The following is a 57,671-nucleotide window of genomic DNA, read 5'->3' on the forward strand; positions in this document are numbered from 1 at the left end:
CCACCTATAGAGGGTGGGAGGTTTTGCTTCAATACATTACAGCCCGCGCACCGCAGGGACGCGCGCTTCGACGAGCTCGCGGATCGCTTGCGGCGAGTCGAGGTCTAGCGCCTCGGCAGCTAGCGCCGCCATCTCCTGCTTGCTCAGCTGGCGGATCAGCGCCCGCGCTTCGAGCACCGCGTTCGCGCTCATGCTGAACTCCTGCAGGCCTAAGCCCAGCAGGAGCGGCACCGCATGCGGCTGGCCGGCCATTTCGCCGCACATGCCGACCCACTTGCCTTCGGCCTCGGCTGCGCGGATGACGCGCTCGATAAGCCGCAGCACAGCCGGCTGCATCGGATCGCCGAGCGCGGTCAGCTTCTCGTTCATCCGATCGGCCGCCATCGTATACTGCGTCAGATCGTTCGTGCCGATGCTGAAGAAGTCGACCTCCCGCGCGAAGCGGTCGGCCATCATCGCAGCACCGGGTACCTCGATCATAATGCCGACTTCGACGTTATCGCCGACGGCCACGCCCTCGGCAATCAACTCTTCGCGGCATTCCAACAACAATGCCTTCGCTGCGCGGAACTCCGCCAGCGTCGCGATCATCGGGAACATCACCTTCACGTTCCCGTGGGCGCTCGCCCGCAAGATCGCGCGAAGCTGCGTTTTGAACAGATCATGCCGGTCGAGCGAAATCCGGATCGCCCGGTAGCCGAGGAACGGATTGTCCTCCTTCGGCAGATCGAGCAGCGGCAGCTCCTTGTCGCCGCCGATATCCATCGTGCGGATGACAAGCGGAGCGCCTGGCTTGAACGCCTCCGCCGCCCGTACATAGGCGGCGAACTGATCCTCTTCACTTGGCAGCGTGTCGCGGCCCATGTACAAGAACTCGGTGCGGAACAGGCCGACGCCTTCCGCGCCGGCAGCCCGTGCGCCCGCCGCATCGTCCGGGGAGCCGATATTGGCGACTAGCTCCACATGCACGCCGTCGGCGGATACCGACTTGGCCTCCAGCAGCGCGCCGAGCTTCTCGCGGCGCGCCTCAAGCGCTTGCTGCTTCGCGCGATATTCCTCCGCAAGCGCAGCATCCGGGTCAATGAACAGCTCGCCCGTGGAGCCGTTCACGATGAGCAGCTGCCCGTTCTTGATCGAATCGAGCTCGCGGCCCATGCCGACGATCGCGGGGAAGCCCGACGCCCGCGCAATAATCGCGGAGTGCGACGTGCGTCCGCCGATCATCGTGACGAAGCCGGCGACGGCGCTCTTGTTCAGCTGCGCTGTATCGGACGGCGTCAAATCCGCCGTCACGAGCACGACCGGGCCGCCGCTGACCGACGACGGAACGCCCGTCCGCCCGGTCAGCTGCCCGAGAACGCGACCGCATACGTCGCGGATGTCTGCTGCGCGCTCGCGCAAATACTCATCATCGAGGCTCTCGAACATCGCCGCGATTTCGTCCCTTGCTGCCGCAATGGCTGCAGCAGCAGGCCTCCGCTCATTCGAGACGAGCTCTTGTGCGCGGCCAATCAGCTCCTCATCTTCGAGCAGCAGCAGATGGCCTTCGAAAATCTCCGTCTCATTCGTCCGTCCTTCAGCCGCCATCCGGTCGCGCAGCCCGCTAAGATCCGCGATGCTGGCAGCAACGGCTTCTTCGAGCCGCTTCTTCTCGCCATCTACAGCCGCAGCATCGATCGAAGCGGGAAGGGCTGCCTCGTCAAGTTGTTCAATGACCCAAGCCGGGCCGATCGCGATGCCGGATGAAGCGGCAATACCGCTCAGCTTCATTTCGAGCGCTCCGCGAGGATGGCGCCGATTTCCTGCTGCGCCGCTTCCGCTTGATCGCCTTCCGTGATTAGCGTTACGCTGTCGCCGTGCTTCGCGCCGAGCGTCAGCACGTTAACCAGACTTTTTGCGCCTACGCGCTTGCCGTCTTTCTCCAGGAATACTTCTGTGCCCGCATATTTCTTAACCGCTTCAACGATCAGTTTCGCAGGGCGAACGTGAATGCCGAGCTCGCTGCCAATTGTGTACGTTTGTTCCATAAGTAGGTTCCTCCTCGAACGCTCTATCCGTAATGTATAGAAGCGCGGAGAGCGCAGCCCATATATAGCTGACTCCCTCGCGCCAATTGGTCCAAAAAATCATTCCATCTTTTTGCATCAACTTTTGCATCAATGGCTACATCAATTTCTTAATGTCGTCCTTCAACCGCTCGGACTGCGTACCGAATATAACTTGTACCGCGCCGGAGCCGAGACGCATAACGCCGGAAGCGCCAAGCGCCTTAAGCGCTGCATCATTGACAGCCTTCTCGTCTTTCACGACAAGGCGAAGACGCGTAATACATGCATCGATACCGACGATGTTGTCCGAACCGCCGATGTTTTCGAGCACGCGCGCAGCTTTATCGTTGCCGCCGGCAACGCCTGCCTTTCCAACTCCGCCAGTGCGCTGCTCCGGCGTTGTGCCGACAAGCGCATCATCGTCTTCACGGCCAGGCGTCTTCAGGTTGAACTTCACGATCACGAAGCGGAACAGGAAGTAGTACACAACCGCGAAGATAAGACCGATCGGAATGAGCAGCAGCGGCTTCGTCGCCAGCGGGTAGTTGACCAGATAGTCGATTAAGCCTGCGGAGAAACCGAAGCCATGCTTAATGCCGAGCGTATAGGTGATATAGCCGGAAAGGCCTGTCAATACAGCATGGATAGCGTACAGACCTGGAGCTACGAACATAAATGCGAATTCGAGCGGCTCCGTAATACCGGTCAGGAACGAAGCGATAGCTGCGCCGACGAATACGGAAGCAATGGCTTTGCGCTTCTCAGGGTGTGCGGATCGAATAATCGCCAGCGCACCCGCTGGAAGGGCGAACATCATGATCGGGAAGAAGCCTGTCATGAACATGCCCGCTGTTTTGTCCCCGGCGAAGAAACGCGTCAAGTCGCCGTGAACGACTTTGCCCGCCGCATCCGTAAAGCTGCCGATTTGGAACCATGCGATCGAGTTCAGAATGTGGTGCAGACCGAATGGAATGAGCAGCCGGTTCGCTGTCATGAAGATGGCCGAGCCAATGCCGCCAAGGTCTACGACCCATGTACCGAAATCATCAAGCACGTTCTGGACCGGACCCCAGATGAGACCGAAGATGAGACCGATAATAACCATCGCAAGCGATGTAATGATAGGGACGAATCGTTTGCCCGAGAAGAAACCGAGCCAATCCGGAAGCTTGATATTATGATAACGATTATAGAAGAAAGCCGCGAACATACCTGCGATGATACCGCCAAGTACGCCCATATCGAGCTTCGCGTCTTTGCCGACAAAGTCCGCGAATGCTAGAGGTACTTTTGCCAAAACATTCGTCAATACCAAGTAAGCGAGCACGGCAGCGAGTGCTGCTACAGCATCGCCGGCGAGGCCGATCGCCACGCCGACTGCGAATAGCAGCGGCAGGTTATCGAAGATCGCGCCGCCGCCTGCGGCGAGGAATGGCGCTACATATTGGTTCAGCCAGCCGCCGAATCCTTCGCCAAAATGAAAATCAGTGACGTAGTTGATGTTACCGAACCGCAGCAGAATTGACAGCGCTGGGAGGACGGCAACGGGAAGCATAAGCGCTTTCCCGATTCTTTGCAAAAATGCTAACATGTCTTCTCAATCCCTTCTTAGATGTAGTTGTGTGAGACCATAACGCTATGCAAGCACCGCGCGAATGACGGTTGTGTCGCCGGCTTTAACGTCTCCGAAGAAATTTTCCATCTCCGCAACCGTCTCGCCGTTTGCGATAATGACCGGTGTAATGACCGGATAGCCCGCCGCTTTGATTTTGTCGATATCGAACTCGATCAGCGTTTGGCCGGCTTTGACCGTGTCGCCTGTCTGGACATGGCCAGTGAAGCCTTCGCCTTGCATCGCTACCGTATTGATTCCGATATGGGCAAGTACCTGTAAGCCTGACTCATGCTCGATGATAACGGCGTGATTGGTATGGATGACATGTGCGATCACGCCGTCAAAAGGTGCGATCAGCTTGCCGACAGTCGGCTCGATTGCAACGCCGTCGCCCATATGCTTGCCGGCGAACGCTTCATCCGGCACTTCTGTGAGCTCCACGGCTTTGCCTGTGAGAGGGGAGACGATTTCGAGCGTTGCCTTCTTCGATTTGAACAGTTTGCCTAGCATAATTCCTTCACTCCTTAAACGGGATGATGTTGATCTAGCCCTTGGAAAAAGCGGTACAACTCGATAGCTATGTAGCCGACCTCTTCATCAGGTACTTCTGTGCCTAGCCGCTCTGCGATCAGAGCCGACAGGTCTTGCGCAAGTGCAAAGTCCCCTTTGAACTTCTTTCGAAGCTCCGGCAGAAGCGGATTCGCCATGTGCTTCCCTTGGCTAATGCGCTCGACCGTATACCGCAAGTCGGTTACGAGCCGGCGGTAGTCCATGCTGTCCCGGGAAATTGCGATTCCTTGAAGCGCTTCGATCCGCTCGACAAGCTCTGTCACCACATTCGAGAATTTGGCGAGCTCCCAAGCCGCAACATTCGTTAGCGCCGAATGGACATGGTAGGTGAGGAATCCGATCTCATCCTCCGGCAGATCCACGCCGAACGTCTCCTGAATCTTCGCAGCCGCCCGGCCTGCCGCTTCATATTCCGCGGGGAACCACAGCTTCGTCTCCTGGAGAAAAGGATTCACGATCTCCATGCCGTTCTGAAGCCGATAGAGGACGAACTGAATATGGCTTGGCAGCGAGTAATACACTTTGTTATTCAGCGGCCCGCCGAACCTCTCTTCGATGTCGGCGAGAATCGCTTCCGTAATGCGGATGACTTCAGGATCGGCTTCTTCCATCATGGCGTGGTAATGCTTCATTTGCTTCGGATCATCCAGGCGGAACCGTTTCTCGATCCGCTTGTCGTCCTCGGCCAGAAGCTCGCCCGATTTGATGCCGAACCCGATGCCCTTCCCCATGAGCACATACTCCATGCCCTGTGTATCCGATTGCGCCAAAATAACGTTGTTGCCGATGACGCGGTCAACTCGAAGCAGCGATTCTTTCTTCATGCCGAAACATACACCTCGCACCTGCTTAGTATGGCAATTGGGAACAAAAAAGAGCCAAGAAAAATTCCGCTGGCAGCAGAAAATTTCTTGGCTCATGCCCTCATGTTAAGGTAACACGCCAATTCATATGGGAAATACGTCCCTCATCATAACGTAAGGAAGCGTTTTCGTCAAATGGTGAAAAACGCTTAATTTCTGGATGCGAAATCTGTGTTCAAGACTGCGTGATATAATGGTTACAGCGATTTGCAGGTATGGAAGGGGGAACCATGATGATGCTGGCGGGAGCGGATGTGCACGGTATTATTTTGGCGGGCGGACAGAGCAGAAGAATGGGGACGGATAAGGCGTTATTGCCGGTTGGGGAAAAGGTGCTGCTGCGCATCATCGCCGATGGGATGCGCCTTGCTGGAATTGGTGGAACCATCATCGTTGCAGCAGGAGATGGAGAGCGGGAGGAGACTTATCAGCAAGCGCTAATTGGTGTTCGAGGACCGATAGAATTTGTTCGTGACACGTATGTGGATAGCGGACCATTGGCGGGGCTGCATGCTTCATTATCCGAAATTCCGGGACAAGCTTATGCCTTCGTTATGGCTTGCGATATGCCTGTATTGTCGGAGTCGCTGCTCGGTCGAATGCTTGCTTCTGCCTCTTTTTCAGATGATTGTCCGGACGTCATTCGCACAACGTTGAATCAACCTTTTCACGCGCTTTATCATACAGGAGTGGTTAATCGTCTGCAGCAGCTTCTAGAGCAGCGCGATCTTCGCGTTATGTCATTCCTGAATGGTCTATCTGCTCGGAGTCTTTCGCCAACGCCTGAAGAGGCTTCGGCATTCATCAACCTGAATACACCTGAGCTATATGCCCAGTATATTGCTCAGCATCGTCTCTAACCGAATGGGCGGGGCACGTTCTCCCTCTTTTCCTCTGCCCGCTCGGTTTCCGGCAACTTCGTCACCTTTTCCGTCGATCTGCTCCATTTCTCCACTCTACCTGCTACTTATCTCCCTTAGTCCGTCGTTCTTCGTCACTCTCAGCCAAATTGTAACGATATATGACATCCCCTCCCTCTTTTTGTCGCCTTTTCCGGCTGTTTATCACCAGTATCTGGAACAATTCTCTGACGCTACATCAGTATCCCTCATTATGTGATAAAAACTTACAAATCACTTGTCGTGTTATGTCTGTGTAAGTTGTAGTGAACCGTTGAAAAAATTATAATCAAGTCATTAAAGGAGGCTGGAATGGATGAGTGCACGTACATCGGCGGCGGTATCGCCGTCTTATTGTAAAGACATAGAAGCGCTATTGCGCAGCCATGCTAACGGAGAGGCTGCTGAAGCGATGTCGGCATATATGCGCGGGTTGTTTCCTTTCCTCGGGATACGGACGCCGGAGCGGACTTCGCTTACGAAGCAGTTCATGAAGGAAAACGGAGTTCCGTCCGGTGAGGAACTGGAGAAGGTTGTTCGCGAGCTGTGGGCGATGCCGGAGCGGGAGTTCCACTATACGGCAATGATGTTAATGGAGAAACGGAAAAAGGACTTGCGGCCTGAAGACGCGCCGTTACTGGAGTTTATCGTCACAACTAACTCATGGTGGGATACGGTAGACCTCATTGCCAGCCATCTGGTCGGTACGTTATTTGCGAAGCATCCGGAGATGGTGAAGCCCTATACGGAGAAGTGGATGGAAGAATCAGACAACCTGTGGCTGCGCCGTACCGCGATTCTATTCCAGCTTGGCTACAAGGCGAAGACGGATGCTCCGCTTCTGTTCGATCTGATTCGGCGCACTGCGCATGAGGAGGACTTCTTCATTCGCAAGGCGATCGGCTGGGCACTTCGGGAGTACGGCAAGACAGACGCGGTGGCGGTCAAACAGTTCGTTGCGGAGACGGAGTTGTCCCCGCTAAGCGTGCGTGAAGCGCTGAAGCATATTGGATAATCCTAGGCAAAACGGCAATTGACGAGGCGCTGTTTCCGTGGTAAAGTTAATTCCAACAAAGTAAGTAGGGATTATGGGAATAAGGTGGTGCCGAATATGAATCATCCTATAACAATTAAAAGCGGCGACTTGCAATTATCGGGCGTACTGCAGTATCCTCACTGCGATCCTGAGACGAAATATGCGGCCAAATTTCCGCTTGTTATTATATGCCACGGCTTTATCGGCAATCGAATGGGAACGGACCGCCTGTTCGTAGAGGCGGCGGAACGGTTGACTCGCAGCGGCTATCTGGTGCTGCGGTTTGACTATGGCGGCTGCGGCGAGAGCACAGGCGATTATGGCAGCGGCGGTCTTGATGAACTGATTGCGCAGACGCGCACGGTCATCGATTATGCGTCGAGCCTGGATCTCGTTGATCATGAGAGGCTGACGTTGATCGGTCATAGTCTCGGCGGCGCGGTTGCCGTGCTGACGGCAGCGCGCGACGCTCGCGTGAAGTCGCTCGTGCTATGGGCGCCAGTTGCGCATCCGTTCCTCGATATCCGCAACATTATCGGGGCGAAGGCGATACAAGAGATCGACACCATCGGCAAAACCGATCATATGCACTATGAGCTGACGAAGCGCTTCACGGATTCGCTTGCGCAGTATCAGCCGTTGGTAGAGCTGAGCGGATACAGCGGCGATGTACTAATCGTGCACGGAACGGCAGACATGGTGATTCCGGTCGACTATTGCTTCCTATATCAGAAGATGTTTTGGACTCGTAAGGAAGGCGGCTGCGACAAAGAAGTGATCCTGCAGGGGGATCATACTTTCTCGTCAAAAGCTTCCCGCGAGCAGTTATTCGATATCTCGCTCCGTTGGGTCGATTCCCTCGGCAAGCGGCGGAATGATTGGAGTTTGTGGACAATCTAACGTTCCATGTCAGGTTAACCGCCTTTTCTCTTTGGGAGAGAAGGTGGTTTTTCTGCATATATGGGTTCAAATAGAGGTTCTTCGGCCAATGATGAGGAAACAATAAGGAAATCACATAAGAGAACAAGGGAAGCTGGTGATTTGATTATGATGCGAATGAGAATACGCGCCGCGGCACTAATGGCGGCGATTCTGTTAGTGACGGGCTGTGCTGCCCATGAGACGGCGGAGCAGCCTGCGCCGGGTTCGGGAGCGAATGCGCCAGGGCAAACCGGCGGGCACTCGGTTACGACGCCGACGGAGCCCGTGAAGCCAGCTGAACCGGCGAAGCCGGAACAGCCAGCGACGGAGCCTTCCTCGCCGCCGACTGAAGAGAAGCCGCCTGCGCAAGAAGCGCCGCCAAAGTCGGCGATCCAGAAACAGCTGGACCGGATGACGCTTAATGAGAAGCTGGGCACGATGATTATTGCGGGCATCGACGGGACGAAGGCGGACGCGCGGGCGCAGCGGATGATCGCGCAGCAGCATGTCGGCGGCGTTATTTTCTATAAAGACAATGTGACGACCCCGAGCGGAGTTGCCGCTTATGTGAATCAATTGAAATCGTGGAATAGCGGGAATGTCTCGCCGCTGCTCGTTACGGTCGATGAAGAGGGCGGTAGAGTCGAGCGTCTTCCGGGACTAGTGTCCTTCCCGAGCGGGAAGGCGGTCGGTGATACAGGTGATGCCGCATATGCGGGGCGAATTGGCCATCTGCTTGGAAAGGCAAGCAAGGCGATGGGGTTCAATGTGGATTTTGCCCCGGTGCTTGATATTAATAGCAATCCCAAGAATCCGGTCATCGGGGATCGTTCGTTCGGTGCGACTGCGGATCGGGTGACGAAGATGGGAATCGCTGTGATGGAAGGGCTGCGGGCGGAGAAGGTCGTGCCGGTTGTGAAGCATTTTCCGGGGCATGGGGATACTTCTGTGGATTCGCATCTGGAGCTGCCGATTGTGTACAAAACATTGTCCCAGCTGAAGGCGTTCGAATGGCGTCCATTCCAGCGTGCGATTGGTGATGATGCGGATGTCGTCATGATCGCGCACATTCTGTTTCCGAAGCTGGATTCGAAGTGGCCGGCTTCCTTGAGCAAGCGCGTCATTACGGATGAGCTCCGCGGAACGCTGGGCTTCAAAGGCGTCGTCATCACCGACGACCTGACGATGGGGGCGATCGCCAACCATTATGGGATGGGCGTAGCAGCTGTTCAGGCGGTAAAAGCGGGCAGCGATATCGTGCTAGTCGCGCATGAATATACGAATGTGGATGCGGTAATCGCGGCGCTTAAGAAGAGTATCGGCAAAGGCGAGATCACGGAGAAGCGGATTAACGAGAGCGTGCTGCGGATCTTGGCGCTGAAGGAGCGATATAAGCTGTCGGATGCGAAGGTCAAGGCTGTGCCGGAGCTGAAGGCAATCAATGATGCGATTCGTTCGGAGAAGGCGGCGCATGGGGCGAAGTGAGTTATATGTGTCGCTGTTGTGTTAGGTTGATGTGACTTATTGTGGGCGAGGAGAGCCGTCTGTGGAAAATAACAATGAGACCGCCGAGCTGGTCGCACTTGTGAAACGAGGGGAAACAGCTGCATTTGAGCAGATCGTCACGAGGTACCGCTCGGCGGCGCTGTCTTGGGCGAGGGAAATTGTCCGCGACGTTTATTTGGCGGAGGACATCGTGCAAGAAGCGTTCCTGCGCATGCGGGACAAGCTCGGCAGCTTGGAGGACGACGCGAAGTTCACGGCGTGGTTCCGCCTCATGGTGCGGCGGACAGCTATGAATGCAATTCGCGGTAAGTCCGGCAACGAAGCGCCAATTGATCTGCTCGGGAGTGCTGGTACGGCTGCGATGGAAGCTGGAGGAGGTGCGAACTCTAGCTTCGGCAATGCCGGCGGCGACGGTGGTGAGCCGGATGAAATGGCGGAATGGGAAGAACAGGCTGACCGCGATGAACTCGTCGAACAGGTGCTGCAGCGGTTATCAGGGCAAGCTCGTGAGGTGCTTCGTGCAAGCGCGTTCGATGACGCGACGCCGGAGGAGCTGGCGGCAAGGTTCGGAATGAACAAGAGCAATGTTTATAATATTTTTTCCCGGGCTAGGGTGAAGACGAATGATGAGCGGTTCAGCAGCGAGGTCGCTCGTTACTTGAAGGAGCGACGCAGCAGGCGGGAGACCGTCGCCAAGACGCTGGCGGAGCCTTCTTATTCAAGTCCGTATGCCTTCATCTCTGTGATGATTGGCGAAGCGCTGAGGTATGTGAGTGATGGAGCGGAATGGAGTACGACCGAGCTGATGGGCATCTCCGGCGATGCCTTCCGTCTCAATACGGCGGCGGGCTGCAATTGGCGGGGTATTTCGACCTTCGATTGGAGCTATACCGGCTATCAGACGATGGAGCGGCTCGGGATTGAAGGGACCTGCTTCGGACGCCCGCAGCGGCGGAGCATTACACCGGAGCAGCAAGTACATTTATTGGCGGTCATTCAAGGGACGATCGATCGCGGTGTTCCTGCCATTATTCGAAATATGAACATCAATGAGTTTGGTTATGTGTACGGCTATGACGATGAAGCGGGCGAGATCAAGTATTACGGCGCGAACCGGCTGAAACGCAGCTTCCGCTATGACAAGCTGGGGCGCACCGGGGAGGAACCGCCGTTGTTCGTGCTCGGCATTCGCGGACAGCGTTCGCAGCCGATGCCAGGGCGAGCGGCGCTGCAGGCAATAGTGAACCATGCTCGAGGCAAGGAGCCGCCGCTCGAAGGATTCGCCTACGGGCTGAAGGGCTATGAGCTCTGGCTCGAGGCGGTGGAGCGGGGCGGCCTTAACTTGCATGGCCATGCGTATCAGGTTGCGATTTTGGCAGAGGCACGGCAGCGTGCAGCCAGTTATCTGCAGGGGCTGGCAGTGCGAAGCGGCGGCAGACGGGAACAGGGGCTTGCGGCAGCTGCGGCTTGCTATGGCCGGGTAGGCGAGGAATTCCGGCGGCTGTACCCGAGCTTTCCTTTCGGCTACGGAGGCAGTCACGGCAATCGGATGGGGCAGATTCGCTCCGGCTTGCAGGCGGCATATGAGGCGGAGACAGAGGGTATCGCAATCATCGAACATTTACTGCAGCAATGGTGATAGATAATTTGGCATCGCCGTGTCTATAGGGTGAGAACGAACATGAAACCTGGGGGGGAATGATAATGATGATGAACGAAGCTATTAAGACTGCCGCTAACTCTAACGCTGAAGCTGACGCTGACACTGGAAAACATCCAATTAAACCTTTTATGCCGGCGGTATTCGTTCCGGTTCGAGACTTAAAACAAGCGACAGAATGGTATGCCAGCCTGCTTGACCGCCATATTGCGCCGCAGGATGCGCAGTTCGAACACGGCATTTATATTTTTGAGTTCGAAGGCGGCGTGCAGCTCATTCTGGACAGCAATATTTGGGGGGGAGGCAAGCCTGTCATCATGTTCGATACGGACGACATTCATGCCGCGAGTGCATTTTGCGACAGCCATCCGCATGAGTCCCGTACGGAGGTGTTCATTGATGAGTTCGTCTCCGTGTTTACGGTCAACGACGATACGATGATCTGCCGCGCCAACCGTCCGCTGGACTTGCCTCCGCAGTCGATGCACGCATTGTTGGGCAAAATAAGCCGCATCATTGTATCTGCGGGCGATGATGCGCATAAGGTGGACTGGTATGAGGGGCTGGTCGGCAAGGCTGCGGAAGCGGACCCGCAGTTTGGAGATTTGCGCCGCATAAAGATGGACAAGGGCGCGGACTTGCTCATTAATGAGCATCGGCTAAGCTCGGCCTCCGGCAAAGAGCCAATTGCGGTTATTGCAACGCCTGACCTGGCAGGAGCGCTGGCGCATTTGCGTGCCAAAGGTGCGGAAGCAGGCGAGATTGAGGGGGAGCATGGCACGGCATATTTTACATTCGAAGATCTGGATGGCAATGTGTTCGTCGTGAGCGAGGGATAATCCATCTCCGCCTCTGCCCGCCGCATAAATCCTATTGCTGCACCCCACACTAAGGGCAGTTTGGTTGCGATGGGGGGCTCTCATAAAGTGATCGATGAAGCAATTGTTGCGATATTGGATGATCGAATTCAGACGATAAAGAGCAAGCGCGGCACAGTTATGCTGGTAGGTCCGATTTCGCTGCCGGTGAATCTGGACGGGGAGACCGTGAAGTTTCAGTGGTACTGCTGGATGCCGTGTAGGGACCTCGTTCACAGCGAGGGTGGATGCAAGGAGAAGGAGCGCACCGAATACCTGATCGAGCAGCTGTCGGAGTCGAACTTGGCGGAAAAGCAGCAGTCGAGCGTGCTCGTCTACGGCGACTTCGCGAATAATCCGGATGCGTACATCCGGATGCACAGTATCTGCCATACGGGCGATATCTTCGGCAGCAAGCGATGCGACTGCGGCTTTCAGCTGCACCAATCGATGCGGATGATCGTGAGCCACGGCACGGGCGCGCTATTCTATCTTGCCAACCATGAGGGGCGCGGGATTGGGCTGTTCAGCAAAGCGATGGCGTACATTTTGCAAGAGAAGGGCTACGACACGGTGGAGGCGAACCTGGAGCTCGGCTTCAAGGACGATGCACGCAGCTACGAGGAGACGATTGTTGTGCTGTCACACTTGCGCAGCAAGCCGGTGACGCTCATTACGAACAATCCGAAGAAGCTCGCAGCGCTGAAGGCATCCGGCATGAACGTCGATGACCGCGTGCCGCTGTGGGGCGATATTTCGGAATTTAATCGCAAGTATCTGGAGACGAAGGTGAATCGGTCGGGGCATTTTGCCGAGGAACTGACGATACCGTGAAGCAGAGAGACCCCGCGTTCGAGGGAACGCGGGGTTGTTTGTGTGCGTGTGCGGTCGGCTGGCGCTAACGGACTCAGGAGTCGCTATTCGGCGCGAATCGGCCGTCACATAAGTCTAACGGACTCGAAAGACGCTATGTAGTGAATTTGGCCGGGTCTGAGTCTGGATTGGAGCGAATAAGGTCACTGGAGTCCGTTAGAGTCTGGAAGAGGCGATATTCGAGCGAATAAGGGTTGTGAGGTCCGTTAGAGTGGCGGCGGGGTAGGTTGGGCTACAATTCCTCCAGTGCCTCGCGGATATCCGAGTTGACTATATCTTCGGTATCATTGTCCCGAAAGTAGATGACCAGCACGTTGTTATGCTCATAGATGCCCGGATGAAGCTCGTCCAGCGCTGTCCTTGCAGACATTTGCGCCTCAAAATCCTTCCGTCCCTTCACCCGCTCCGCTTCGGAATCGAACCCGTAGATGGACAGATTGACGACGGAGACGAAGGGTTGGTCAGTCGCCTTACTAAATGGTTCGTCCGTGATCAGTCCCATGCATAGGTATCGATGCTGTACGTGTTGGGATCGACCCGATCCAGCAATCGAGCGTAGATGCCGCCTGGGAAGCCGCCTTTGACTGCTTGGGCCGCACATGCTGTGATCAAAGCAGCGAGCAGCAGTATTAGTGCAGTAAGCCTGATTGGTTGGAAGTTGGAAAGCCTTGAGGAAGTAAATCCGAAATTAAGGCAGTCTCACTTCATTTCTCGTCTCGCCTGGTAACACCATGTCGAGAGAGCCGGACTGCTCCTTCAGCTCGCCGCCTACAGACCATGTGGTACCGAGCACATGGATCGTGCCGTCACTATCAACCGTTCCAGTCGTATGCCGCTCACTGTCCAGATAGGTGCTCGTTATGTTATAGACGAAGCCTTTATCTCCAGCTGCAGTCGGGTACGTGCCCGTTGCTTGCGTGTATTCGCCGTCGAAGAACAAGCCGAGTGCATCCTTGCTTCCAAGCGGAATGAGTGCGCGCCAAGTGACCACGAAGAAACCGTCGATCAGCTCGTAGAAGGCTGCGGTATCGCCCGATACGAGGAAGAAGCGGTTCGCTTCGCCGACAGGGAACAAGAACGTCGCGGCATATCCCTCACGCCCCTGTGATGGGTACAAGGTCGGCAGCTGGGCATAGTGTTCATTCAATGCGCCTTTCTTCTTGACCAGCAGACGTGCATCACGCAGCTCGCCCGTCGCGAGCACTGCCCGATCGGCTGAATTTATAAACGAATGCAGCGAAATGGTCCTTAGCCGAAGGATACGGCGATCATCCGAAGCGGCACATACACGCGGCCTTGCTGCGAGACTGCTGCCGCATCAAGCGCTACGGTCTGCGGGCCCGGATTAATGCTTCCGTATACAGCTGTCGCCGTCTTCGAGCCTGGCTTGAAGGCAATCGATTCCGTCCATTTGCGCACATCGGCCGTGCGTGTCTTGGCATCCCAAGACACATAAGCACCGAGCGCTTCGGCAACGACGCGAAGCGGGACAAGCGTTCTGCCATTTTCCACAATGGACGGAACTGAGGTAAGAACAGTCCGTTCGTTCGCCACGATGCGGCTTGGCTTGGCTGCATGGGCGACAGGGCTCGCTGCCAGTAAGCTTAGCGCGGCTGTGAGGGTAATTATTCTCTTCATAGGTAAGCCTCCTCTATATGAACGTTCAGACGCCAGAGTGGAGCAAAAAGTTCCGCCTTCGCTCTTTACCCCAGAGGAAGAGTCTTGACACCGCACTGCAAACCCAGTATGATCACGTGAGGTCAGCTAACTAACGTTCGTTAGGCAAGCTCGCGAAACGCAAAGTTAAAGTAGGTTAAAGTGAGATACAGGAAGTCCAAATAAAGGAGACGGTGATCCGCATGACAGCGAACCGGTTAAAGCAAGCGGCACTGACGTTATTCGCGGAGTCGGGCTACGAAGGCGTGTCCCTCTCGGAAATTGCGAAGTCGGTCGGCATTAAGACGCCGTCGATCTATGCGCACTTCGAGTCCAAGGAGCAGCTGCTGCTGGAGCTGATTGACGATGCGATCCGCGAGGAGCATGCGAAATTCATGCAGCTGCTGGCAGAGACATCGGATCAGCCGCCGATGGAGCGCCTATATGCGGCATTTATCTTTTTCACGGATTTGGACCACATTACGAAGGGACAGTCGTTTCTGAAGCGAACGCTGCTCGTTCCGCCTCGTCATCTGGAGGAGCGGCTCGGGCAGGATTTTATCGCTTACGAGGATCAAATTACGCTGCAATTGACGGAACTGCTGAACCGCTGCGCACATTGTGAACCTGAACAGTCGGAGAGATTGCTGGCGCTGTTCTATGCGTTAACGGACGGCTTGCTCGTTGAATATAAACTATACGATTCGGCGCTGTATCGGCGACGGCAGGCGCTCATTTGGGATTGCCTGCGGGAAACGGTCGACCGGACGCGGACGTCGCCCAAGGCTTAACGCAAAGGGTGACAAGAGAAAGGAGAACTCATCATCATGGCATGGCTGTTTCTGCTCATTGCAGGCTTGCTTGAAATTTGCTGGGCCTATGGGCTTCAAGCTTCGCATGGATTTACACGGCTCGTACCGAGCATCATTACGGTCGCGCTGCTTATTATAAGCTTCATGTTCTTCTCGACGGCGATGCGCAAGATCGAGATCGGCACGGCCTACGCGGTCTTTACTGGTATCGGTACAGTCGGTACGGTCATCTCTGGCATCGTGCTGCTGGGTGAACCTGTCGATGTGCTGAAGCTGGTATTCATTGCACTCCTCATGAGCGGCATTATCGGGCTCAAAATGATCGCTTCGGACCCGGCTGAGGCAGAAGCTGAAATCGAGGCGGGCGGGGCGAAAGGAGGGGGCAGCTAATGGAGTGGTTGTTTCTGCTCCTATCGGGGCTTGGCGAAGTCGGCGGTGTGACGGGGATTAAGCTGTCGAACGGTTTTAAGAATTGGAAAGGCACGCTGCTTGCGATCGGTGCGGGGTTCGTCAGTTTCTATTTCTTATCGCGGTCACTGCAAGGCATTCCGATGAGTACGGCATACGCCGTCTGGACGGGAATCGGCTCGGTTGGCAGCGTCGTGCTCGGAATGCTCGCATTCGGCGAATCGAAGGATAAACGCAAACTGCTCTTTATAAGTATGATTATTATCGGTGTTATCGGACTTCGAATCGTCGGCGAGGGCGGCCATTAATGAATAGGTGCCTGAATAAAACAGAAAGCTGAGTGCGTATTCACACGCCCTCAGCTTTTTCTCATTTAAACGCCTGTATTCACGCCGCCCATCAGTCCGAGCAGTTCCTCGGCAGGGTACGCACCTGACAATGCATAACGATTGTTGAAAATAAAGAACGGCACGCCAGTAATCCCAATCTGCTGCGCCTTCCGCAAGTCCGCATCCACCGCTTGGCCGCCTTCGCCGCTCATCAGCCGCTTCTCCAGATCGGGGGTATTCACGCCGAGCTGCTCGGCAATGCTCATAATAGCGTCTAGCTGTGCGACATCGGCTCCGTCTTCGAAGTATGCGCGGAACAGCTCTTCGACCGCATCGGCGCGGCGCTCCTCCGGAAGCAAAGCGATGAATCGGTGCGCCAGCCGCGTGTTCGGCATCCGGCTCACCTGGTCGAAGCGGAACGTAACGCCGACGGCTGCGCCAGCTCGCGTTACTTGATCCATGGCCCGCTTCATGGACTCTCGTCCGCCCATTTTTCGCATCATAACCTCATCGAATGCCCGGCCTTCCTCTGGCAGGTTCGGGTCGAGCTGATAAGCGTGGTACGTTACGGTAACGGGCTCATCATTCCTCTCCTTCCAGAGCTCGATGGCGCGCAGCAGATTTTGCTTGCCGATGCGGCACCAGGGGCACACCACATCGGAGTACACATCAATATGCATAACGAAACGACAACCTTTCGGGTAAGTTTTTCTAAAGTAGGCAGGGCGGTTGTTGCTTTGCAAAATAGGGACGCTGTAAACTTATGCTAATCTACATGCTAATGCAGTTTACTTAATCAAGCAAGGGCGCCAAGGCCCGTCCTGGTGCAAAATGTGAGGTGACAAATCGTGATCGAGATCGGTTTATGCGGATGGGGCGACCATTCCGAGCTGTACCGCGGAGCGGGTTCGGCGCGTAATAAGCTGCCCGCATATGCCCACTGGTTCCGCGTCGTCGAGGTAGATAGTACCTTCTACGCGATTCAATCGGCGCATACGATGTCGAAGTGGGCTAGCGACACACCAGGCGACTTTCGCTTCGTTATCAAGGCTTATCAAGGCATGACCGGGCATGCGCGCGGCAAAGGCACTCATCCCTATGAGAACGAAGAGACAATGTTTCAAGCATTTCTCGATGCGATCGCGCCTATTCGCGAAGCGGGCAAACTGATGGCGGTGCTGTTCCAGTACCCGCCATGGTTCAATTGCACGCGCATGAACGTGGATGCGCTGCGGGCGGCGAAGGCGCGCATGGGCGATGTGCCATGCGCGCTCGAGTTCCGCCACCAGAGCTGGTACGCGCCAGAGATGCGCGAGAAGACAATCGCCTTCACGCAGCGCGAAGGCTGGTATCACACCGTCTGCGACGAGCCGCAGGCTGGCGACGGCTCGATACCGATCGTCGAGGCGTCGACCAGCGAGGAGCTGACGCTTGTCCGGCTGCACGGCCGCAATACGGGCGGCTGGGTATCGAGCGGACAGCCGAATTGGCGGGACGTGCGGTACTTGTACCGGTACAATGAAGCCGAGCTGAGCGAGTGGGCGGAGCGGCTGCATCGCCTCGCGCAGCAATCGCGCACGGTGTGCGTGCTGTTCAACAATAACTCCGGCGGCGATGCGGCCGACAATGCGCTGCAGCTAATGGCGATGCTGCATCAGCTTCCGCCGCGCGGCTCTTTCGAGCTGGCACTGCCGGGAGATGCGGACGCGGAGCAGCTCGAGCTGTTCTGATTTGTGCCTGCCTACTCGCTCGCACAACGTTTACGTTCCGTTCAAGCGTCGATGAATAGACATGCCCTCTTCATCACAAAATAAGACAGCTGCCGCCGTTGACAGATTCAACTGTAACTGATATGATTACAGTATAAAGCGGGGTGCCGTTAAGCATGAACAGCGAATTCACCATTGCCGTACACAGTTTAGTTTACTTGGCTTATTTGCCGGAGCGCATGGCGCCAAGCGAGGCCATCGCGGATAACGTATCGACCAACCCGGCCCGTATACGCAAAGTGATGAGCTGTTTGAAGCGCGGCGGTTATGTCGACACGCGGGAGGGCGCAGGCGGCGGATACCGGCTGACGCTTGATCCAGCTGTTGTCACCCTAGCCGATATTTATCGACTGATGGCGCAAGGCTCCGTCATTCCGAGCTGGTGCTCGGGCGATCCGGATATGGATTGCGTCGTCGGCTCCAACATGCGGGAAGTGATGGACGGTATTTTCTGCAGGGCGGAGAAGCAGCTTGAGAATTATTTTGGCGGCATTACGATTGCAGGTGTGCTGGGTCAGATCAAGGAATGCAAGCAGTGTCCTTGAGGCATGAGCTTTAGGTGAGACGGGGTATCCCTTCCCATAGGATTACGAACTTATTGTAGAGAGGATGAATGAACATGGCAGTAGCATTGACTAAAGACACTTTCAACAAAAGCATCGAGAGCGGCGTAACGCTCGTTGACTTCTGGGCGCCATGGTGCGGCCCTTGCAAAATGCAGCTTCCAATCGTCGAGGAGCTCTCCACTGAGCTGGCAGGCTCCGCGACAATCGCGAAAATCAACGTAGACGAAGAGCCTGAATTGGCTTCCCAATTCGGCGTTATGTCGATCCCTACGCTGATCCTGTTCAAAGACGGTCAACCCGTTGACAAAATGGTTGGTCTGCAATCCAAAGCAGCGCTTCAAGGTAAAATTCAAGGCCAACTGTAAGATTTGCAGCAAGAGCCCTCGCACCGGTGGTGTGAGGGCTTTTCTCTGTAGAGGGGCGTTGAAGTAACTGGATATATTCATTTATTTTGCAGGCCTGGGCCAGACAATCTTCAATCTCTACAGACGAATTTCATGTGCGTTTAATGTACGTAGGATATAATTGGAACACCAAACTTATCTCTTTAGGAGGCGGGTGCTGACGTGCAGAACTGGTTGGCTCGTGTGCGGCGAGGATATGGCAAGAAGCTGGCTTCACTCCATTCATGGAACGGTTACATCGTTGTCATCCTGGCACTGACAGGTCTCGTCTTGTTTCAAGGGATGTGGCGCGGCATTCTCGGTGAAGGCCGGGTTATCATCCGCTATATTCATATCGTGGTCGGTATCGCTTCACTCTTGCCGGTCGTTTACTATTTGCTCCTTGCGAGTAAGCACTGGAAGCAGCTGAAGGGTAAAATCTATCAGAAAGCCAATGTGCTCATCGTGCTGGGACTGCTCGTTGGCTGGCTTCTATCGGGGCTGCTGCTCTGGCAGTTCAGAGCGGTCGGTCCGCGCTGGTCGAATAATGCCCTCTATGTCCATGACGCGCTGACATGGGTCGGGCTGCCGTATATCATCTACCACTCCGTCACGCGCCTGAAGTGGCTGAAGGAGCCGCATCGCCGCACCGTGAAGACGGACGACGAGAAGAGAGAAATCATCCATCCGGCGGCGGGTCAGCCGCAAGCGGTTATGTCTCGCCGTGCTTTCATCCGGGTAGCGGTGGGAGCGGGTATTGCGGTTGCGGTCGGGCCGTCTTTTGTAAAATGGCTCGCAAGCTCGCTTAGTCCAGGCGAAAGTATCGAGAAGATCGTCGAGTCCGACGCGAACAATATGGTCCCTCTGCCGCAGCCGCTCGCAGCTTCATCGCCGCCGGTTGGCGGGGGCAGCAAGGGTACATTCCGCATCTATACGGTGACAGAGATTCCGAAGTTCGATAACAATAACTTCTCGTTCATCATCGACGGCTTAGTCGAGAAGCCGGTGAAATGGAACTGGGAGCAGTTCGTGGCGTTGAAGCGGGAAGTGCAGGTGAGCGATTTTCACTGCGTGACGGGCTGGTCGGTGTACAACAATACGTGGGAAGGCATTAAGCTGAAGGACTTTCTGAAGCTGGTCGGCGTAAAGCCGAATGCGAAGACGGTCAAGTTCTACTCCGGTGACGGTGTATACACGGATTCCCTCACGCTCGAGCAGGCGAATATGGACGATGTGATGGTAGCGGTGCTGCATGACGGCAAGATCATTCCGAGCGACCTTGGCGGACCTGTCCGGCTCATCGTACCGAAGATGTACACGTACAAATCGGTCAAATGGCTGAACCGCATCGAACTGATCGACACCGATCATATCGGCTACTGGGAAGAGCGCGGATACGACAACGACGCCTGGGTGTAAGCGCTCTTATTTCGTATAGAAACCGCGTGTCGAATAAGGTAGAATGTGGGTAACTGCTCGAGAAGAGGTGACAGCACAAGTGAACTATATCATCTACTTTATTCTGGATTGTCTGGACACATTGGCAGTGACGGTTATTATGTTCTCGATATTCCAGTATCCGATTCGGGAGTACTTGAGAGAGATTGGGATTATTGCTTGTATTCTTGCGGTGGCATCGATTGTAGGAAGAGAACTAATGGGGATAGGGGCTGAATACGATGCTCTTAACCACATGATGTTACTGATTCTAGGTTTGCGGTTCCTTATCAAAGTTAGGTTATATCGCTCGTTTCGGATTGTAGGGGTTGGCATGATCGGGTACTTTGCTATTCAAATGAGTATTGTAGCGGTAACAACGATGACCGGACTAGTCGATGCTTCTATGTTAAGACATTCGAATAGTATTGAAGCAAGACTGGTTCAATTACTATCTCAATCGGTTTCGTATACAATCGCTTATATGATTTTCATGTTTAATCTCGGTATATCCAAGTATATAAGACCGCCACATGATTTTTACTTGGACACCCGCATCACCAAGGAGAAATGGAGCGTGTATACCTGGGTTACAGTATCGCTAATGTTGGTACTGACATGTTTCTATCTATATATCGAGCGTTCTGAAATTGTAGCAGCATTAATTCTAGGCAGCATTCTGTTTACGATTGTAATCATGCTCACTTATAGGAGAGACACAAGCATTGAGCGTAATCGTATTTCTATCTAAGAAGGTTGCAACCGCGGTGCATAATGCCAATCCCGAGGAAACGAGTAGTGTTGAAAGGCTCACGGCATTACTAGCCCTTCAGACAATAAATTTTGGAGTAAGTATTGCAGCGTTGCTCATTGGGCTGCTTACAGATACGTTTGTGGAAACGTTAATGGCTGTTGCCTCTTTTGCAGTGATAAGACTGCTGACAGGCGGCTTCCATTTCAGCAACTTGGATGTTTGTTTTCTTGTTAGCACAACTGGGCTGGCTGCTATCCCGCATATGCAATTAAATACGTATTTTATTTATATTCTTTCGGTTTTATCAATAATCTTAATAGCCATATTTTCAACTCGAAAAAGAGTTTTGCCGATTTGCATTATTTTATTGAATATTCTATTACATTCACCTATTATTATATTAGCAATATTTTTCCAATCGATTTCTTTAAAACATAACAAGAGGTGACTTCCATGAAGAAGAAATTGGCTAAGATGGTATCGAAGGCGCTTAACGCAACAGTTAGTAAAACGGATGATGCACAGACTTTTAAACTATTTACAGGAAGCATCGACATTCCTAGCGACAAGAAACAGCAAGAACAAAAGTAGGTGGACACATGTCGATCTGGGTATACTGCGTGCGGATGGAGCCTGTTGATAATCAGGTCGTCTGTAAGAATCTCGATGTCCTGAACGAGGTTTTGTATATGGGTGTGACCTCAAGGCCCGTCAAGAAAGGGGTCAAGGCACAGCATCCCCCAGGCATTCCGATGTTTGTTACCGCAGAGGCTACATACTTCCAGCTGCACAGCGTCGAAAGCTATCAGCGAATACTTCAGCCATACGGATTCGATTTGTTCCACAGCTCTTATCTTGTAAATGTATCGCTTGTAGATCGAATTGAGGTCGGAACCTACGGCAATGACGCCTATTTCAAAGGCGGAGGCAGCATTCACGTGCCCGTATCCAGACCGAAAACCGAGGAATATCGGCACCTTGTAGTAAGAAGACCTTTGCAGCCCGAGTTGGGGCTGTGAGGGTCTTTTTGGTTATGTGGGACAGACGTCGGTTTGTCATGGGGACGTGCAATGGAATCAAAACAGGTTAAAGGAGGGGGTCACTCAAATGCGAGAAGAAGAATTAATTCGACAACGAGAGGAAAACTGGGACTACTAGTCTAAGTCTAAGTCAAAGTCGTAAATCCGTAACCTGAAAAGACAACCGCTACTGGTGTGAGTTTCTTTATCCTGCTGCAATTGATAGCTATATTGGAAAAATCCACTCATATTTGCCGTTTGCGGCGTTTTTGCTTGGCTATATTGGATTTATCCACTCATTTTCGGCCGGATAGGCCGATTTCATCCGGTTCTCCCAGAAATGAATGGATTTTTCCACTATAGCACTCAAATATTACTGAAATGGCATTTTTTCGTTGGATTAATCCAATATAGCTTGAAAACTATAGCTCAACTGAGCTGCCCGAAGGCGGAGCGACACGCTCGTTCCAAACTAATAAAATCAGGTTTGACATTGCCGTTACGGCAAGGTGTACAGTTGGTTTGTCGGGAGGTGATTGTGATGGAGTATACGGTGCAGAAGCTGGCGAGGCTCGCTGGCATCAGTACGAGGACGCTGCGGTTCTACGATGAGATTGGCATTCTTAAGCCGGCAAGAATCAACTCGTCGGGGTACCGGATCTATGGGCAGGCGGAGGTCGATCGGCTGCAGCATATTTTATTTTACCGGGAGCTTGGGGTTAGTCTGGATCAGATCAAGGCGATGCTCACCGATCCGTCCTTCGACCGGTCAGCGGCGCTGCAGGAGCACCGTCAGCAGTTAATCGACCGACGAAACCAGCTCGATGCGCTCATTGCCAATGTGGACATGACGATCGCATCGGCCGAAGGGAGTATATCGATGAGCGACAAACAGAAGTTTGATGGCTTCAAGCAGCGGATGATCGACGAGAACGAGCGGAAGTACGGCAAGGAAGCGCGCGAGAAGTATGGCGATGATGCCGTGAACAAGTCCAATGCGAAGCTGCAAAATATGACGCAAGAACAGTATGACGAAGTGACTCGGTTAGCGAAGGAAGTGCAGGATACGCTGGCTGAGGCATATAAGCAGGGGGATCCAGCGGGTGAACTTGCGCAGAAGACGGCTGACCTGCATCGCCAGTGGCTGTGCTACTACTGGGATAAAGACAAGTACAGCAAGGAAGCGCATGCGGGCTTAGCGCAGATGTACGTGGACGACGAGCGCTTCCGTGCTTACTACGACGTGAACCAGCCTGGAGCGGCAGAGTTTCTGCGCGATGCGATTCACATTTATACAGGTGCGAAGCAGCAGTAGAAATAGTGCGGAAATAACGAAGAAGGGGTGGCCGATTGCGGTCACCCCTTTGGCTTTGCAACGATATGCTATTTGTCGGTCTTCTTCTTCTCGTGGTTGAAGTTTGTAACGGACTTGGCATCCTCGATCGTATCGTTGACGAAAGCCATGTCCTGATTCTTGGCGTGCATTGCCGTAGTACCTTTATAATTGCCTTTGTGCTTCGTGTTCTCCAAGACGGTTCACCTCCGCGGATGTGCCCTGCGAACGTAGTATGTTCGAATCCGGGGGAGGACATGCAGACGCCTGTCGGCCTCGGAAATGCTAAATTTGTCCACTGGGAATGAGCGGATTCACCTTTTTTATTAAAGTCCTTTCATGTATAATGTCCTGAGATTGTTTATTACGGAACAGGGGTGTCTTCCTACATGGCTTTGAAAGCTGGTATCGTCGGTCTGCCGAACGTGGGCAAATCGACTTTGTTTAATGCAATTACGCAAGCGGGCGCGGAGTCTGCAAACTATCCGTTCTGTACGATTGACCCGAACGTGGGCGTCGTAGAGGTACCGGATCCGCGTTTGGATAAATTGACGGAGCTCGTCGTACCGAACAAAACGGTACCGACAGCATTCGAATTTATTGATATCGCAGGTATCGTAAAAGGCGCGAGCAAGGGTGAAGGTCTCGGCAACAAGTTCCTTGCGCACATTCGTGAAGTAGATGCGATCGTACACGTGGTTCGCTGTTTCCAGGACGAGAACATTACGCACGTATCCGGTAAAGTGGACCCGATCGGCGACATCAACACGATTAACCTCGAGCTGATCCTCGCGGATATCGATTCGGTTGACCGCAAAATCGAGCGTTCCCGCAAAAACCTCAAGGGCGGCGACAAGAAGGTCGTGCAAGAGGTGGAGACGCTGGAGAAGGTTAAAGAAGCGCTATACAATGATTTGCCGGCGCGCAGCCTAGATCTCTCCGAAGATGAGAAAGCACTCATTCGCGACCTGCACTTGCTGACGATGAAGCCAGTGTTGTACGCGGCAAACGTGAGTGAAGGCGAAGCGGCTAATTCCGATGGCAACAGCTATGTGGAATTGGTTCGTGAGTTCGCGAAGGCTGAGGGCGCAGAAGTAGTGCCGATCAGTGCGAAAGTGGAATCCGAGATCGCTGAGCTGGAAGGCGAGGACAAAGAGATGTTCCTCGAAGAGCTCGGCCTGACAGAATCCGGTCTGAACCGTCTGATCCGCGCAGCTTACAAGCTGCTTGGCCTGTACACGTACTTCACAGCAGGCGTACAAGAGGTTCGCGCTTGGACCATTCGCAAAGGCATGAAAGCTCCGCAAGCGGCAGGCGTTATCCATACCGACTTCGAGCGCGGCTTCATCCGTGCAGAGGTTGTGTCGTATGACGATTTGGTCGCGGCAGGCACGATGAACGCGGCGAAGGAGAAAGGCCAGCTTCGTCTTGAAGGTAAAGAGTATGTGGTGCAGGACGGCGACGTTATGCATTTCCGCTTCAACGTATAGATGATGGAGAGCAGCAGGGCCCGGATGTCCGGGTCCTTTTGCTGTGCGCCGCCAAATCATCCATAATTGTCACGTTTATGGAATCAGGTGCGTTATGTTATACTAAAGAGACGATTATTAGATTTATTCTAACTTACAGAGGTGATTGACAGTGTTGGACCGTTTACAGGCACTCGCGGACCGGTATGAGAAATTGAGCGAGCTGTTGTGTGATCCGGACGTAGCAAGCGATCCGAAGCGTCTGCGCGACTTCTCCAAGGAGCAGTCGGATTTGCAGGCCCCTTATGAAGCATACACAGAATACAAGCAAGTATCTGAGCAACTTGACGATGCGAAAGTGATGCAAGGCGAGAAGCTCGACGATGAAATGCGCGAAATGGTGAAGATGGAAATCGACGAACTGAGCACGCGCAAGGAAGAGCTGGAAGCGCACATTCAATTCCTGCTGCTGCCGAAGGACCCGAACGACGACAAGAACGTTATTGTCGAGATTCGCGGCGCGGCGGGCGGCGACGAAGCAGCTTTGTTCGCATCAGACTTGTACCGCATGTACATGAAGTACGCGGATGCGCAAGGCTGGAAAGTGGAATTGATGGAAGCGAGCGAGAGCGATCTTGGCGGCTTTAAAGAGGTTATCTTCATGGTGACGGGCAAAGGCGCGTACAGCAAGCTGAAGTACGAGAGCGGCGCGCACCGTGTACAGCGTATCCCGGTAACGGAATCCGGCGGACGTATTCATACGTCGACGTCGACCGTAGCGGTTATGCCTGAGGTGGAAGAGGTTGAGGTTGAAATCCTCGACAAAGATATTCGTGTGGATACGTACTGCTCCAGCGGCGCTGGCGGTCAGTCCGTTAATACGACGAAGTCTGCCGTGCGCGTGCTTCACGTGCCGACAGGCATTATGGCGCAGTGCCAAGACGGCAAATCGCAGAACGAGAACAAAGCGAAGGCGTTGCAAGTCCTTCGCGCGCGTATCTCCGATCTGCATCGTCAAGAGGAAGAAGCGAAGTATGCCGGGGAACGTAAGAGCAAAGTAGGTACGGGCGACCGCTCCGAGCGGATTCGGACGTACAACTATCCGCAAAGCCGAGTAACGGATCACCGGATCGGCCTTACGCTGCACAAGCTGGACTCCGTATTGAACGGAGACATGGAAGAGATTATCAACGCACTGACATTGACCGCTCAGACGGAATTGATGGAGCAAGAGAATCTCGCATAATGGTTAAGGATAATGTAAAACGGGGGCAGCCTTTGGCGCTCCCGTTTTTTGGCGGAAGGAGCGATAAAGATGGCCGAGCAAAAGGATCGAGATGCTGAAGAGCAGCGGGCCCGCGAGGTTGAAAAGGAAGAAGAGATGGGCGTTTCGCTGCTCGTTCCGATGACCATTGCAGACGTTTGCTTGCAAGCCGCGGCGATGTTGAAAGAGTGCGGCATCATGGAGCCGCGCAGCAATGCGGAGCTGCTGCTGCTGCACGTGCTCGGGATGGATCGCGCTGCGCTGCTTCGGGATTGGCGCGAGCTCTTTCCGCCGCAGCACTACAAGCGCTGGAGAGAGCTGCTCGCGCGCAAAGCCGCGGGCGAGCCGGTGCAGTATTTGATCGGCGAGCAGTGGTTCTACGGCGCGCCGTTTACCGTGACGCCGGCCGTGCTTATTCCACGGCCGGAGACGGAGCTGCTTGTCGAGGCGGTGCTCGAAGCCGCGGACAAGCTTTGGCCGCAGGCGCGCGGCGAAGCCAGCGCTGGCGGGGTAGCCGATGTGCCGACGGTGGTCGACGTCGGCACCGGCAGCGGCGCCATCGGCGTGACGCTGGCTGCGCAGCGTCCGCAGTGGCGGGTTTGCGCGTCCGACCTGTCGCCGGACGCGCTGGCGGTCGCCCGCACGAACGCGGAGCGCCATGGCGCAGCCGCGCGCATGACGTTCGTACAGGGCGACCTGCTCGGGCCGTTCGCGGTTGAGCAGCCGCGGCCCGGCGCCGATGCGGCGCACGTCGATAGCGAGACCGGCAGCGCAGCCGGCCTGCGCATCGACGTGCTGGTCTCGAACCCGCCGTATATCCCGGCGGGGGACATTGCCGGCCTGCAGCCGGAGGTGCGCGATCACGAGCCGCGCCTTGCGCTCGACGGCGGCGATGACGGCCTCACGCCGTACCGGCGCATGGCCGAGCAGCTCGCGCAGCTGTCCGCGATGCCGCGCATCGTCGGCTTCGAGCTTGGCATGGGCCAAGCGGAAGCGGTCGCGGACCTGCTGCGCGGCATCGGCGCATGGCGCGATATTCGCATCATCAACGACTACGCAGGCATTGGCAGGCATGTGCTGGCCGTGGAATAGAGTGATGCTTCATGGGAACCGACGTCACGGGGTGTGGCGTCGGTTCTTTTTGCTATTTTTACGTGATTCTAAGGAACTCAGGAGACGCTGAGGAGTGAGGCGTAACTCTATCAATCTATAAATCTTTTTTCGCATGCTAGTAGAGCAGCTAGGTTTAGAGAGGTCAAGGCGCGGACATAATGGGGATATAAACGTTCCGGAACGAGAAGCCGCTGCACCGACGGGTGCCACAAAGGAGCTTGTCGTTATGATCCGCACTTATTCCCGTTTTCCTTATCGTCCTGTTTATGGTTATGTTCTTCTTCTTGCAGCACTGCTGCTTATGAGCTGGGAAAGCCAGCGCGCTGACGCGGCGATTGCCGGAGGCAGCATTCCGTCGGAATCGATCCGTCTTCGTATCTTGGCGAACTCGGATTCTGCAATGGATCAGCTTGTGAAGCGCGAAGTGCGTGACGCAGTCGTGGCACAGATGAACACGTGGGTAACGGGTCCTCAAACGATTGAGGAAGCGCGTCTTACGATCCGCTCGCATATGAATGACATCGAGGCAATCGTGGGCAAAACATTGAATGATCGCGGTTTTCACTATGGCTATAAAGCGGAGCTCGGCATCGTGCCGTTTCCAACTAAAATATACGGAACTGAAGTTTATCCAGCTGGCAACTACGAAGCGCTTCGTATTACACTCGGTGCTGGCGCAGGTCAGAACTGGTGGTGCGTACTGTTCCCGCCGCTCTGCTTCGTGGATGCAGTGAGCGGTGAGTCTTCGACGCCGACGACTGCAGCGGCTGCGACAACGGCTACTGTGGCAAAAGCGGATACAGCAAACGTGAAAGACACTGCAGTGAAAGCGCAGGATACAGTATCCAAGTCGGACAATGACGGCGGCGCCGATCAAGCTGCAGCTGCTCCTGCCAAACAACCGGAAGTCCGCTTCTTCCTGTGGGACTTGATCAAGTCGATCATCAGCTTCTTCCGCCACCTGTTCAGCTAATAATAGGGACATGAAAAAAGCTCATTCGCATTCACGCGAATGGGCTTTTATATTTTAGCTTTATTTTAGCGTTGCATTGTTAAGCGGCAATTTTCTCGGCTACTGGCTCACGCTTCAGCTTCGGAATGAAGAAAGCTACCGGGAGCGCTACGATTACGATAATAGTGGCGATCAGATAGACGTCGTTTACGCTCATCGTGAAGGCCATGATTTTGATCGAAGTCGGGTCAGACGCTCCGGCCTTCGCAAGATCCTTCCCGTGGTCAACCGTGCGGGAGGACAGCAATGTTGTAAACACCGCGATCGCGAACGAGCCGAGCACGTTCCGAATCCAGTTCGTCAGCGATGAAGCGTGGCCGCTGAACTGCTTCGGTACAGCTTCCATGCCCGCATTGCTCGCAGGCATCATGGCGAACGAAATACCGAGATTCCGAACGATCATCCAGAACAAAATATACCCGTGCGGAATATCGACACTCAGCCAGCTGAGCGGCAATGTACCGCCGGCCATCAGCAGAACGCCGATAATGAGCAGCGGACGCGGGCCTATGCGAGTGAAGAGCTTGCCGACAATCGGTGTCATCAGCGCCATCGCTAGGGAAGCCGGGAGCAAAATGAGTCCCGTATCGAGCGGCGACACATGCTGGATATTTTGCAGAAATACAGGTGACAGGAATGTACCCGAGTACAAGCTGATCGTCACAATGCTTGTTAGGGTCAAGGAAATCGTGTACCGGCTAATGCGGAAGACGCGCAGATTAAGCAGCGGCGTCTCGCAGGTCAGTTCCCGCCAGATGAAGAGCAGCAGGAAGACGGCGCCGATAGCGATAAGGGCAAGTGTTTTGCCGCCGGTCCAGCCCCAAGTATGGCCGTTCGAGAGCGCGACGAGCAAGGATGCGCTGCTGATGATGACGGTGATGAAACCGATGAAATCGAATGATTTTGGCACATTGAGACGGTAGTACGGAATGAACGGAATGACGAGCATGATGCCGATTGCTGCGATCGGGACGTTCACCCAGAACAGCCAGTGCCAGCTGACGTTGTCGAGCAGCCAGCCGCTGAAAGTTGGACCAATCGCTGGCGCAAGCATGCTGGATGCCGCCCAGAAACTGATCGCCATCGGCTGTTTCTCGCGCGGGATGACTTGGTAGACAATCGCCATCGTTGCGGGTGTGATCAGACCGCTGAACGCGCCTTGCATGATGCGGAATACGATGAGCGATTCAGGGCTCCAGGCGAGCGCGCAGCAGATCGAGGCCGCCATAAAGCCGGATAGGGCGAAAATATAGAGCCTTTTGTAGCTGAATCGTTCGCCAAAATAGCCCGTAATCGGAGCAAACGTGCCCATTGCGAGCATGAAGCCGGTCAGCGTCCACTGGATCGTGCTGAGCGAGGCGTGAAAATGCTCCGACAGCACGGGGATCGCGATATTAATCGTGCTGATGTTGAGCGTTGAGATGAAGCTGCCGAAGAAGATGGCAATCATTATGGGCAGGACCCGAATTTGTTGTTGGGATGCAGATTGCTGCATAGTCGTTGAAACGCCTCCGTTCTGTTTATATCATATGTCCGGATTTACATATAAGAGCGACCATGACATCATACGCTTCACGGTCCGAGTGCGTCAACGGCGGCTGGTTGTGCTGGTAGGCTGCAGTTTGGCAATAAAACGCATTCATGCGGCTTCACCGGCTTTTTTCGGCTTCATACAAGCCAGTGCCTCGAGCGGTGTTTGAAACACGGCTGTTGTCGTGTGCTATAATGAAGGCAAAATCGATTGCTGCATTTCATGGCAAGTCGCAGAAGCTGGGGATACGGAATTGAACACGAACACGAATACGAATACAGGTGTGGGGAATACGAGAGTATGGCAAGTCAGCGGCACAGCGCCGCAAGCGGGAGAGCTGGCAGAAGCAGCGGCGCTGATGCGCGAAGGCGGCACGATCGCGTTTCCGACGGAAACGGTATACGGGCTTGGCGCCGATGCGCGGCGGACGGAAGCGGTGGAGCGGATCTTCGGGGCCAAAGGCCGTCCGTCGGACAATCCGCTCATCGTGCATATCGCCGATACGGCGCAGCTTGCGGAGCTGACGCTGCCGCTAGGTGCGGAGGAGGCTGCACTCGCAGAGCGGCTCATGGCTCGGTTCTGGCCGGGGCCGCTTACGCTTGTGCTGCCGGTGAAGCCGGGCGCCGTCTCGCCGCGCGTCACCGCGGGGCTGGACACGGTCGCGGTGCGGATGCCCGCGCATCCGGTCGCGCTGCAGCTCATCGCGGAGTCGGGCTGCCCGCTGGCAGCGCCGAGCGCGAACCGTTCGGGCCGTCCGAGCCCGACTTTGGCAGCGCATGTGCGCGATGATCTGAGCGGCCGCATTGACGGCATCGTTGACGGCGGCGCGGCAGGCGTAGGCTTGGAATCGACCGTCGTAGAGATTGCAGGCGGCGATTCCGTGCGCATCCTGCGCCCCGGCGGCGTCACGGCCGAAGCGCTGCGCGAGGTTGCCGCGCATGTGGCGTACGACGCCGTAGCTGCGCCCGGCGCCGGCATGGGCGAAGGCGGCACGGCTGCCGATGCAGCCGCCGCGCCGCGCTCGCCGGGCATGAAGTACGCGCATTACGCCCCGCAAGGGCTGATGCAGCTGGTGAAGGGCGAGCCGGACGCCGTCTCCGCCTATATTCGGGCGGAGACGGCGGCGGCGCGGGAACGCGGCGAGCGCACGGGCGTGCTCGCCTTTGCCGAGCATGCTGCTCGGTACGACGCCGACTGCGTGCTCGTCGTCGGCAGCCTCGCGCAGCTGGAAACGGCTGCGCACGGCTTGTACGGCGCGCTGCGCGAGTTCGACGCGCGCGGCGTGCAGCGCATCTGGGCCGAGACGTGCCCGGAGCACGGTATCGGCCATGCGCTTATGAACCGCCTGGCCAAGGCGGCCGGCCACGCGGTGGTGCGCGTCTAGCGCCTAGTATCGCGCCACGCGCCGCGTCCCGGCGAAGCCGCAATCGGCTAATGACCACGCTGCACTGTCCCGCGCCTAGCGCTCCAGTCGCGGCTCCCGTACCTATCGTGGATAAATCCACTCATTTGGCTCGCATTGAGTGAAAAAGCTTGGCTATATTGGATTTTTCTGATTTTTCCACTCATTTTCGGCAGAAAAGCTGATTTCGGGCCGATTGGAGCAGGAATGAGTGGATTTTTCCAATATAGATTGCGTTTCTACTCGTTTTAGCCGTTCTACAGTGGATTTATCCAACATACAGGGGATGGAGCACTTCGCCAATGTGCTGCTCCCGGCGCGGCACGCTCGTTGCGTGCGCCTAACCGCCGCGGCCGCTAATCCCGCGCCTAGCGCTATCGGCGAAGCCGCAATCGGCTAGCACCAACCTGATTGCACTATCTCGCGCCAAGCGCAAGACCACCTCACCCGCTTGTCCCGCGCGCCTAGCGCCAAGCGCACCGGTCCTAGCTCGCCGCGCCTAGCGCTTAACCCGCCCGTCCCAGCGCCACAGCACATCCTGCCCCTCTCAACCTGGTCATCTTTCCCATCTTGTCCGCATATGCTTTTGAAGAAGAAGCGGGACAAGGAGAGGATGACATGATTGAGAGCATGCATGCCGGGCAGCTGCTGACGCTCATTATTATTGCGGTGGCGCTGGGAATGGACGCTTTTTCGCTGGGTGTCGGCATTGGGCTCAAAGGGATTCGGCTGCTGGACATTTTGAAGCTAAGCGCCGTTATCGCGCTTTTTCACATAATTATGCCCTTAATGGGCATCTTCACAGGTGAGTATGTCAGCACGCTGCTCGGCAACGTCGCGACGACCGCGGCAGGCGCGCTTCTGCTTCTGCTGGGCGGGCATATGATCTACAGCTCGCTGCGCGGCGACGCGGTTGAATCGATCGATTACCGCAGCGGCTGGGGCATTCTGGTGTTTGCGCTAAGCGTCAGCATCGACTCGTTCTCCGTCGGGATCTCGCTTGGCATGTTTGAAGCCGATATGCTGCTGACCGTGCTGCTCTTCGGCATTGCAGGAGGCATCATGTCCGTGCTCGGCCTGCTGCTTGGCAGACGGGTTAGCTCAAGCCTAGGCGGCTATGGGGAAGCGTGCGGCGGCGTTATTTTGTTTACATTCGGCCTGATGTTTATTTTCTGATTTCACATGAAATTTCCTATAGAGGAGTGCACAAGTGTTGAAAAGAATACTGTTTGTCTGCACCGGCAATACCTGCCGTTCGCCGATGGCAGAGGCATTGCTTCGTGCGCTCGCGCAGGAGCGCGGTCTGCAGCTTGATATTCGCTCTGCCGGTGTCTCGACCATCGATGGTCTCCCTGTCTCCAAGAACGCGCAAACCGCGCTTTCGCGGCGCGGCATTCAGCATCACAGCACATCCAAAGCGATAGAAACGGGCTCCATTGCCTGGTCGGATCTGATCCTGACGATGACCGGAAGCCATAAACGCCAGCTGCTGCAGAAGTTCCCGAATGCGGTGGACAAGACGTATACGCTGCTTGAGTTTGCGAACGACGATCCAGAGGTGCTGAAGCGGATCGCTGAACTCGAGGGGCTCCTGTCCGAGTGGCACATGAGCCAAGCGCTGGGCCAGCCGCTTAGTGAAGAGAAGCGCGTCAAGCTGCTGCAATTGGAGCAGCAGATGCCAAGCTTCGATATTGATGATCCTTTTGGCGGACCGTTGGAAATTTATGAGATGAGCGCGGCTCAAATCGAGGCAGCGCTGAAGCGTCTGCTCGACCGGCTGCAGCAATAATTGGGCGGCGGCCAGAGGCCTCTTCGGATTGATTTTCGCTTGATAATCCGTTATGATTAGAACAACTAAAGACGGTTTCCGATGTAACTGGCGACGAGAGTGGGTTAAACCACGGTGGAGCATCGGAATATACGGCCGGTCGCCTGGGCAAAGAGCAGCGTGCGTGAGCATGCTTGCTCTTTTTTTGTCATTTAGAGGTGGATTTGTTTTCCGCTTGCTTACGGTTTTAATTGTTTTAAGGCGCCGCCCGTTTTTGCTTGTCGCCCGAAATCAGGTATACTATAGCCAGTGTGAATCGACATTTTCCGCCACGAGCGGTCACTTGGGAGGTATATGGAATATGAAAATCGCCATCGGGGCAGACCACGCGGGCTACCGCTTGAAGGATGAGCTCGTTCCGTTCATTCAGTCGCTCGGTCATGAGCTCGAGGACGTTGGCTGCAGCTGTGACCAATCGGTTGACTACCCGGACTATGCGCTGCCGGTTGCTGATCTTGTGGCATCAGGCCGGGCAGATCGCGGCATTCTAATCTGCGGTACAGGCATTGGCATGTCCATCGCGGCAAACAAGGTGAAGGGCATTCGCTGCGCGCTCGTGCACGATATGTTCTCGGCCAAGGCAACCCGCGAGCACAACGATACGAACGTGCTGGCTATGGGTGAGCGCGTTATCGGTCCTGGCGTTGCGCAGGAGATTATCCGCATTTGGCTGGAAACGCCGTTCTCGAACGGCGAGCGCCATGTGGGACGCGTGAACAAAGTGATGCAGATCGAAGCGAAGTTCGCGGACGCTTAAGGAGAACCTCACGATGAATCCGGTACAGCTATCTAACGATGTGGAAACCGTCATTCGTGAACTGGCTTCTGTAGCGAAGCTTCGAGAAGGGCAGCTGCTCGTTATCGGCTGCTCGACAAGTGAAGTGCTTGGCCAGCGGATCGGCACGTCCGGCACGCTGGAAACGGCTGAAGCGATCTTCGCAGGCGTGGAGGCAGTCCGGCGCGAGCTGTTATTCTATCCGGTGTACCAATGCTGCGAGCATTTGAACCGGGCCCTTGTAATGGAGCGCGAAGCGGCTGAGCGGTACGGGCTGGAGCTTGTATCGGCAATCCCTGTGCGCAAGGCCGGCGGCTCGATGGCTGCCTACGCCTACGGCAAGCTGCAGGATGCCTGCTTGACCGAGACGGTTCAGGCACACGCCGGCATCGACATTGGCGATACGTTTATCGGCATGCATCTGAAGCGTGTAGCCGTGCCGGTGCGTCCGTCGATCCGATCCATCGGATCCGCGCATCTGACGATGGCCTACACCCGTCCGAAGCTGATCGGCGGGGAACGAGCTGTTTATACGCAGGAAGCGGCTAATTCGGCTGCTCCTAACAATACTTGCGATTAATTATTTTGAGGAGGACTTATACACATGGAGAACCTACGTAAACAAGATCCCGAAATTTTGGCGGCACTTGGCCTTGAACTTCAACGCCAACGCGACAACATCGAGCTGATCGCATCCGAGAATATCGTTTCGGAAGCTGTTCTTGAAGCAATGGGCACGGTCCTGACGAACAAATACGCGGAAGGCTACCCGGGCAAGCGTTACTATGGCGGCTGTGAACACGTGGATATCGCAGAAGATATCGCGCGCAACCGTGCCAAAGAACTGTTCGGCGCTGAGCACGCCAACGTTCAGCCTCACTCCGGAGCACAAGCGAACATGGCTGTATACTTGGCTGCATTGAACCCAGGCGACACGGTTCTTGGCATGAACCTGGCGCATGGCGGTCACTTGACGCACGGCAGCCCGGTTAACGCATCCGGCCTTCTGTACAACTTCGTTCCTTACGGCGTAAGCGAAGACACGTTCACAATCGACTACGCGGAAGTTCGCAAGCTGGCGTTCAAGCACCGTCCTCGCATGATCGTTGCCGGCGCTTCGGCTTACCCGCGCATCATTGATTTTGAAGAGCTCGGCAAGATCGCTAACGATGTAGGCGCGCTGCTGTTCGTCGACATGGCGCACATCGCAGGTCTTGTAGCTGCTGGTCTTCACCCAAGCCCAGTGCCGCACGCGCACTTCGTTACAACGACAACGCACAAGACGCTTCGCGGTCCTCGCGGCGGTATGATCCTATGCCGCAAAGCATGGGCGCAAGCCATCGATAAAGCGGTATTCCCTGGTTCCCAAGGCGGCCCGTTGATGCACATCATCGCGGCTAAAGCTGTTGCATTCGGCGAGGCGCTTCAGCCTTCGTTCAAAGAATACGGCAAGAACGTTGTTGACAATGCCAAAGCGCTTGCAGACGCGCTGATCGGACATGGCATCAACATCGTTTCCGGCGGCACAGACAATCACCTGATGCTGATCGACCTTCGTAACCTGGGCATCACAGGTAAAGATGCGGAGCACGTACTTGATTCCGTTCAAATTACGGTCAACAAGAACGCGATCCCATTCGATCCGACTAGCCCGTTCATCACTAGCGGTATCCGTATCGGTACACCGGCTGCAACTTCCCGCGGCATGAACGTAGATGCGATGAAAACAATCGCAGAAGTGATCGCGATGACGCTGAAGAGTCCGAAGGACGAAGCGGTTCTGACTAAAGCTCGCGGCATGGTTTCCGACCTGATGTCGCAATACCCGCTGTACCCAGGTATGACTTACTAATTGCAACAATTTGAATTGAAGCCCTACTCCAGTCAGAACTGGAGTAGGGCTTTTTTAATCGCAAGGGAGGGCGATAGGCGAGAATAGCGAAGTGGACGAGGTGGTGAGAGCGAATACGCTCTCTCAGCGGCAAAGTAGAGAAAAAAGACGGACCTAGCCCATCCGAGAGAGCATATTGCAAGGGTTCTGTGACTCGGTATGGTCAGCCTTGTTTGTTGTCAGGTGGGCCGGGCTGTAAAAGTCTAGTATAATAATGATTGCAATCGCTTTCTTTTTCTGGTTATAATAGGCTCAAACTCGTTCCGAAACGTTTCGGATGGAAATGGAGAATAAGCTAGTGACAACTTTGAAAATGGTAGCAAGACTAGCCGGTGTCTCTGTTACCACCGCATCACGGGCGCTGAACGGCTATTCCGACGTAAACGAAGAAACACGCACGAAGATCAAGCGTGTCGCTCAGGAGTTGAATTACAGGCCCAATGTATTGGCGCGAAGCCTGGTAACGAAACGATCTCGCGCGATTGGCGTCATTCTATCGGAGATGAATCGTTCGGGAGCGAAGGATGCGCTCATGTACGAAATCTTGTGCGGCATCAACGACAGAGCTTCAGAGCTGGATTATGACATTATGCTGTTTAGCACGACTCCGAAGAAACAGTTGTCCAAATCCTACTCGGATCTATGTAAAGAGTGGAACGTTAGCGGTGCGATTATCGCAGGTCTTCGTGTGAATGACCCTTATTTGGAGGAAGTTGCAAGCGATACCAATTTCCCGTGCGTACTCATTGATATTCCGGTGGAAGGCAGCAATGTCGGCCATGTAACGGCGGATGACATCCTGGGAGCCCGAGTAGCCGTAAGACACTTAATTCAGTTAGGTCACCGTAACATTGCGATGATCAACGGACATAACGAGGCCGTAGTCAGTTATGAGAGGCTCAAGGGCTATCAGCTTGAGCTTGAGCAGAACGGGCTGACGTTCAAGCCGGAGCTTGTGTACGATGGCAGATTTACGGAAGAAGGCGGCTTTGCTGCGATGGAGCAAATTTTACGCGAACATCCCGATGTTACAGCAGTATTCTCTGCCAGCGATTTAATGGTGCTAGGGGCATATAGGGCTGCTGAGCAGTACGGAAGAAAAGTGCCGGAGTCGATATCGATCGTCGGTTATGACGATATTGCGATCGCTTCCTACTGCACGCCGCGAATTACGACGATCAAACGCGATAAGTATGAAATGGGATACCAATCCGCTCAGCTGCTTCTTGATATGTTGACCAAGCAGAATGCTGCAGCCCGTAAGATTGTCCTTTACAATGAGCTGATTGTCCGGGAAAGTACGGCTCGACCGGCGATGAAGTAGGCAAGGGTGTCTATGTTTTTTTGCTCAAAATCCGAAACGTTTCGGAAAAAACTGTAATAATTTATCAGTTTTCCTCAACATGATTCAGTTCCAAGCCGTTATAGAACCGAATTATGCATAAATGGCTTCTGAAAAGTCGGCTATTTTTTTCGAAAAGTTCCGAAACGTTTCGGAAAATTGTGGTATTTGGGGCTGCCGCCAGCGAAGCCTACTGGTGATGCTCTTAAATATATAATCCTACCAAGAGGAGTTGTACGAGCATGGCAAAGAGGGGTAAAGCAGTACTTGCACTTGGTATTACAGCAGCAGTCGTATTAACCGGATGCGGTTCTAACGGAGATTCGAACTCGAACAGTGCAGCGGGCAATGCGTCGAATAAGTCGAATAATTCGGCAACGACGAATAATTCAGCAACGGCGAATAACACATCGGCTTCAAGCGGCAATACAGAACAGAAGGAAGTAAAGCTTCGCGTAGGTACTTGGGAAGGCGGAGACGGCGCCAAGCTCCAGGAGCAAATCGCGGGTAACTACATGAAGGATCACAGCAACGTGAAGATCTCCGTCGAGTCGGTACCTGATCAATACGGTACGAAGCTGCTTACGCAAATCGCGGCTGGCGAGGCGCCGGATATCTTCCAGATCGGCGACGGCGATGTCAGCATGTTCATGAAGAAAGGTGCGCTAGAGGATCTGACGCCTTACATTCAAGGGGCTAATGGCGTAAACCTTGATGATTATTACCAAAGCGTTCTTGATGTAGGCAAGCTTGACGGCAAGTACTACACGATGCCGAAGGACTACTCCGATATTGCCGTTTATTACAATAAAAAGATGTTTGATGACGCAGGCATTCCATACCCGCAAACAGGCTGGACATGGGATCAATTCTATGACACTGCGAAGAAGCTGACCGTTAAAGACGGAGACAAGTTCAAGCAGTGGGGCGTAAGCCTGCCAGGCGGCTGGGTTCGTGCGATTCTTCCTCTGATTAACTCGTACGGTGGCAGCGTTATCAGCCCGGACGGCGAGAAGATCGATGGCTACATGAACAGTGATGGTACGGTTAAAGCACTGGAGTTATATCAAGATATGTATCAAAAGGATCACATTTCGCCTTCCAGCACAGAGAGCGACGCATTCAAGGGCGTTGACCTGTTCGTTGCAGGCAAAGTAGCGATGAGCGTTACAGGCAGATGGCCGGTAGAGGACTACGAGAAGAACAAGGATCTCTCCTTCGGCGTAGCGCAAATGCCGGTTGGCCCTGAAGGCGCGGCGAATACGATCTGCTACGCAGGATACGGCTTGTACTCGAAATCCGAGAACAAGGATGCAGCTTGGGATTACCTGAAATATCTGACAGGTCCGCAAGGTCAGGAACTGATGGCGACGCACGCATTTACAGCCGTGAAATCGACGGCAGAGAAGCTTGGCCAAACGAACGATCCTGCATTGAAGCCGTTCCTTGACGATATTCCGAACATCAAGGATTTCCCTGAGAAGATCAGCCCGTTCTTCGGTGTATCCGGCGGCAAGTCGCTTCAAGCGGTCATGGACAAAATGATGCTTGGCAAGCCGATCGACGTGAAGAAAGAGTTGGACGCAGCAGCGAAGCAAGGCGATATCGACCTGCAAGCAGCGAAAGCTGACGAATAATGCATACCCTGCACGGCGTTTGAACGCAGTGCGGTTTCACTAAGGGGCGGGATGCACGGAAAAGCGGCTTCCCGCCCTTCCCTATTCAGATTGTGACCGGAAAACATACTAGCTTGAGGTGATGAAATGAGTATGCCGTCGACGAGCGTAGATAGAGCCGAGCCAAGCAAATCCATTCGCAAGAAATGGTTTAACGCTTCGCGCAAGGAAGCATTGTGGTTCTACGTTCTTATATCGCCATGGCTGATTGGCTTTCTCTGCTTTGTGTTCGGACCTATGATTGCTTCCTTTGTCATCAGCTTAATGAAATGGGATTTGCTTACGCCCGCTAAATATGTCGGCTTCAAAAACTATTCCAAAGCCATTCATCGTGATCCTCTGTTCTGGCAATCGCTTAAAGTAACGGTTACCTACTCGATCTTCTCCGTACCGCTCGGACTTATTTTCTCGCTTGCGCTTGCGCTATTGCTCAATCAAGCGACGCGCGGAATGCGGCTGTTCCGCACCATCTTCTATATGCCTGCTGTTGTCAGCGGGGTGTCTGTCATGGTGCTATGGATGTGGATTTTCAATCCGCAAATCGGATTATTAAATACAGTTCTCGGCTACTTCGGCATTAACGGTCCCGGTTGGATCTTCGATCCGAAGTGGGCAATGCCTTCGCTTATTATTATGAGTCTCTGGGGAATTGGCGGCGGGATGATCATTTGGTTGGCCGGACTGAAGGGGATATCGCCGATGCTGTACGAGGCAGCCAATCTTGATGGCGCGAATGCGTGGCAGCGATTCCGTAACGTAACGGTTCCGATGCTGACGCCGACGATCTTCTTCAACCTTGTCATGGGCATTGTAGGCGCGCTGCAAACGTTCGGCGAAGCTTACGTCATGACGAAGGGCGGACCGATGAACTCGACGCTGTTCTTCAACTATTATTTGTTCCAGAACGCCTTCGAGAACTTCAATATGGGCTACGCATCGGCGCTCGCATGGTTCTTGTTCGTCATCATTCTGGCGCTGACGCTGGTCGTTGTGAAATCGTCGAATGCTTGGGTGTATTACGAAGGAGAGAGGAAGTAGCGCCATGAACAGAACGAATTGGATCAAAAACCTCATTGTTTATGGGTTGCTTATTCTCGGGTCGCTTGTGATGCTCATTCCGTTTGCATGGATGATTTCCACCTCGTTGAAGGAGTCCTACCAGGTATTCGCGACTCCCGTAAAGTGGATCCCGAGTCCGATCAAGTGGCATAACTACGTGGAAACATTCACAGGTCTTCCTTTTGGCAGATGGCTGCGTAATACCCTACTCGTGACGGTACTGAATATATTCGGCACGCTGGTATCTTGTACAGTGGTCGCTTACGGCTTTGCTCGTTTTCGGGCGAAGGCGAGAAATTTCTTGTTCATCGTGATGCTTTCAACCATGATGCTGCCGGGAACGGTAACGATGATTCCAGTATTCTATCTTTTCAAAGAGCTCGGTTGGGTGAATACGTTCTACCCGCTGTTCGTTCCCGCGTTCTTCGGTAATGCGTTCTTCATCTTCTTGCTTCGTCAATTCTTCATGGGAATCCCGACGGAAATGGAAGAGGCCGCGAAGATCGACGGTTCCAGCACGGTCGGCATTCTGTGGCGCGTCATTCTTCCGCTTACCATTCCAGCTTTGATTACCGTTGCCATCCTCCAGTTTAACGGGGTGTGGAACGACTTCATGGGCCCGCTGCTCTATCTGAACAAGCCGGAGCTGTACACGCTGGCACTGGGGATCAACTTCTTCAAGAGCGAGAACAACGTGCAGTGGAACTACCTCATGGCGGCTTCCGTCGTTACGATGCTGCCGTCGCTTATCTTCTATTTCATCGGTCAAAAATACTTCGTAGAGAGCATTACGTTAACAGGACAGAAGGGATAACCGTATGATCAAGCTATCGAAAGGCGCGTCCTGGACGCTGGGTGTCGGCCTAATGTCGGCGGCCATGCTCGGACTTGAGATTGCCTTGACCAATGTGTTCGGCGTGTTGCTGCAGTATCATTACGTCTCCTTTATCGTATCGCTTGCGGTCTTCGGTATCGGAGCGGGCGCATACGCAGCATCCCGTAGTAAGCAGGCGGCAAGCGCGAAGGTGACAGGTTGGGTATGCGTAGGTGCAGGGCTTTATATGGGGCTGCTCAGTTTCGTACTGGCGTGGTTCCCTTATGTCGATCAGCTTGCTGTTTATACCCTTCTGTGCGCCGTGCCGTTCCTGCTTTTCGGCTGGATGACCGGCTGCGCGTTCCGCAGCGGCGCGGCTCGGGCGGCCACAATTTACGCGGCCGATTTGTTCGGCGCTGCGCTTGGCGCAGCCGCTGCGTATATGCTGCTTAATCGGTTTGGCGGCATGGAAACGATCTTCCTGCTGTCCGTGCTATGCTTCGCGGCAGGAGCGGCGCTGTTCCTGTTCCCGCGAGAAGAGGGACGCCGCGGCGGCAGCAGTTATGCGTTCATCGCTGCATTCGGAGCAATCGCGCTGATTGCGGTTTGGAGTGCATGCGGATCGCAAAGCGGATGGCGGCTGGACTTCGCCGCCATGAAGGGAGCGCCGCCCGACAAGACCATTATCGGCACTCTTCAATCCGATCCGTCCGCGCATATTATGCAGACGAAGTGGGACAGCTTCGCGCGCACCGATACGGTCGGCACGTCCGACGAGAACCGGAGAATCCTATTCGTCGACGGCGGCGCCGGCAGTTATATGTATAAATTTAATGGTGACCTGAGCACAATGGGATCGCTTGCCCGAGATATTGAATTTCTGCCTTTTGCAGCAGGCTCTGTCAATAAAGCGATTATCGTTGGGGCAGGCGGAGGCAGGGACATTCTGTATACGCTGATGGCCGGTGCCAAGGACGTTACGGCTGTCGAGCTGAGTCAAGGCCTGGTCAGCAGCATGCGGACGATGTCGGATTACAACGGATCAATCTTAGATCATCCCGGCGTACATACGGTCGTAGGCGATGGCCGGAGTGTGCTGGAGAAGAGCCGTGAGCAATACGATCTTATCGTGCTCGATCTGGTATATTCTCAGGTCGGCGGCATCGGCGGTCAAGCGCTCTCTGAGAACTATGTGTTCACGCGAGAAGCGTTTGAAACCTATCTGAAGCGACTGACAACCGATGGCCGTATCATTATCATTTCCCATCAAGGGCTCGAAGGGCTGCGCGCCTACTATACGGGCTTCGATGCGATGCTTCATTCCGGCAGCGGTGATCTCCAAGCAAGTGATGTGGCAAAGCACACCGCGCTGATCATGGCGCCGGAGGGTTCAGCCGCTCCGAATTTGACGTTGTCCATCATTCAGAAGTCGCCGCTTAGCAAGCAGCAGCTTCAGTTGCTGCAAGCGGGAACGAAGTCGCTTGGACTCAATCCGTTGTTCCTGCCGGAGTCGAATGAACAACTGCTGCAGCCGCTGCTCGAGGGGAGAACGCCGTTCGACCGGTTTGTCCGGGACTCCGACTACAACGTGTACCCGACGATAGATGATAAGCCGTTCTTCTTCCTCGTACAGCAGTCGCTGCCAGACTCCTTGAAGCAATGGCTGATTGCGATTGTCGTGCTGACGCTGCTATTCGCCTTGTTCATGATGCAAGGAATGGAGCGGCGCAAAGCCGGCAATCGGAAGCGGGTAGGTGCGGTCGCCTACTACGCTTTGACAGGCATTGGTTATATGTGTGTTCAGACCGTTCTGATTCAGAAGACGTTATACTATGCCGGCAATCCGGTCCTTGCAGCCATGACCGTCATTGTGGCGATGCTGCTTGGGGGAAGCGTTGGCAGCCGTCTCGCTGGCAAGCTCCGGATAAAGCTTTATGTTCTTTCTGCCGCAATTGTCGGAGCGCTGGTCATGGCCGCCTTAATTAATGCCGCAGCAGGCGCTGGATTGATGAATATGGCTATCACTGGCCGGCTTGTCGCGATCGGCGCCGTGCTGTTTCTGCTCGGCGTTCTGCTCGGCATTCCGCTGCCTGCAGGTCTCAGGGCGGAGGAAGGAAACGGGCCGGGTAAGGCCGCGTTCTATTTCTCGCTTAGCGGAATCTGCGGAGTGTGGGGGGCTTGGCTTGCGGCGACAGTATCCATCACTGGGGGACTGGCCGTTACGCTGGGAGCGGGCTGCATCTGTTACGCACTTCTTGCTCTAACACGATATCGAACTGTATAAGGGGGAGGCAATGTTATGACATCGGCAACTGTTGCACGGCTGACTACGGGGCCAATACTGGGGGCTTATCACGAGTCACGGGAAACGAGCGGACTATCGTGGAAGGATCTTTATATTACGCCTGGCAACCGGACTTATATGATCGGCAGCCAGAACGGAGGATTTCCGGATTTTGGCCATCACGTGAAGCTTGAGATGGGCGGCCTGTGGCTGCATCCCATTAAGCTGCTCGACGGCTTCTGGCTCCGTATTGCCAATAGTGGTTCGGAAGATGCCAATGATAGGAAATGGTTGACGGAATCGGACTCTTTTCACAATTATCCTTTTCATAATGAACATCGATATACGCTGCCTTCACTCAAGCTTGAAGTCGAGCGCAGCCAGTTCTGCCCGGATGATACAGAGGGCTTTGTTATTTCTTATACATTGCGTGATACGAGCGGCGAACCTAGAAGCCTTAGCGCCAGCTTCCTTGCAAGAACGGATCTGAGTCCTGTCTGGTTCTCGGAGGGCAAAGGAATCGAGGACAGCTTCGACGAAGGGCGTATCGATCAGGATGGAGGACTCTTCCTCGCCAAAGATGGCGGCCAGCCTTGGCACGTCGTCGTCGGTGCGGATCGCGCGTGCAGCAGCGGAGCGGTCGGCCGGGAACTATTCGGACCGCACTGGACAGCAGGAAAAGGAATCAGCGGCGAGCTGACCTATGATGACATCATTGTTCCGGCAGGGGGCGAGACGGTCATTCGCTTCTTCATCGCGGGCTCTTATACGTCCGAAGAAGCGGCACTGCTTACGTATAAGAAGCTGGCATCCAGCTGCCAAGAACTATGGGCTAGCAAGCGCGAGCGTTATGAGGCGATTGCCGCGCAGACGGTCATTTCCATTCCGGATCCGCATTTGCAGAAGGTGTTTGGCTGGGTAAAATTCCATAATGACTGGTTTGTCCGCGATGTGCCGGAGGTTGGGCGAGGTATGGGGGCTGGGCATCCGGAATATCCGTGGTGGTTCGGCTGCGACAACAGCTATACGCTGCTGGGGCTTCTGCCGCTTGGCGGACTCGACATGGCGCAGGAAACGCTGGAGCTGATACGGCGCACATCCGAAGAGACGAATGGAAACGGTCGTATTATACACGAGCTGTCCACGAGCGGACTTGTCGCAAATCCCGGCAACACGCAGGAAACGGCGCATTTTATTAAATGCGTGTGGGATGTGTTCGGGTGGACCGGCGACATTCAATTCCTTCGCAGCATGTATTCGGGCGTCAAGAAAGGACTGTCATGGCTTCTCGGCGAGATGGATCCGGATGGCGACCTGTTGCCTGAGGGTTATGGCATTATCGAAATCGAAGGGCTCAATGTCGAGCTGATCGATTCAGCCGTATATACATGGTCCGCACTACGCGCTGGCACGCAGATGGCTGTACTGCTCGGAGAGCATGAGCAAGCGGATGAATATGCATCGTTAGCCGAGCGCCTTGGCGATACGATCAATAAGGAGCTATGGCTGGAGAAAGAGGGGCTCTATGCCGATGCGATGGCTTCTGTCGGGAAGGTCATGAGCCGCATTGATATCTATATCGAGCGTGCCCGCAGCATGGGAGCGGAAGGCGCAGTGGCCAGCATGCAGGCAATGAAGGAAGAGATGCAGCAGCTGGATCCGGCAAGCGAGAAGCCATGGCTGTTCAAGAACTGGGTCATCAACACGCCGATGGAGACGGGGCTTGCTCCTCGCGACAAGGCGATCCGGGCCCTCGACCGTATGGGCACGGATGAATTCACGGGACCATGGGGGACTTACTTATCCGGCCTGTATCAAGATCAGATGATGACCATCTCGACAGGCGTTCAGGCTGTTGCCGAAGCGCAGTATGACCGGATGGATGAGTCGCTTCGCTATATTCGCCTGATCGCTTCGACGTTCAACAAGCGGCTTCCGGGTTCGATCTCGGAGATGTCCCCGGATTACGGCTGTTTTGTCCAAGCCTGGACGGTATACGGCATCGCATGGCCTATGCTGACCGGCATGTTCGGAATTCAGCCTGAGGCACATCGTCGTAAGCTCAAGCTGCGTCCGCGCTTGCCGAAAGAGTGGAATGAGATAAGCGTGAAGAACGTGAGCTTGGGGCTTGGCGAGCTGCACAACGTGCTCGATTGGTCGATTAGCCATTCGGAATCCGTTCAAACGTATTCATTCGAACTTAAGCAAACAGGGTGGTCTGTAGAGTTGGATCTGCTTGTTACCGCGGATGAGACGGTCATGCTCGACGGTGTTTCGGTTGAGCCTGTGACGACAGCAGAGGGTGGCTCCGCAATTCGTATCGAGGCTGCCGGCAAGCATGTTATTACGGTGAAGAAACGCGCATAAGAAATAAATAATAAGGGGCTGTAACTCGTCATCGTGGACGATGAGTGACGGCCCTTTATTAATGTCCGAGAAATCGTTTATTTCCGAGATTTTACCTATATTGGCACCCGCGGCATGATATGATGACCATATACCACAAACAAGGCGGTGCAGCATAAGATGAGTCCGTTTGTTATTGTGATCGTTGTGCTTATTCTGTTCTTCTTATTCAAGGTCATCTCCGCAAGCGGTGGCAGGGCGAACAATGCCAGAAACGTAGGCGGTGGGCGTGGACGCCAGCTGCCGCGAAAGGCCGCAGCTGCTCCGATGCGTAAGCCGCCCGAGTATCTCGGCGTACCGGAGGGACATCCTGCCCGTCCGGCTGCAGAACGGCTGGAAGCCGCGCTCACGGCGGACTTCGAAGAACGCGTGAAAGACCGCATCCTGCGCAAAACGCCAAGCATGCGTGACGGGGAATGGCTGTGGCAATGGTTCGAGCTGAAGCGTTATTTTCTCATGTGCGGCGTCTTGAAGGGCGTGCCGATGTACAGTCCGCGCGTAGATGATCTGTGGCATGAGATGCTTATGTTTACACGCGAATATGAACAATTCTGCAAGCGGTTCTGCGGTTGGCTTATCCATCACGCGCCTCATGCGCCGGGTGGAGGAAAGCCGGACCCGGGCGAACGTGCTTGGTTTGATTGGATTTACGGCGAGCTGTTCCTGCCGGCGCCGGTGAGCGGACAGCTGTGGGGAGCGTTCTACCGGACGCCGATGCCGCATGATCTGATGCGCGAGCTGGAGCTGGAGAGCGAAGAGGCTCTTCGCGGCAAGCGATTTAATGTACGGGCCGCTGAACAGTTTCCCGATATCGATGCGACCATCCGCTACTTGGTTGAGCGGGGAAGAATGCTTGCGGCATCGACTGGGCGAGAGCAGACCAATCAGGACCGTGATGACTGGACGTCCGTGGGCATGACGACGGGGCTGTTGTCGGGGATGTATTTTGCCTCGTCATGGGGACCGGCCGGCGATTTCGAGAGACAGATGGATTCCGCGCAATCCGAAGAGGAGCGCCAAGCCAATAACGGCGACGGCGGTTCTGTCTATATCTGCAGCACTGATGACTCCGGTTCTGGCGATGGCGGAGGAGATTCCGGCGGAAGCAACTGCAGTTCGGACAGTAATGGCGGCTCGGATAGCAACTGCAGCTCAGGCAGCTCCTGCAGCTCAGGCAGCTCCTGCAGCAGCGGAAGCGATGGCGGAGGCGGTGGCTCGTCCTGCGGCAGCAGCTGCGGCGGAGGGGGATCCTGATTCCATTTTCCGAGGTAGAATTTACGCGCTTAGGGTATACTTTGCATGTGTTTCATAAGGCTCCGGATGCGAAATGTGCACATTGCGTCTCCGAATGTTATAATAGTCAGTTGAAAAGCATTTCAGGAGGATGAATATTACCTATGGGCAAGCTCACTATTTGCGATCACCCACTCATTCAGCATAAGCTGACCTTTATTCGCGATAAAGAAACGAAGACGAAGGATTTCCGCGAACTTGTCGATGAAATCGCGACCATGATGGCATATGAAATTACAAGAGATCTGCCTCTCGAGACCGTTACGGTCAGCACGCCGGTCGTGGATGCGACGAGCAAAGTCATTTCCGGCCGCATGCTTGGACTTATTCCGATTCTGCGCGCAGGCCTCGGCATGGTTGAAGGCATGCTGAAGCTGATTCCGTCGGCAAAGGTCGGCCATATCGGTCTGTTCCGCAACCCGGAAACGCTTGAGCCGGTTGAATACTACGTTAACCTGCCATCCGATGCGCCAGAGCGTCTATTGATCGTCATCGATCCGATGCTCGCGACAGGCGGTTCGGCAAACGCGGCAATCCAAGCGTTGAAGACGCGCGGCTGTACGCAGATCAAGCTCATGTGTCTCATCGCAGCGCCGGAAGGCGTGAAGGCCGTACAAGAAGCGCATCCGGACGTTGATATTTTCTTGGCTTCGCTCGACAGTCACCTCAACGATCACGGCTATATCGTACCGGGTCTCGGCGACGCCGGCGACCGCATGTTTGGCACGAAGTAATTTTACTTTAAGACTTTAGGAGTGAATGGCATTGGCGAAGATTAAGGTAATGACGATATTCGGCACGCGGCCGGAAGCGGTTAAGATGGCTCCGCTCGTACTGGAGCTTGAGAAGCATTCAGAAGATATTGAGTCGATCGTCTGCGTAACGGCGCAGCATCGCCAGATGCTGGACCAAGTGCTTGATTTCTTCAAAATAACGCCGGACTACGATCTCAACGTCATGAAAGATCGTCAAACCTTAACTGAAACGACGGTTAAAGTGCTGCAAGGTCTCGATCCGATTCTGCGCGAAGCGCAGCCGGACATCGTGCTTGTGCACGGGGATACCCAGACCTGCTTCTTGGGCAGCTATGCTGCGTTCCTGCAGCAAATTCAAGTCGGCCACGTGGAAGCCGGCCTTCGTACGTGGAACAAGCTGTCCCCTTATCCGGAAGAGATGAACCGTCAGCTGGCTGGCGTGCTTTCCGATGTGCATTTTGCACCGACGGACAAGTCTGCCGACAATCTGCGCAGAGAGAACAAGCCGGAGTCCGCAATCTACATAACTGGCAACACGGCAACAGACGTATTCCGGTACACGGTTGATCCATCGTTCACCCATCCCGTGCTGGAATGGGCGAAGGGCAAGCGGATGATTCTGATGACGGCGCACCGCCGCGAAGCGATTGGCGAGCCGCACCGCAATATTTTCCGTGCCGTGAAGCGCATCGCGGATGAATTCGAGGATGTTGCGATCGTCTACGCGGTCCATCTGAACCCGGCTGTACGTGAGCCGGCGAACGAGATTCTCGGCAATCATCCACGTATTAAGCTCATTGAGCCGCTGGATGTGTTTGAGTTCCATAACTTCTACCCGCATACGTACATGATCATGACGGATTCCGGCGGTTTGCAGGAAGAAGCTCCTTCCTTCGGCGTGCCGACGCTGGTTCTCCGCGATACGACAGAGCGTCCGGAAGGTATTGAGGCTGGTACACTGGAGCTGGTTGGAACGAATGAGGAGTTTGTATACGAACGTGCGCACGCGCTTCTATCAGATGCAGCACTCTACGATCGGATGAGCAAAGCGGCGAATCCATATGGTGATGGACGAGCTTCTGAACGGATTGTACAAGCAATCCTGCATCATTTTGGAAAAACGGACAGCCGTCCGGAGTCGTTCACACAACGTTCATAGTTGACATTGCTAGTGAAGCATCACGTGGAAGGCTACAGCATACAGTGCTACTGTACGGTTGTTACACTCGAAAACCCTAGGAAAATCAAGGGTTTTCGGGCTACCGTTCACTAAATGTTTGAATTTATATCAATTGACAAACCAGAACCCGCTTGGCTAAAATAAATAAGAGTTTTGGAGTGATTCGAGCGATGAATTCAACCCATAACGACAAAAATCGCAGCACGGAAAACAGCAGCTTTGGGGATAATCCATGGCGTGCGATGGGGCTAATCGGCTCTGTTGGCGGAACAATTGGCGTATGTCTTGGACTGGGCTATTGGATTGGCAGCAAGGTTGAGGGTTCAGAAGGTTCCGGGTATGGATCGATTGTTGGTATGGCTGTAGGCTTCGTCATTGCCGTCATCATGACCATCATTCTGATCCGAGCGTTTACAGGGGGCAAAGCAAAGTAATGGATGATCTGTCCGGCCACCTTCGAACGGTTATGCGTATTACGTTCTTTTTTTTGTCTGTATGCTTCATTGGATGGGCCCTGCTTCCGGAGTACAAACCGCTCTTTGGCGGCTTGATTCTCGGCGCTGTGGCAAGTCTTGCAAACGCCTTCCATCTTTCGTGGAAAGTACGCCAGGTCGGCGCGTATGCGGCAGCTGGAGTCAAGAAACGGGGCAATCTTGGTTTTCTGACACGCGCATGCATCGGACTGCTCGCTGCAGTCTTAGCCGAGAGGTACTTTTCGTTCAGCCTTTATGGAACAGTAGCCGGATTATTTGTAGCTCAATTGGCAACACTCATACTGGGGTTTATTGCCAAGAGGAATTCGGCGGTACGGCATTCTACCGATGAAAGGGGTGAAAACAACTAATGGATCATATTTTTCCTGAAGTGCATCTAGGCGGCATCCGCTTTGACCTGGCTGCAATTTTCATGATTGTTATCACCAGCATTATCGTGTTCGTTATTGCAAAGCTGGCAGTTCGAGGCGCTTCGGTAACTAATCCGACGAAGATGCAGAACTTTCTGGAGTGGGTTATCGAGTTCGTTCAGAACATCATCGGTACGACGATGGACTTGAAGAAGGGCCGTCCGTACTTGACGCTGGGTATTGCACTGATCATGTACCTGTTTGTTGCCAACCTGTTGGGTCTTCCGTTCGGCATCATCACGCACGCACATGAAGGCGCAACATTCCTGGGCATGACGCTGGACCTTGGTGGTGAAGAGGAAGCGCACATCGCTTGGTGGAAATCACCTACAGCTGACGTTGCTGTTTCTGGCGCGCTGATGGCTATCGTAATCGTGCTTACGCACGTCGAGGGTCTTCGTCGTAATCGCAAACATTACCTCAAGCACTATATCGAGCCATATGCAGCATTCCTTCCGCTGAACATCATTAAGGAGATCGCTAAGCCGCTTTCGCTTTCGCTTCGTCTCTACGGTAACATCTTCGCGGGTGAGGTTATGATCGGTGTCATCATGGGCATGGGCTGGTTCGGTATTCCGGCGCTCATCGTATGGCAGGGCTTCAGTATTTTCGTAGGTGCAATTCAGTCGTTCGTCTTCGTCATGCTGACGATGGTTTACATGTCGCAAGCGATCGTTCACGAAGAGCATCACTAAGTATTTAGTAACAAACCTGCTTAGCAGGAAACAATAAAACTATATGTAAACATTTTAAGGAGGATTTCTCTAATGGGAGCTTTAGCATTAGTTGCAGCAGCAATTGTATTCGGTCTTGGAGCACTGGGTGCAGGTATCGGTAACGGTTTGATCGTAGGTCGTACAGTTGAGGGTATTTCCCGTCAACCAGAACTTCGCGGTACTCTTCAAACTACAATGTTCATCGGGGTAGCGCTTGTAGAGGCACTTCCAGTTATTTCCCTCGTACTCGCGTTCATCTTCTTGGGTAAAGCTTAAGATCATTTCAACAAACTATGGCGGGGAGTGCCTTATGCCTCCGCGCCTTCCTTTTGCTGGTCGTCAGGTGACGATTCAGCTAATCCACGGAAAGGAGTGACGTACGTTGGATATCGTATGGTCCAATTTTTTCATCCAACTGATTGCCTTCGGAATTCTCTTCTGGCTGCTTAGCCGGTACGCTTTCGGCCCGCTCTTCTCCATCATGGAACAGCGCAAGCAGTTCGTGAAAGAACAGCTTGAAGGTGCTGAGAACAGCCGCAAGCAAGCTGAAGCACAATACGAAGAGCAGAAACAGTCGCTCGCTCAAGCTCGTAAAGACGCTTACGACATTATCGAGCAAGCGAAGCACACAAGCACGAAGCAAGCCGACGAAATCGTTCACGCTGCTAAATCCGAGGCTACTCGCCTGAAGGACGAAGCAGTGAAAGATATTGAAAGCGAGAAGAACAAAGCGATTGCTTCCCTTCGCGCGCAAGTTAGCGGCATGTCCGTCATGATCGCTTCCAAAATCATCGAGAAGCAAATCGATGACAAATCGCAGGAGCAGCTTGTTGACCAATACTTGAATGAGGTTGGAAGCAAATGAGCCGCGAGAGCGTCGTAGCTAAACGCTACGCTAAAGCATTGTTCGAACTGGCACAAAGCAACAACGCGGTTGCAGATGTTGAGAAACAGCTGAAAATCGTTGTTGACGTCCTGTCCGGAGATGCGCAAATCCGCAAGTTCCTCGGACTGCCTAACGTTGAAGTTTCGAAGAAGATCGAAATCGTTCGCGGCGCTCTGTCCGATACGGTGACGGTTATGGTTCTGAATACGGTAGAGCTTCTCATTATCCGCGGCCGCCAAAATGCGATTGCTGAAGTGTACGAAGCTTATACGAAAGTAGCGGGAGATGCGCTCGGTCAAGCACACGCTACGATATATACGGCTAAATCATTGTCCGCTGAAGAGCTGTCCAAAGTGTCGGCGCAGTTCGGAACGATGATTGGCAAACGCATTATCGCAAAACAAATCGTTGAACCAGCTCTGCTCGGCGGCGTACAAGTGCGCATCGGCGATCGTCTGTATGACGGCAGCCTCTCCGGCAAGCTTGCTCGACTTGAACAAGCTTTGAAAACTCAAGCATTGTAGATAGGGGTGAACGGAATTGAGTATCAGACCTGATGAAATCAGCACGCTGATTAAACAACAGATCGAACAATTTAAATCCGAAATTCAAGTCGTTGATGTCGGTACGGTCATCCAAGTCGGTGACGGTATCGCACGTGTGCACGGCCTTGAGAACGCTATGGCTGGCGAACTGCTCGAATTCTCGAACGGCGTTATGGGTATGGCCCTTAACCTTGAGGAGAGCAACGTCGGTGTCGTTATCATGGGACCTTACACTGGCATCCGCGAAGGCGACCAAGTGAAAAGAACGGGTCGTATCATGGAAGTTCCTGTAGGCGAAGCGCTGCTTGGCCGCGTTGTTAACGCACTTGGTCAACCAGTTGACGGCAACGGTCCAATCAACACGACTGCAACACGTCCAGTCGAATCTCCGGCACCGGGCGTTATGGCCCGTAAATCGGTATTCGAGCCGATGCAAACAGGTATCAAAGCAATCGATGCGATGATTCCAATCGGCCGTGGTCAACGTGAGCTTATCATCGGCGACCGCCAAACAGGTAAAACGCAAATCGCGATCGACACGATCGTTAACCAAAAAGGCAACGGCGTTATTTGTATCTACGTTGCAATCGGTCAGAAACAATCGACTGTTCGTACCGTTGTTGAGTCTCTTCGCCAACAAGGCGCTTTGGACTACACAATCGTCGTAACAGCGAGTGCTTCCGAGCCATCCCCACTCTTGTACCTGGCTCCTTACACAGGCTGCTCGATGGGCGAGTACTTCATGTACAATGGCAAACACGTACTTGTTATCTATGATGACCTTTCCAAACAAGCGGCAGCATACCGTGAGCTTTCCTTGCTGCTTCGCCGTCCTCCGGGTCGTGAGGCTTACCCAGGTGACGTATTCTACCTGCACTCCCGTTTGCTTGAGCGCGCAGCTAAGCTGAACGATGAGCTTGGCGGCGGTTCCCTGACTGCTCTGCCATTCATCGAGACGCAAGCCGGCGATATCTCGGCTTACATCCCGACGAACGTAATCTCGATTACGGACGGCCAAATCTTCCTTGAGTCCGACCTGTTCTACTCCGGTCAGCGTCCAGCGGTTAACGTTGGTAACTCTGTATCCCGTGTAGGCAGCTCCGCTCAAATCAAAGCAATGAAGAAGGTAGCTGGTACGCTGAAGACTGACCTCGCGCAATACCGCGAGCTTGCAGCTTTCGCAGCGTTCGGCTCCGATCTCGATAAAGTAACGCAATCCCGTCTGAACCGCGGTGAGCGTACGCTTGAAATTCTGAAGCAAGGCGTTAACGCGCCATTGCCGGTAGAGCGTCAAGTCGTATCGCTGTACACAGTAACTCGTGGACACGTGGATGATCTTCCAGTTCAAGACGTTCGTCGTTTCGAACAAGGCTTCCTGGCTTACGTGGATGCAAACAAACCAGAAATTTTCGCTTCCATCCGCGACACGAAAGATTTGACTTCCGACAATGAGAAAGTGCTTGTTGAAGCAATCAAAACATTCAAGAACAGCTTTGCAGCGTCGGTCTAAGTTTTAACTTAAGCGCGGAATAGAACTGGCTAAGGCAAGGCTTCGGCCTTGCCGGTTGCCGGTAATAAGGTGGTGACAACGAATGGCTAAAGGTATGCGCGAAATTAAGCGCTCGATCAAGAGTAAGCAAAATACGAAGCAGATTACGAAGGCTATGGAGATGGTTGCATCCGCGAAGCTCAAAAGAGCTCAAGACGCGGCTGTAGCATCGCGTCCATATACGGAGAAAATCAAAGAAGTCGTAGCTAGCATTGCATCGGGCGGGGGCACAATTAAGCATCCTATGCTGCAAACCCGCGAAATTAAGCGTACGGCTTATCTGGTCGTTACGTCGGACCGCGGTTTGGCAGGCGGATACAATGCGAACGTGCTTCGTAAAGTGTGGACGGAGATTCAAGAGAAGCATAAGTCTTCTGCTGAATACGACGTATTCGTCATCGGACGTAAAGGCCGCGATTACTTCAAGCGCCGGGGCGTAGCTCTTGCCGGCGAAGTAACGGGACTTTCCGACACACCTAAATTTGCTGATATCAAGTCGGTAGCGGCAGCAGCCGTTAAAGGCTTCGAGGAAGGCAAGTATGACGAACTGAACCTGGTTTACAACCAATTCTACAACGCAATGACCCAAGTTCCTGTAGTTAAACAGCTGCTTCCACTGGATCAGTCTGAATTCACAGGCGCGAAGGCAAGCTACGAATATGAGCCGTCACCTGAGAAGGTACTCGATGTTCTTCTTCCTAAATACGCGGAAACGGTTATCTACAGCTCCGTATTGGAAGGTAAAGCGAGCGAGTTCGGCGCACGTATGACTGCGATGGGCAATGCAACGAAGAACGCGACGAAGATGATCGCAGGCTTGACGTTGACGTACAACCGTGCGCGTCAGGCAGCAATCACGCAAGAAATCGCGGAAATCGTCGGCGGCGCGAACGCGCAGGCGTAACATAAACTTTTATTTCTTCGGAAAAACATGAAGGAGGTACACCAATGAGCAAGGGGCATGTAGTCCAGGTAACAGGTCCGGTTGTCGACATCGCGTTCGAGAACGGTCATTTGCCTGAGATTCTTAATGCGATAAAAATTGAGAAAAAAGCTCAAAACCCAGGCGAAGTGGACATCAACCTTACGGTTGAAGTTGCAACTCACCTCGGTGATAACCTGGTTCGCTGCGTTGCGATGTCTTCCACTGACGGTCTTGTCAGAGGTACGGAAGCTGTTGACTTGGGTAACCCAATCACAGTACCTGTAGGACCAGCAACACTTGGCCGCGTATTCAACGTACTCGGCGATCCAATCGATAACAACGGTGATGTTGACCGTACGATCGCTAACCCGATCCACCGTCAAGCTCCTACATTCGAAGAGCTGTCGACTTCCCAAGAGATCCTGGAAACAGGTATCAAAGTTATCGACCTTATGGCTCCTTACTCCAAGGGCGGTAAGATCGGTCTCTTCGGCGGTGCGGGCGTAGGTAAAACGGTAACGATGCAAGAGTTGATCCATAACATCGCGCAAGAGCACGGCGGTATCTCCGTATTCGCCGGCGTTGGTGAGCGTACTCGTGAAGGTAACGACCTTTACCACGAGATGAGCGACTCCGGCGTTATCGCTAAAACTGCAATGGTATTCGGTCAAATGAACGAGCCTCCAGGTGCGCGTCTTCGCGTAGCTTTGACAGGTTTGACAATGGCTGAGTACTTCCGTGATGAAGAAGGCAGAGACGTTCTTCTGTTCGTCGACAACATCTTCCGCTTCACGCAAGCTGGTTCCGAAGTATCCGCATTGCTCGGCCGTATGCCGTCCGCGGTAGGTTACCAACCAACATTGGCAACTGAAATGGGTCAACTGCAAGAGCGTATCACTTCGACGAAAAAAGGTTCCGTTACTTCCATTCAAGCGATCTACGTTCCTGCCGATGACTATACGGATCCGGCTCCTGCAACGGCGTTTGCCCACTTGGATGCAACGACTAACCTTGAGCGTAACATCGCAGCGATGGGTATCTTCCCAGCCGTTGACCCGCTCGCTTCGTCTTCCCGTATTCTGACTCCGGAAATTCTTGGCGAAGAACACTACCAAGTAGCGCAATCCGTTAAGAAAGTTCTGCAACGTTATAAAGAGCTTCTGGATATCATCGCGATCCTCGGTATGGACGAATTGTCTGAAGAAGACAAGCTGGTCGTTCACCGTGCGCGTCGTATTCAAGTGTTCTTCGCGCAACCACTTCACGTTGCTGAAGCGTTCAATGGTATCCCGGGCTTGTACGTTCCTGTTAAGGAAACGGTACGCAGCTTCAAAGAAATTCTTGAAGGTAAGTACGACCACCTTCCGGAATCGGCATTCCACAACGTCGGAACGATCGAAGACGCGGTTGCTAAAGCGGAAAAACTCGCTCAAGAGGTTTAATTCGCTTCAGAGCTGTTTAGGGAGGTAAACCATGAGCTCCTTTTTATTGGAAATTGTAACGCCTGAGCGTAAGGCTTACGCTCAGGATGTAAATATGATTATCGTCAAAGGTTCCGAGGGTGAACTCGGTATTCTGCCGAACCACATTCCGATGGTTACGCCTTTGAAGATTGCTCCTGTCACAATCAAGAAAGACCGCTCCGAAGAAGTGATCGCCGTTAACGGCGGCTTCCTCGAGATCCGCAAGGATAAAGTGGTTATCTTGGCTGAGAGCGCTGAGCTGCCGGGCGACATTGATGTTGCTCGCGCAGAAGCAGCGAAGCAGCGTGCAGAGCAGCGTCTGAACGGCAAGCGCGACGAGTACGATCAAGTACGCGCTGAGCTTGCTCTGCAGCGTGCGCTTAACCGTATCGTTGTAGCAGGACGTTAATCAAACACAGATAAAGGCTGATTCTTTTGCAGATTGCATCTGCAGAGGGGTCAGTCTTTTTTTAAAAAAGTAACAAGTAAGTAATGAAACAGGACCAGTGGAGGCATGGCTCCACTGGTCCTGTTTCATATAATTATTAGTTAATACTGTCTACATAAATGCTGCCGCTCCAGGTGCCGCTTGTTTTCAGCTCGATTCCGATCAGCTTCATTGGCGTTGGCGCATTCGATGGGATGGTGACGGTGATCGTGTTCCAGGCATTCTTCGTTAGGCCGGAATAAGCCTGGAAGTTGCCGTGCCATGCCCAGGCGTTGCTTTGTACGAAAGGCTGGACGGAGGCGATGGCTGCTCCGCTTGGAACCCATACGCGGAAGGTGACCGTACTTCCAGCCGCGAGACCTGCAGGGTTATCCAGCTGCGCATAATACGTTTGGGCGCCGGTTAAGCTTGGCGTTGTCATCTTGAGCGAGTAGCTGCCTGCATATGCGCGGTCCGTGCTAGAAGAGACTGTCAGGCTGTTCGTACCGTAAAAGCTTTGCAACGAGCCGTTCTCGAAGTTGAATTTGGCGCTGTCGCTGTTCGCCGGAGGGAAGACCAGCGAGTTATGCGCACTTGCAAAAGCGGAAGTAGCTGGTGCCAGATTGGTCATATTGCCATTGCTGTCGACTCCATTGGAGGTCCATGGCATGACGCCCGCGTAGCCATTGGTATAAGCGTTGGAGAAATCACTCGTGAGCGTGTGTCCCGTCGAGCCTAGTGCAGGGCACTCGCCGACAACGACCGGCCGATCGAATACGAGATACCACGATGAAGGCGTGACATAGAACGGAATGCCCCAATACGGATCTTGCCAAGGGTAATAGTGCGGCGAGTAGAAGTCGACTTTGGCGAGAGGGCTGTTTACTTTGGCCTGGAGCGCAGCGTCGCTTATTTTGTTGCCGCTCGATCCGCTTGCCGTAGCGCTGTTATACTTGACCATGCCCATTCCGACGGTGGTTAAGATACTGCTGTTCTGGTGGATCGCAACCGCTGCTTTGGCAAAATACGTTTGCAGGCGATCCCAGGAAAGCTGGCCGTTGTTCGCGTCTTCATAAACCCAATCCGGCTCGTTCATCAGGTCGATGGACCAGAGATAGGGATTGCTCTTGTAGCGATTAACGAACGGAATGAGGTAGTTGTTGACGTAGGAGTCGATATTGGAGTCACTGTTCAGCATGTTGCGCCAGCTTTGATAGTTCGTATGGCTGTTGTTGAAGTGGTCGAAGGACATCAGTGTCGCCATAATGTAGACACCGTTGTTCTGCGCAATCTGGAACAGGCTGTCGAGGTTGTTCCAATGTGCGGTTGTCGCGCCCGTCACCTGACCGCTGCTATTAATGTTAATGCCGACTTCACCATTACAAGTGATCCATACGCGCGTTGCATTGACCCCATTTGCGTGAAGCGTGGCAAAATGATTGTTCCACCAATTGTAGTCGAACGATCCGCCGAAATCATTCCAGCTGTTCCACGGCGTATTCGCCCCGTTCATGAAGATTTGCTGTCCCCCGGCATAGAAATTCGTTCCACTGATCGTAATACGGTCTCCGAATGCTGCATGTGCGGATGAAGAGAAACTTAGTGAACCAAGCAAAATAGCTAGAGATAAGACCAAGGAAATCCATCTGCTGCGTGTATGCTTCGGCATTCAAACATCTCCTCTCATATTGGCAAACCAGTCGACTGTAATCTTACCATTTTCCTCCCTTGCCCATTTTGTAAAGCGCTTACAACACTATTTTTGATGAAAATGGTGAATGTGTAAACAGAACCTTGTCATGGGATACGGGGAATGTAGTCATGTGAACGTGAGAAGATTGTCATGTA

General features: G+C 54.0%; 60 protein-coding genes and 1 riboswitch. Of the genes, 48 read left to right on the top strand and 12 right to left on the bottom strand.

What is annotated here, in order from left to right; genetic code table 11:
* Positions 1-36 precede the first annotated feature (36 nt).
* The 5 genes from ptsP to A8990_RS06190 form a co-directional block, all read right to left on the bottom strand.
* Positions 37-1,770, bottom strand: a complete 1,734-nt coding sequence (gene ptsP, locus A8990_RS06170) for a phosphoenolpyruvate--protein phosphotransferase (RefSeq protein WP_116188142.1) — start codon at positions 1,768-1,770, stop codon at positions 37-39.
* Positions 1,767-2,027: an HPr family phosphocarrier protein gene (locus A8990_RS06175; RefSeq protein ID WP_116188143.1), complete on the bottom strand. Its 261-nt coding sequence runs from the start codon at positions 2,025-2,027 to the stop codon at positions 1,767-1,769. Before A8990_RS06175 ends, ptsP begins: the two co-directional genes overlap by 4 nt.
* A gap of 136 nt (positions 2,028-2,163) precedes the next feature.
* Positions 2,164-3,639: an N-acetylglucosamine-specific PTS transporter subunit IIBC gene (gene nagE, locus A8990_RS06180; protein WP_116188144.1), complete on the bottom strand. Its 1,476-nt coding sequence runs from the start codon at positions 3,637-3,639 to the stop codon at positions 2,164-2,166.
* 45 nt (positions 3,640-3,684) lie between these two features.
* Positions 3,685-4,173 carry a PTS sugar transporter subunit IIA gene (locus tag A8990_RS06185; protein ID WP_116188145.1) on the bottom strand — a complete coding sequence of 163 codons (489 nt, stop codon included), beginning with the start codon at positions 4,171-4,173 and terminating at the stop codon, positions 3,685-3,687.
* Positions 4,174-4,187: 14 nt separating this feature from the next.
* Positions 4,188-5,057: a PRD domain-containing protein gene (locus A8990_RS06190; RefSeq protein WP_116188146.1), complete on the bottom strand. Its 870-nt coding sequence runs from the start codon at positions 5,055-5,057 to the stop codon at positions 4,188-4,190.
* 269 nt (positions 5,058-5,326) lie between these two features.
* On the opposite strand from A8990_RS06190, the gene A8990_RS06195 reads away from it, so the two are divergent.
* The 7 genes from A8990_RS06195 to A8990_RS06225 all read left to right on the top strand — a co-directional run bounded on the left by A8990_RS06195 (position 5,327) and on the right by A8990_RS06225 (position 12,809).
* Complete coding sequence (locus A8990_RS06195) at positions 5,327-5,956, top strand: molybdenum cofactor guanylyltransferase (RefSeq protein WP_181909429.1); 630 nt, start codon at positions 5,327-5,329, stop codon at positions 5,954-5,956.
* A gap of 355 nt (positions 5,957-6,311) precedes the next feature.
* Positions 6,312-7,010, top strand: a complete 699-nt coding sequence (locus A8990_RS06200; protein ID WP_116188148.1) for a DNA alkylation repair protein — start codon at positions 6,312-6,314, stop codon at positions 7,008-7,010.
* A gap of 96 nt (positions 7,011-7,106) precedes the next feature.
* Entirely contained in the window at positions 7,107-7,931 is an 825-nt protein-coding gene (locus A8990_RS06205; RefSeq protein WP_116188149.1) for an alpha/beta hydrolase family protein, read from the top strand.
* A gap of 147 nt (positions 7,932-8,078) precedes the next feature.
* The gene (gene nagZ, locus A8990_RS06210) at positions 8,079-9,437 is read left to right on the top strand and encodes a beta-N-acetylhexosaminidase (RefSeq protein ID WP_245995866.1); all 1,359 of its coding nucleotides are present in this window, start codon (positions 8,079-8,081) and stop codon (positions 9,435-9,437) included.
* Between the two features lie 61 nt (positions 9,438-9,498).
* Positions 9,499-11,097, top strand: coding sequence for an RNA polymerase sigma factor (locus A8990_RS06215; RefSeq protein ID WP_181909430.1), 1,599 nt, complete (start codon positions 9,499-9,501; stop codon positions 11,095-11,097).
* Between the two features lie 65 nt (positions 11,098-11,162).
* A complete protein-coding gene (locus A8990_RS06220; protein WP_116188151.1) occupies positions 11,163-11,957 on the top strand; it encodes a VOC family protein in 795 nt (264 codons plus the stop codon).
* A gap of 87 nt (positions 11,958-12,044) precedes the next feature.
* Positions 12,045-12,809: a GTP cyclohydrolase II gene (locus tag A8990_RS06225; protein WP_245995867.1), complete on the top strand. Its 765-nt coding sequence runs from the start codon at positions 12,045-12,047 to the stop codon at positions 12,807-12,809.
* Between the two features lie 271 nt (positions 12,810-13,080).
* Here the strand turns inward: A8990_RS06225 and A8990_RS06230 are convergent, their stop codons facing one another.
* The 3 genes from A8990_RS06230 to A8990_RS06240 all read right to left on the bottom strand — a co-directional run bounded on the left by A8990_RS06230 (position 13,081) and on the right by A8990_RS06240 (position 14,486).
* Positions 13,081-13,350 carry a hypothetical protein gene (locus A8990_RS06230; RefSeq protein WP_116188153.1) on the bottom strand — a complete coding sequence of 90 codons (270 nt, stop codon included), beginning with the start codon at positions 13,348-13,350 and terminating at the stop codon, positions 13,081-13,083.
* 186 nt (positions 13,351-13,536) lie between these two features.
* Positions 13,537-14,052 carry a hypothetical protein gene (locus A8990_RS06235; RefSeq protein ID WP_116188154.1) on the bottom strand — a complete coding sequence of 172 codons (516 nt, stop codon included), beginning with the start codon at positions 14,050-14,052 and terminating at the stop codon, positions 13,537-13,539.
* 44 nt (positions 14,053-14,096) lie between these two features.
* Positions 14,097-14,486 carry a copper amine oxidase N-terminal domain-containing protein gene (locus A8990_RS06240; protein ID WP_116188155.1) on the bottom strand — a complete coding sequence of 130 codons (390 nt, stop codon included), beginning with the start codon at positions 14,484-14,486 and terminating at the stop codon, positions 14,097-14,099.
* 221 nt (positions 14,487-14,707) lie between these two features.
* On the opposite strand from A8990_RS06240, the gene A8990_RS06245 reads away from it, so the two are divergent.
* Genes A8990_RS06245 through A8990_RS06255 form a run of 3 tightly spaced genes read left to right on the top strand, consistent with a single transcriptional unit; the run spans position 14,708 to position 16,032 of the window.
* A complete protein-coding gene (locus tag A8990_RS06245) occupies positions 14,708-15,295 on the top strand; it encodes a TetR/AcrR family transcriptional regulator (protein WP_116188156.1) in 588 nt (195 codons plus the stop codon).
* 36 nt (positions 15,296-15,331) lie between these two features.
* Positions 15,332-15,706 (top strand): DMT family transporter, encoded by a 375-nt coding sequence (locus A8990_RS06250; RefSeq protein WP_116188157.1) that lies wholly within the window; start codon positions 15,332-15,334, stop codon positions 15,704-15,706.
* Positions 15,706-16,032 (top strand): DMT family transporter, encoded by a 327-nt coding sequence (locus A8990_RS06255; protein ID WP_116188158.1) that lies wholly within the window; start codon positions 15,706-15,708, stop codon positions 16,030-16,032. The genes A8990_RS06250 and A8990_RS06255 overlap by 1 nt, the downstream gene beginning before the upstream one ends.
* A gap of 65 nt (positions 16,033-16,097) precedes the next feature.
* Here the strand turns inward: A8990_RS06255 and A8990_RS06260 are convergent, their stop codons facing one another.
* The gene (locus tag A8990_RS06260; protein ID WP_116188159.1) at positions 16,098-16,733 is read right to left on the bottom strand and encodes a DsbA family oxidoreductase; all 636 of its coding nucleotides are present in this window, start codon (positions 16,731-16,733) and stop codon (positions 16,098-16,100) included.
* Positions 16,734-16,901: 168 nt separating this feature from the next.
* Here A8990_RS06260 and A8990_RS06265 point away from each other — a divergent pair, with 168 nt between their 5' ends.
* From A8990_RS06265 to A8990_RS06300, 9 genes are all read left to right on the top strand, one after another.
* Positions 16,902-17,783: a DUF72 domain-containing protein gene (locus A8990_RS06265; RefSeq protein ID WP_116188160.1), complete on the top strand. Its 882-nt coding sequence runs from the start codon at positions 16,902-16,904 to the stop codon at positions 17,781-17,783.
* A gap of 155 nt (positions 17,784-17,938) precedes the next feature.
* Positions 17,939-18,367: an RrF2 family transcriptional regulator gene (locus A8990_RS06270; protein ID WP_116188161.1), complete on the top strand. Its 429-nt coding sequence runs from the start codon at positions 17,939-17,941 to the stop codon at positions 18,365-18,367.
* Between the two features lie 74 nt (positions 18,368-18,441).
* Complete coding sequence (gene trxA / locus A8990_RS06275) at positions 18,442-18,753, top strand: thioredoxin (RefSeq protein WP_116188162.1); 312 nt, start codon at positions 18,442-18,444, stop codon at positions 18,751-18,753.
* 201 nt (positions 18,754-18,954) lie between these two features.
* Positions 18,955-20,190, top strand: coding sequence for a molybdopterin-dependent oxidoreductase (locus tag A8990_RS06280; RefSeq protein ID WP_116188163.1), 1,236 nt, complete (start codon positions 18,955-18,957; stop codon positions 20,188-20,190).
* Positions 20,191-20,269: 79 nt separating this feature from the next.
* Positions 20,270-20,959 (top strand): hypothetical protein, encoded by a 690-nt coding sequence (locus A8990_RS06285; protein WP_116188164.1) that lies wholly within the window; start codon positions 20,270-20,272, stop codon positions 20,957-20,959.
* Positions 20,934-21,410, top strand: coding sequence for an accessory gene regulator B family protein (locus tag A8990_RS06290; RefSeq protein WP_181909431.1), 477 nt, complete (start codon positions 20,934-20,936; stop codon positions 21,408-21,410). The genes A8990_RS06285 and A8990_RS06290 overlap by 26 nt, the downstream gene beginning before the upstream one ends.
* A gap of 5 nt (positions 21,411-21,415) precedes the next feature.
* The gene (locus A8990_RS31425) at positions 21,416-21,553 is read left to right on the top strand and encodes a hypothetical protein (RefSeq protein ID WP_181909432.1); all 138 of its coding nucleotides are present in this window, start codon (positions 21,416-21,418) and stop codon (positions 21,551-21,553) included.
* Positions 21,554-21,561: 8 nt separating this feature from the next.
* Positions 21,562-21,981, top strand: coding sequence for a LytTR family DNA-binding domain-containing protein (locus A8990_RS06295; protein WP_116188166.1), 420 nt, complete (start codon positions 21,562-21,564; stop codon positions 21,979-21,981).
* 541 nt (positions 21,982-22,522) lie between these two features.
* Entirely contained in the window at positions 22,523-23,296 is a 774-nt protein-coding gene (locus A8990_RS06300; protein ID WP_116188167.1) for a MerR family transcriptional regulator, read from the top strand.
* Between the two features lie 68 nt (positions 23,297-23,364).
* On the opposite strand, the gene A8990_RS31430 is transcribed toward A8990_RS06300, so the two are convergent.
* Positions 23,365-23,511 carry a hypothetical protein gene (locus tag A8990_RS31430; RefSeq protein ID WP_181909433.1) on the bottom strand — a complete coding sequence of 49 codons (147 nt, stop codon included), beginning with the start codon at positions 23,509-23,511 and terminating at the stop codon, positions 23,365-23,367.
* A gap of 192 nt (positions 23,512-23,703) precedes the next feature.
* Here A8990_RS31430 and ychF point away from each other — a divergent pair, with 192 nt between their 5' ends.
* From ychF to spoIIR, 4 genes are all read left to right on the top strand, one after another.
* The gene (ychF, locus tag A8990_RS06305) at positions 23,704-24,804 is read left to right on the top strand and encodes a redox-regulated ATPase YchF (RefSeq protein WP_116188168.1); all 1,101 of its coding nucleotides are present in this window, start codon (positions 23,704-23,706) and stop codon (positions 24,802-24,804) included.
* Between the two features lie 151 nt (positions 24,805-24,955).
* Complete coding sequence (gene prfA / locus A8990_RS06310) at positions 24,956-26,029, top strand: peptide chain release factor 1 (RefSeq protein ID WP_116188169.1); 1,074 nt, start codon at positions 24,956-24,958, stop codon at positions 26,027-26,029.
* 159 nt (positions 26,030-26,188) lie between these two features.
* Entirely contained in the window at positions 26,189-27,139 is a 951-nt protein-coding gene (gene prmC, locus A8990_RS06315) for a peptide chain release factor N(5)-glutamine methyltransferase (RefSeq protein WP_116188248.1), read from the top strand.
* Positions 27,140-27,386: 247 nt separating this feature from the next.
* Complete coding sequence (gene spoIIR, locus A8990_RS06320) at positions 27,387-28,133, top strand: stage II sporulation protein R (protein WP_116188170.1); 747 nt, start codon at positions 27,387-27,389, stop codon at positions 28,131-28,133.
* Between the two features lie 79 nt (positions 28,134-28,212).
* On the opposite strand, the gene A8990_RS06325 is transcribed toward spoIIR, so the two are convergent.
* Entirely contained in the window at positions 28,213-29,667 is a 1,455-nt protein-coding gene (locus A8990_RS06325; RefSeq protein ID WP_116188171.1) for an MDR family MFS transporter, read from the bottom strand.
* 289 nt (positions 29,668-29,956) lie between these two features.
* Here A8990_RS06325 and A8990_RS06330 point away from each other — a divergent pair, with 289 nt between their 5' ends.
* The 25 genes from A8990_RS06330 to A8990_RS06450 all read left to right on the top strand — a co-directional run bounded on the left by A8990_RS06330 (position 29,957) and on the right by A8990_RS06450 (position 55,805).
* A complete protein-coding gene (locus A8990_RS06330; protein WP_425463884.1) occupies positions 29,957-31,087 on the top strand; it encodes an L-threonylcarbamoyladenylate synthase in 1,131 nt (376 codons plus the stop codon).
* Positions 31,088-31,723: 636 nt separating this feature from the next.
* Positions 31,724-32,281 (top strand): manganese efflux pump MntP, encoded by a 558-nt coding sequence (locus tag A8990_RS06335; RefSeq protein ID WP_116188172.1) that lies wholly within the window; start codon positions 31,724-31,726, stop codon positions 32,279-32,281.
* Between the two features lie 37 nt (positions 32,282-32,318).
* A complete protein-coding gene (locus A8990_RS06340; protein ID WP_116188173.1) occupies positions 32,319-32,894 on the top strand; it encodes a low molecular weight protein arginine phosphatase in 576 nt (191 codons plus the stop codon).
* A 73-nt stretch (positions 32,895-32,967) separates the two neighbouring features.
* A riboswitch (ZMP/ZTP riboswitch) is annotated at positions 32,968-33,050 on the top strand.
* Positions 33,051-33,234: 184 nt separating this feature from the next.
* A complete protein-coding gene (rpiB, locus tag A8990_RS06345; RefSeq protein WP_116188174.1) occupies positions 33,235-33,690 on the top strand; it encodes a ribose 5-phosphate isomerase B in 456 nt (151 codons plus the stop codon).
* Between the two features lie 13 nt (positions 33,691-33,703).
* Positions 33,704-34,288 carry a TIGR01440 family protein gene (locus tag A8990_RS06350; RefSeq protein ID WP_116188175.1) on the top strand — a complete coding sequence of 195 codons (585 nt, stop codon included), beginning with the start codon at positions 33,704-33,706 and terminating at the stop codon, positions 34,286-34,288.
* A 24-nt stretch (positions 34,289-34,312) separates the two neighbouring features.
* Positions 34,313-35,560 carry a serine hydroxymethyltransferase gene (locus A8990_RS06355; protein WP_116188176.1) on the top strand — a complete coding sequence of 416 codons (1,248 nt, stop codon included), beginning with the start codon at positions 34,313-34,315 and terminating at the stop codon, positions 35,558-35,560.
* A gap of 337 nt (positions 35,561-35,897) precedes the next feature.
* Positions 35,898-36,923, top strand: coding sequence for a LacI family DNA-binding transcriptional regulator (locus tag A8990_RS06360; protein WP_116188177.1), 1,026 nt, complete (start codon positions 35,898-35,900; stop codon positions 36,921-36,923).
* Positions 36,924-37,183: 260 nt separating this feature from the next.
* Positions 37,184-38,578: an ABC transporter substrate-binding protein gene (locus tag A8990_RS06365; RefSeq protein ID WP_116188178.1), complete on the top strand. Its 1,395-nt coding sequence runs from the start codon at positions 37,184-37,186 to the stop codon at positions 38,576-38,578.
* Between the two features lie 126 nt (positions 38,579-38,704).
* A complete protein-coding gene (locus A8990_RS06370) occupies positions 38,705-39,655 on the top strand; it encodes a carbohydrate ABC transporter permease (protein ID WP_245995868.1) in 951 nt (316 codons plus the stop codon).
* Positions 39,656-39,659: 4 nt separating this feature from the next.
* Positions 39,660-40,490 carry a carbohydrate ABC transporter permease gene (locus tag A8990_RS06375; protein WP_220376783.1) on the top strand — a complete coding sequence of 277 codons (831 nt, stop codon included), beginning with the start codon at positions 39,660-39,662 and terminating at the stop codon, positions 40,488-40,490.
* 4 nt (positions 40,491-40,494) lie between these two features.
* Positions 40,495-42,774: a spermine/spermidine synthase domain-containing protein gene (locus tag A8990_RS06380; RefSeq protein ID WP_116188181.1), complete on the top strand. Its 2,280-nt coding sequence runs from the start codon at positions 40,495-40,497 to the stop codon at positions 42,772-42,774.
* A 15-nt stretch (positions 42,775-42,789) separates the two neighbouring features.
* Positions 42,790-45,141 carry an alpha-L-rhamnosidase-related protein gene (locus tag A8990_RS06385; protein WP_116188182.1) on the top strand — a complete coding sequence of 784 codons (2,352 nt, stop codon included), beginning with the start codon at positions 42,790-42,792 and terminating at the stop codon, positions 45,139-45,141.
* Between the two features lie 159 nt (positions 45,142-45,300).
* Positions 45,301-46,434 carry a glycine-rich domain-containing protein gene (locus A8990_RS06390; RefSeq protein ID WP_116188183.1) on the top strand — a complete coding sequence of 378 codons (1,134 nt, stop codon included), beginning with the start codon at positions 45,301-45,303 and terminating at the stop codon, positions 46,432-46,434.
* A 143-nt stretch (positions 46,435-46,577) separates the two neighbouring features.
* Positions 46,578-47,207 carry a uracil phosphoribosyltransferase gene (gene upp, locus A8990_RS06395; RefSeq protein ID WP_116188184.1) on the top strand — a complete coding sequence of 210 codons (630 nt, stop codon included), beginning with the start codon at positions 46,578-46,580 and terminating at the stop codon, positions 47,205-47,207.
* A gap of 31 nt (positions 47,208-47,238) precedes the next feature.
* Positions 47,239-48,387 (top strand): non-hydrolyzing UDP-N-acetylglucosamine 2-epimerase, encoded by a 1,149-nt coding sequence (wecB, locus tag A8990_RS06400; protein WP_116188185.1) that lies wholly within the window; start codon positions 47,239-47,241, stop codon positions 48,385-48,387.
* 191 nt (positions 48,388-48,578) lie between these two features.
* Positions 48,579-48,842 carry a hypothetical protein gene (locus tag A8990_RS06405; RefSeq protein WP_116188186.1) on the top strand — a complete coding sequence of 88 codons (264 nt, stop codon included), beginning with the start codon at positions 48,579-48,581 and terminating at the stop codon, positions 48,840-48,842.
* On the top strand, positions 48,842-49,252 hold the full coding sequence (locus tag A8990_RS06410; RefSeq protein WP_116188187.1) for an ATP synthase subunit I: 411 nt from the start codon (positions 48,842-48,844) through the stop codon (positions 49,250-49,252). The genes A8990_RS06405 and A8990_RS06410 overlap by 1 nt, the downstream gene beginning before the upstream one ends.
* Positions 49,252-50,007, top strand: coding sequence for a F0F1 ATP synthase subunit A (atpB, locus tag A8990_RS06415; protein WP_116188188.1), 756 nt, complete (start codon positions 49,252-49,254; stop codon positions 50,005-50,007). The genes A8990_RS06410 and atpB overlap by 1 nt, the downstream gene beginning before the upstream one ends.
* A gap of 72 nt (positions 50,008-50,079) precedes the next feature.
* Entirely contained in the window at positions 50,080-50,304 is a 225-nt protein-coding gene (gene atpE, locus A8990_RS06420) for a F0F1 ATP synthase subunit C (protein WP_090982204.1), read from the top strand.
* A gap of 106 nt (positions 50,305-50,410) precedes the next feature.
* Positions 50,411-50,893 (top strand): F0F1 ATP synthase subunit B, encoded by a 483-nt coding sequence (gene atpF / locus A8990_RS06425; RefSeq protein ID WP_116188189.1) that lies wholly within the window; start codon positions 50,411-50,413, stop codon positions 50,891-50,893.
* The gene (locus A8990_RS06430; RefSeq protein ID WP_116188190.1) at positions 50,890-51,438 is read left to right on the top strand and encodes a F0F1 ATP synthase subunit delta; all 549 of its coding nucleotides are present in this window, start codon (positions 50,890-50,892) and stop codon (positions 51,436-51,438) included. Before atpF ends, A8990_RS06430 begins: the two co-directional genes overlap by 4 nt.
* A gap of 16 nt (positions 51,439-51,454) precedes the next feature.
* On the top strand, positions 51,455-52,969 hold the full coding sequence (gene atpA, locus A8990_RS06435; protein WP_116188191.1) for a F0F1 ATP synthase subunit alpha: 1,515 nt from the start codon (positions 51,455-51,457) through the stop codon (positions 52,967-52,969).
* An 82-nt stretch (positions 52,970-53,051) separates the two neighbouring features.
* Positions 53,052-53,912 carry an ATP synthase F1 subunit gamma gene (atpG, locus tag A8990_RS06440; RefSeq protein WP_116188192.1) on the top strand — a complete coding sequence of 287 codons (861 nt, stop codon included), beginning with the start codon at positions 53,052-53,054 and terminating at the stop codon, positions 53,910-53,912.
* A 44-nt stretch (positions 53,913-53,956) separates the two neighbouring features.
* On the top strand, positions 53,957-55,375 hold the full coding sequence (gene atpD / locus A8990_RS06445; protein ID WP_116188193.1) for a F0F1 ATP synthase subunit beta: 1,419 nt from the start codon (positions 53,957-53,959) through the stop codon (positions 55,373-55,375).
* Between the two features lie 31 nt (positions 55,376-55,406).
* The gene (locus A8990_RS06450; protein ID WP_116188194.1) at positions 55,407-55,805 is read left to right on the top strand and encodes a F0F1 ATP synthase subunit epsilon; all 399 of its coding nucleotides are present in this window, start codon (positions 55,407-55,409) and stop codon (positions 55,803-55,805) included.
* 136 nt (positions 55,806-55,941) lie between these two features.
* On the opposite strand, the gene A8990_RS06455 is transcribed toward A8990_RS06450, so the two are convergent.
* Entirely contained in the window at positions 55,942-57,492 is a 1,551-nt protein-coding gene (locus A8990_RS06455) for a glycoside hydrolase 5 family protein (protein WP_116188195.1), read from the bottom strand.
* Between the last annotated feature and the right edge of the window lie 179 nt (positions 57,493-57,671).

Source organism: Paenibacillus taihuensis (assembly GCF_003386535.1).
GTDB lineage: Bacteria > Bacillota > Bacilli > Paenibacillales > Paenibacillaceae > Paenibacillus_Z > Paenibacillus_Z taihuensis.

Coding starts and splice junctions, on each gene's coding strand:
- ptsP (WP_116188142.1), bottom strand. CDS start 1,770: ATGAAGCTGAGCGGTATTGCCGCTTCATCCGGCATCGCGATCGGCCCG.
- A8990_RS06175 (WP_116188143.1), bottom strand. CDS start 2,027: ATGGAACAAACGTACACAATTGGCAGCGAGCTCGGCATTCACGTTCGC.
- nagE (WP_116188144.1), bottom strand. CDS start 3,639: ATGTTAGCATTTTTGCAAAGAATCGGGAAAGCGCTTATGCTTCCCGTT.
- A8990_RS06185 (WP_116188145.1), bottom strand. CDS start 4,173: ATGCTAGGCAAACTGTTCAAATCGAAGAAGGCAACGCTCGAAATCGTC.
- A8990_RS06190 (WP_116188146.1), bottom strand. CDS start 5,057: ATGAAGAAAGAATCGCTGCTTCGAGTTGACCGCGTCATCGGCAACAAC.
- A8990_RS06195 (WP_181909429.1), top strand. CDS start 5,327: ATGATGATGCTGGCGGGAGCGGATGTGCACGGTATTATTTTGGCGGGC.
- A8990_RS06200 (WP_116188148.1), top strand. CDS start 6,312: ATGAGTGCACGTACATCGGCGGCGGTATCGCCGTCTTATTGTAAAGAC.
- A8990_RS06205 (WP_116188149.1), top strand. CDS start 7,107: ATGAATCATCCTATAACAATTAAAAGCGGCGACTTGCAATTATCGGGC.
- nagZ (WP_245995866.1), top strand. CDS start 8,079: ATGATGCGAATGAGAATACGCGCCGCGGCACTAATGGCGGCGATTCTG.
- A8990_RS06220 (WP_116188151.1), top strand. CDS start 11,163: ATGATGATGAACGAAGCTATTAAGACTGCCGCTAACTCTAACGCTGAA.
- A8990_RS06230 (WP_116188153.1), bottom strand. CDS start 13,350: ATGGGACTGATCACGGACGAACCATTTAGTAAGGCGACTGACCAACCC.
- A8990_RS06240 (WP_116188155.1), bottom strand. CDS start 14,486: ATGAAGAGAATAATTACCCTCACAGCCGCGCTAAGCTTACTGGCAGCG.
- A8990_RS06245 (WP_116188156.1), top strand. CDS start 14,708: ATGACAGCGAACCGGTTAAAGCAAGCGGCACTGACGTTATTCGCGGAG.
- A8990_RS06250 (WP_116188157.1), top strand. CDS start 15,332: ATGGCATGGCTGTTTCTGCTCATTGCAGGCTTGCTTGAAATTTGCTGG.
- A8990_RS06255 (WP_116188158.1), top strand. CDS start 15,706: ATGGAGTGGTTGTTTCTGCTCCTATCGGGGCTTGGCGAAGTCGGCGGT.
- A8990_RS06260 (WP_116188159.1), bottom strand. CDS start 16,733: ATGCATATTGATGTGTACTCCGATGTGGTGTGCCCCTGGTGCCGCATC.
- A8990_RS06270 (WP_116188161.1), top strand. CDS start 17,939: ATGAACAGCGAATTCACCATTGCCGTACACAGTTTAGTTTACTTGGCT.
- trxA (WP_116188162.1), top strand. CDS start 18,442: ATGGCAGTAGCATTGACTAAAGACACTTTCAACAAAAGCATCGAGAGC.
- A8990_RS31425 (WP_181909432.1), top strand. CDS start 21,416: ATGAAGAAGAAATTGGCTAAGATGGTATCGAAGGCGCTTAACGCAACA.
- A8990_RS06295 (WP_116188166.1), top strand. CDS start 21,562: ATGTCGATCTGGGTATACTGCGTGCGGATGGAGCCTGTTGATAATCAG.
- A8990_RS06300 (WP_116188167.1), top strand. CDS start 22,523: ATGGAGTATACGGTGCAGAAGCTGGCGAGGCTCGCTGGCATCAGTACG.
- ychF (WP_116188168.1), top strand. CDS start 23,704: ATGGCTTTGAAAGCTGGTATCGTCGGTCTGCCGAACGTGGGCAAATCG.
- prmC (WP_116188248.1), top strand. CDS start 26,189: ATGACCATTGCAGACGTTTGCTTGCAAGCCGCGGCGATGTTGAAAGAG.
- spoIIR (WP_116188170.1), top strand. CDS start 27,387: ATGATCCGCACTTATTCCCGTTTTCCTTATCGTCCTGTTTATGGTTAT.
- A8990_RS06325 (WP_116188171.1), bottom strand. CDS start 29,667: ATGCAGCAATCTGCATCCCAACAACAAATTCGGGTCCTGCCCATAATG.
- A8990_RS06335 (WP_116188172.1), top strand. CDS start 31,724: ATGATTGAGAGCATGCATGCCGGGCAGCTGCTGACGCTCATTATTATT.
- rpiB (WP_116188174.1), top strand. CDS start 33,235: ATGAAAATCGCCATCGGGGCAGACCACGCGGGCTACCGCTTGAAGGAT.
- A8990_RS06350 (WP_116188175.1), top strand. CDS start 33,704: ATGAATCCGGTACAGCTATCTAACGATGTGGAAACCGTCATTCGTGAA.
- A8990_RS06355 (WP_116188176.1), top strand. CDS start 34,313: ATGGAGAACCTACGTAAACAAGATCCCGAAATTTTGGCGGCACTTGGC.
- A8990_RS06365 (WP_116188178.1), top strand. CDS start 37,184: ATGGCAAAGAGGGGTAAAGCAGTACTTGCACTTGGTATTACAGCAGCA.
- A8990_RS06370 (WP_245995868.1), top strand. CDS start 38,705: ATGAGTATGCCGTCGACGAGCGTAGATAGAGCCGAGCCAAGCAAATCC.
- A8990_RS06375 (WP_220376783.1), top strand. CDS start 39,660: ATGAACAGAACGAATTGGATCAAAAACCTCATTGTTTATGGGTTGCTT.
- A8990_RS06380 (WP_116188181.1), top strand. CDS start 40,495: ATGATCAAGCTATCGAAAGGCGCGTCCTGGACGCTGGGTGTCGGCCTA.
- A8990_RS06385 (WP_116188182.1), top strand. CDS start 42,790: ATGACATCGGCAACTGTTGCACGGCTGACTACGGGGCCAATACTGGGG.
- A8990_RS06390 (WP_116188183.1), top strand. CDS start 45,301: ATGAGTCCGTTTGTTATTGTGATCGTTGTGCTTATTCTGTTCTTCTTA.
- upp (WP_116188184.1), top strand. CDS start 46,578: ATGGGCAAGCTCACTATTTGCGATCACCCACTCATTCAGCATAAGCTG.
- A8990_RS06405 (WP_116188186.1), top strand. CDS start 48,579: ATGAATTCAACCCATAACGACAAAAATCGCAGCACGGAAAACAGCAGC.
- A8990_RS06410 (WP_116188187.1), top strand. CDS start 48,842: ATGGATGATCTGTCCGGCCACCTTCGAACGGTTATGCGTATTACGTTC.
- atpB (WP_116188188.1), top strand. CDS start 49,252: ATGGATCATATTTTTCCTGAAGTGCATCTAGGCGGCATCCGCTTTGAC.
- atpE (WP_090982204.1), top strand. CDS start 50,080: ATGGGAGCTTTAGCATTAGTTGCAGCAGCAATTGTATTCGGTCTTGGA.
- A8990_RS06430 (WP_116188190.1), top strand. CDS start 50,890: ATGAGCCGCGAGAGCGTCGTAGCTAAACGCTACGCTAAAGCATTGTTC.
- atpG (WP_116188192.1), top strand. CDS start 53,052: ATGGCTAAAGGTATGCGCGAAATTAAGCGCTCGATCAAGAGTAAGCAA.
- atpD (WP_116188193.1), top strand. CDS start 53,957: ATGAGCAAGGGGCATGTAGTCCAGGTAACAGGTCCGGTTGTCGACATC.
- A8990_RS06450 (WP_116188194.1), top strand. CDS start 55,407: ATGAGCTCCTTTTTATTGGAAATTGTAACGCCTGAGCGTAAGGCTTAC.
- A8990_RS06455 (WP_116188195.1), bottom strand. CDS start 57,492: ATGCCGAAGCATACACGCAGCAGATGGATTTCCTTGGTCTTATCTCTA.